Raw genomic sequence first — 40437 nt, 5'->3', positions numbered from 1 at the left:
TTCTTACGCGTTACTCACCCGTCCGCCACTGTCTCCTAAAAGACCGTTCGACTTGCATGTGTTAAGCATACCGCCAGCGTTCATCCTGAGCCAGGATCAAACTCTCCATTTTGGTTCGTCTGTTATAAGCTCTTTCAACCGTTTTTACAACCACGGTCAGGTTATTTTCTTTTTCTGACGCAGGGTACTTGTCGTATTCTGGCTTTCAAACTATAATATTTTCAAGGTTCGGTGTGCTGTTCGGCGTTGCCTCTTTTGGCTTCTCTGTTCGGCACTTATTTAATATATCGAACTTACTTTGCTTTGTCAACTACTTTTTCCATCTTTTTTTGAATTTATTTCTTATTTTGTCTACAATCCTTATGAGATAAGGTTTTTAGTCGTTAATTTTCCCAGGTTTCTCGCGCTGCATACCATACAATTATGTTTGTCGTGAGAATTGGAGTCTTAATTTGTAAGCCAGGTTAATGTCCAGTTTGCGACTTCACAGTTTCCAGACCAATTGTGCTGCTTGTTTAGCCTCCAATGGTATTAGATATAACTAATATATTGTCTTCATGGGGAGTATGATTAAAAATCAGATCAGGACAAGCGTTTACAATGATCTATTTGCCCGCGCACTTACCCTTCACTCTTTATGCCAGTTGCGTAAGTCCTGATCCTAATTCATCAGGTTTTCGCGGTTTAGAGGATAAAGCACCTTTTGAAGCGGAAGCTATTGGTTTGTGAAAGCAACTGCAAAAAGAACTTGTACCTAATGATAAAGTTTTTTATATCGTTCCCCAGTTTCATACAGTGCACACTAGTTCATTCCTGCTCCCCCTGTTCGCTAAAATTAAAAAAATTTGTACCTCACGAGCATGGGAACTGCTATTACGATAAAAGTTAATAAGCTCTGTTTTGTCCGACACAAGGCACAATAAAAATAAGTATAATTTATTTATTTATGATTTATTGTCTTAATCCCCATTGTTGCCAACCAGAAAACAATGATGATGTTAAGTTTTGTCAAACCTGTGGTACGAAGTTATTCCTGAAAGAACGCTACTGTGCTGTTAAACCCATTGGACAAGGTGGTTTTGGTAGAACTTTTGTCGCTATTGATGGGGATAAACCCTCAAAGCCGTTTTGTGTAATTAAACAATTTTTCCCTCAATCACAGAGTATAAATACGGTACAAAAAGCTATAGAGTTATTCGAGCAAGAAGCTGTACAGTTGGATGAATTGGGGCAACATTCCCAAATACCTGAACTTTTAGCCTATTGTTACCAAGATAACAGACAGTATTTAGTTCAGGAATTTATTGATGGACTGAATTTATACCAAGAATTAAAACAAAATGGGCCTTTAAACGAGGTACAGATTCGACAACTACTGAATGATTTGTTACTAGTATTACAATTTTGTCATAGTAAGCAGGTCATACATAGAGATATTAAACCAGAAAATATTATTCGTCGCCATAGCGATCGCAAATTAGTTATAGTTGATTTTGGGGCTGCAAAATCCGCCACGAAAACAGCCTTAAACAGCACGGGAACCAGTATAGGTAGTCCTGAGTATGTCGCCCCGGAACAAATGCGGGGAAAGGCAATTTTTGCCAGCGATATTTACAGTTTAGGAGTAACTTGTATTAATTTGTTAACAAAGCGATCGCCTTTTGATGTTTATGATACCCATAATGCCACTTGGGTCTGGGGACAATATCTGAAAACTCCTGTCAGTAAAGAATTGAGTCAGGTCATTGACAAAATGGTAGAAACTATCCCCAGTTATCGCTACCAAACAGTTAATGAAGTTCTCAAAGATTTGAATTTTCAACAATCATTTGTACCCCGGACACAAACAACTCCACCTATAGTTCAACCTCCGGTTATATTTAAAACTTCCACCCAAATTGAGAAAGAATTGCAAGAATTGAAAACTCAATTTACCAGTAGTAAACCTCAACCGCAAAATCCAATTGAACAAGAATTAGAAAAACTTAAAACTCAAGTGAATAGTGGCAAAAAAGTCCAAAGTGAAATAGATCAAGAATTAGCAGAATTAAAAGCCAAATTTCTTGGTAATGGGTAAATAAATCAATTATTTTTTTTAATTGTATTGGTATTTTCAGCAGATTGTTTACCTAATAATTCCACAGCTTTGGCAAATTGAGGATCTTCAGGAGTCGCTAATTTATCCCGTCCACCTAACCATAACTCTTGACGTTGGGCATCAGTCAATTCTACCTTCACATCTGGGTCAATACCATGTTTATTAATATCTTTTCCACTGGGAGTATGATATTTAGCGATAGTTACAGCCAAACCTGAACCAGATTTTAAAGGTTGCACTGATTGAACCAAACCCTTACCAAAAGTTTGATTTCCTACCAAAGTTGCCCGTTTATTATCTTGTAATGCTCCAGAAAGAATTTCACTAGCACTAGCCGAACCTTTATCTACCAATATTATCAAAGGTTTATCAGTTAAAGCCGAGTCGTTAGCCACTTGTTTATCTTGCGTGCCTTGGCGATTAATAGTAAAAACAATTGTGCCTTTATTCATCCACATCTGAGCAATTTCTATACTCGCATATAACAGCCCTCCAGGATTACCGCGCAAATCTAAAATATATCCAGAAACCTGTTTAGATTCTAAGTTCTTAATAGCGTTTTTCATTTCCTTACTGGCATTGGCACTGAATTGATTCAGGCGAATATAGCCAATATTACCAGATGGGGTTTTCTTTTCCGAAAAGCGGACAGGATGAATTTCAATTCGCTCCCGTTGAATATTAAATTGTTTTTTCTGATCATTCCGCAGAATTGTCAGCTTCACCTTAGTGCCTGATTCTCCACGAATTAGACTGACTGCATCATTAGTATCCATGCCTTTGGTGCTTTTGCCGTCAATTTCGAGAATGATATCTTTAGCTAAAATACCTGCTTTAAATGCTGGTGTATCTTCAATGGGAGCAATTACAACCAGTTGTTTAGTTTTTTCATCTTGACTGATAGTAATACCAATACCCGTAAGCTCTCCAGAGGTATCAACTTGCATATTCTTAAATTCCTCTGGGTCCATAAACCGGGTGTAAGGGTCTTCTAGCTTTTTCAGCATTTCCCGGACGGACTTATAAGCTGCCTTGTCATCAGTATAGGACTTGTTTAGATATTCTTTGCGTACAGCTTGCCAATCTACTTGATTAAAAGTGCCATCTACGTATCGGTAGTAAATAACCTGCCAAACTTCATCTATCAAATCCTTGTGACTGTCTTCAAATGAAGCCTTACCAATCGAGTGAATGCCGAGACCTGTGGCAGCGATTGTAGAAAGAGTTACCAGCGTAGCACTCAAAACCAGTTTACTTTTTGTAATTACCATAATGGCATCTGTGTCAAGAGAAAAAATATATATCAAGTATGCCCAATCTAACACAACGATTAGTAATTGGTAATTGGTAATTGGTAATTGGTACTTATTTACGTATACTACCAGACTGTTGAGCAATCATGTAAAATTAACCATCAGTTATCACTTACTAGTAATGATGAATCATCAATTACCAATTTTGGATGTATCCGTAGTTTTACCAATAAAAGACGAAGTAGAAAGTCTACCTTTATTACTAGAAGCAATTTCTACCACGCTCACAGCTAATCAATTGAATTATGAAATCATTTGTGTAGATGATGGTTCTAATGATGGTTCAGCGGAATTTCTCAAGGAACAAGCGCAAATCCGGACTGATTTAAAAGCGGTGATTTTACGACGTAACTATGGACAAACAGCGGCTATGTCTGCGGGCTTTGATTATGCTACGGCAAAAGTAATTGTAACTCTAGACGCTGATTTGCAAAATGACCCAGCGGATATTCCCCTTTTATTAGCAAAATTAGATGAAGGTTATGATTTAGTTAGTGGTTGGCGGCAAAATCGTCAAGATGGGGCAATAAATCGCTTACTTCCTTCTAAAATCGCTAATTGGTTAATTCGTGGTGCTACTAGCGTCTATATTCATGATTATGGTTGTTCTCTGAAAGCTTATCGGGCTGAATTAGTCGCAGATATGAATCTTTATGGAGAATTACACCGCTTTTTACCTGCTTTGGCATATATCGAAGGGGCGAGAATTACAGAAGTACCTGTGCGTCATCATGCGCGGCGGTTTGGACAAAGTAAATATGGTATATCGCGGACGTTTCGGGTATTGATGGATTTATTAACTATTCTGTTTATGAAAAAGTTCCTCACCCGTCCTATGCACGTATTCGGCTTATTAGGCTTAATTTCTATGGGTTTTGGGGGCGCAATAGGCATATATTTAACCTTCCTCAAGTTGGCTTTTCATGTAGATATTGGTAACCGTCCTTTGTTAATTTTAGCGGTTTTGTTGCTGCTCACAGGGGTTCAGTTATTTTGCTTTGGCCTTTTGGCAGAGTTACTAATGCGAACTTATCATGAATCTCAAGGACGACCAATCTATCGGGTGCGGGAAGTTGTGGCGAAAAATGTTAAGTAACGTAACAATGATAAAATAACTCTCTTACCATTATTACATCTGCCGTGAAAGCTTTTAATACTTCTGATGCTAAACTGCAGAAAAACCTGCTCATCTTATTTGCAGCAGGTTTATTTTTCTGGTCTGGTTTGTCTTCATTATTGCCAACTTTACCTTTGTACATTGAACATATTGGCGCTACTAAGCAAGAAATTGGCATTGTTATGGGTAGTTTTGCTGTTGGAATGTTATTATGTCGTCCTTCAATGGGTATTTTAGCAGATATTCGGGGTCGTAAAATAGTATTATTGATCGGAATGTCTGTAGCAGCGATCGCTCCTTTAGGATATTTATTTGTTAAATCAATCATTCCTCTTCTCTTAATTCGGGCTTTTCATGGCATTAGTATTGCTGCTTTTGCTACAGCTTACATCGCCTTAGTTAGTGATTTAGCACCAGAACACCGTCGTGGTGAAATTGTCGGTTATATGAGTTTGGTCAGTCCTTTAGGTGTGGGAATAGGTCCAGCTATTGGTGGATTTTTACAAGCAAGTATTGGTTATACTCCATTATTTCTCTCGTCTGCGGCTTTAAGTTTTTTGGGTTTATTATGTATCATTCCTATTGTCAATCCACCATTAGTTCCAAGACAAAATAATAGCAAAAATTATAACTTTTGGCAAATATTAATAAGTCCTCCTGTACGGATTCCTGCTATTGTTTTATTTTTGAGTGGTTTAACTTTAGGTAGTTTACATACTTTTATCTCTTTATTCATCAAATCTACAGGAATTGATTTAAATCCAGGTTTCTTTTTCTCTGTTGCTGCTGTTTCTAGTTTTAGTTGTAGATTATTTACTGGTAAAGCTTCAGATCAACATGGACGAGGTTTATTTATTACTCTGAGTTTAATAGCTTACACTCTTTCTATTATTTGCATTTGGCAAGCAAATAACTCTTTTATGTTTTTATTAGGAGCATTAATGGAAGGTGCTGCTACTGGTACACTCATTCCTATGATTTCTGTATTAATGACAGATAGAGCTTTACCTTATGAAAGAGGTAGAATATTTAGTGTTTCCCTAATGGGATTTGATATTGGTTTAGCATTAGCTGGTCCTATTTTTGGTACATTTGCTGAAATCCTTAGTTATCGCAGTATATTTGGTTTGACTACAGGTTTTACTGTCTTAGCTATGATTATCTTCCTAACCCAATCTAGTCGTAATGTTCTAGAATCTGTACGTTTTGCTTTGGGTCGCACAGAAGATATTTATGCCGTAAAATAATTATTTATGATGTAAAGTTTTATTTGTGCTGAATACAATTTTACTTGCACTTGATAGAGTCTTATTAGCACTGGGTACAATCTTATCTACAGTCAATGTAATTTAAATTGTATCTTAATGCAATCTAATTTGCACTTAGTACAATCTTATCCGCATTTAGTACAATTTTATTTGTACTCAATACAGTTTTATTTGCACTTAGCACAATTTTAACTACATCTTAATACTAATTTATTTGTACTCAGTAGAATTTTATTTCTCTTCCGCCAATTCTTGAGTACAATGAATAAAAGAATCAGAAAGAAAAACTTTACAACGCAGATGAAGTAATGGATGTAAAAGTATAAATCCATAAACTTATAGTAAGAGAGGACTAAGTAACAGCGAGAGTGATAGACGAATATTACCTAGAGTATACAAATCTGTTTCAAGAAGTAAAAAACTATGAATATTTCAAAGATTTACATTTAGGAAAAATTTCACCAATCAAAAGAAAATCATTGCTAAAAGTAGCAAAAGGGGTGAGTATAAAGTCTGGACAATCATTACATAATTTTATTACTAACTTAAATGGGTCAGTAAATAAATGAAAAAGCCGAAGATTAGATAAAATTAAGAAACAAAACTTTGAAGAATTTCTTCTATTTTGTTTAGTTAATTTATCTCTGGTTAGAAATCTTCCTCAATTTGATTTATTGCTTAGGTTCAACCATTCTGGAAGAAATAATTTATTAATTAAAGGTTTTAACTCCTAGATTCTCTGAATCTGGTTTTGATACTTGCTAATTCTCAAGTTTCTTAGGACTTTAAAAATAAATTATCCCAATTTTCTGAAAATATATCTAATTAGGTTGACAATTTACACTATTGTCAAGAATTATCATAGTTAATTCAGCTAATCGTCAGTGAGGAAAATATGCACACAGTTGTTCTCGTTTTGATTGAGGTGTTGATTGTTATTGGACTATCCCGACTTGTGGGACTGGGATTCAAAGCAATTAAACAACCATTGGTTATTGGTGAGATCTTCGCTGGTATCATGCTTGGTCCATCATTATTTGGTTTAATTGCTCCCGGATTAGCACATAGCCTGTTTCCAGCAGAAACAATGCCTTATTTGAATGTTTTATCACAAATTGGGCTAATATTTTTCATGTTTCTGATTGGGTTAGAATTAAATCCCAAATATCTGAGTGGTAACTTAAAAACTGCCATTCTGATTTCTAATCTCAGTATTATTGTTCCCTTTGCTTCTGCATTTGGATTATCTTTTGTACTTTATCCTTTGGTTTCTAATAACCATGTAAATTTTGCCCCTTTTGCCTTGTTTTTAGGGGCGGCCATGTCAATTACTGCCTTTCCCGTATTGGCGAGAATTATCACCGAAAATAATTTACAGGGAACTCGTTTAGGGACATTAGCCTTAACTTGTGCTGCAGTAGATGATGTGACAGCTTGGTGTATTTTAGCAGTAGCGATCGCTGTTGCTCGTCATGGTAGTATTGATCAACAAGCTATTCTCACTATTATTGAAAGCGTTGTTTATATTGGCTTCATGTTCACAATTGGGCGGTGGTTTCTCAAAAGTTTGAGTAAACATCATCATCGGGCTGGGCGTTTGAGTCAATTGGTGCTGGCTATAATTTATATGGGAGTTGTTGCTTCGGCCTTAATCACTGAATTTATTGGCATTCACCTGATTTTTGGGGCATTCCTCTTAGGTGCGGTCATGCCCAAAGATGAGGAATTAGTTAGAGAATTAGCTATCAAAACTGAAGATTTTGTCCTCATTTTTCTATTACCAATATTCTTTGCCTACAGTGGGTTAAAAACACAAATTGGTTTACTCAATAGTCCTAATTTATGGTTATTGTCTGCTTTGATTTTATTAGTAGCAATTGGCGGTAAGTATACTGGCACTTATGTAGCGGCCAGGTTAAGCGGTATTGACAAACGCGAAGCATCAGCCCTAGGTTGGTTGATGAATACTCGCGGTTTAACCGAGTTAATTGTCTTGAATATTGGTTTAGAGTTGGGCGTAATTACACCCTTGCTTTTTACCATGTTAGTAATTATGGCTTTGGTGACAACATTCATGACTTCACCATTACTGGAATGGACCTATCCAAAACGCTTGATAAGATTAGATATAGTTGAGTCAGAAGCAGAAATCCCAATAGAAGCTCTACCAGAAGCTTACATTGCCCAATATCGAATTTTAGTTCCCGTAGCTAATCCCGCTGCCCAAAAAGGTTTGTTACAATTAGCTACAGCGATCGCCGTCAACAACCGACAACCCGCTGTAGTTTATCCCCTCAGTTTCATTGAACTAGAAGAAGACTACGGCTTTGAGAGCAGCCCCAATGAAGCTGACAGACTTATTGCTGAACGTTGTCAAAAACTAGAAGAATTAATCGCTACCCTAGAACCACCAGAAATACGCTCCTATATCCATCCTATAGTTCGCATATCTAGTAATGTTGCCAGAGAAACAGCACAGATAGCCAAAATTGAACAACCAGATTTAGTTCTCCTTGGTTGGCATCGTCCAGCTTTTAGTAGCAATCGCTTAGGGGGAAGAGTTGGACAAATTCTCGGAACTACACCCGTAGATGTGGCTGTATTTGTGGATAAGGGAGGCAACGCTATTGAAAGTTTATTAGTTCCTTACTCCGCTAATATTCATGACGATTTAGCATTAATTATCGCTTTGAGGATGCTCATTAACCGTGATACTTGTATGTTACAAGTCTTACAGGTATTCACAGCCAATCATACCCAAGATGAATTAAGTTATGAACTAAACGCCATGATTGAGCAGTTACCAAAGAGTGTGCGCGATCGCATTGAAATCAAAAGTGTCACATCCCCAGAACCAATGCGAACCGTAGTTACAGCCTCGGAAAACGTTGATTTAACTATTGTTGGTACTAGTCGTCTCTGGGGAATAGAACGTCAAACTCTGGGAAGATATACAGATCAACTTGCTATCCAATGTCGTTCTTCACTACTTATTACCCGTCGTTATAGTCAAGTTACCTCACATCTTACCGCTCTCCTCCCAGCAACTAATACTCAGGAAATTCATCATTAACTTTTCTAACAGTCTAAAAGTTATCCATTGTAGCCTTGTGAAAAATCAACTCTAAGTACAATACTCAACCCCGGCTATTCCACAAAATTAGAGTTGTTACTATCTAGTTTACCTGACATTGATCTTGACAGACCATTGATACACTCGAGTAAAAATACTCAGTCGATTTTATGTAGAACTTAGATGTTTTTTGTTTGCATTCATGTTATAAATATAGAGACCGGGGTTGTAAAATTTTTTTCCTTACTTAGTTTAAGTTTAAACTTAACTAAAATGGTATACCTCAATTAATACAACACAATACTGCCGGAACTAACTTTTAGGAGTGAGTTAAGGCCATGGTTTCAATTTATGCTCTCTAGACCCTGTTTGCAAAGATAGGGAATTGTAGGTTTTTAGCTTTGCTGTAAATATTTTGGAGGAATATATCTTGAATATCAGGTATAATTTTACCATGCCGCCAAGGATTTGGGCCCGTGGTATCTACTGGAGATTATTGCTAACCCTACCAAGTTTATTACTGGCCGGGGTCATGTCAGTTAATTCTGCATTCGCAGCAGACGAGATCATGGCTGACAATCAAGTATTAGACAAAACCACATTAAATACAGATGAAACTGCAAAGGTGATCTTTTTACCCACCAGTCAGCAGGTAATCCCAGTCCCGGAATTAAACCAGAAGGTTATTTCTGAACAACAAATTGAATCTATTACTCACCAACAACAACCACAAATAACTGCCCAGGCAAAATCTGTGGAAACAGATGATACATCAATTGATACTGATAAAATCCGTCGAGATTTATTAATAGAGCCGGTTTATACACTCACTCCCAAACAGCAATCCTATAGTCCGGGACTGAATTTTGCTGGTCCTAGTGCCTTTGGAGCTAACATGGGCGATGGGTTTGTGGTAGGATCAGGAGCTTTTGGTGGTAATAGAGAGACGGGTCTGGATGGTAGTATCACTACAGGTTTTGGTCTAGGAGATGCTAGGAAACTAGCTGGGGTTGAACTCGGCTGGACTATTGGTAGTATCAACAACTTTAACGCCAATGGAACTTTTGATATCAAAGTCCACCGCATTGTCTACAACCAAGGAACTAATCAAGTTGGTGTGGCTGCTGGTTGGAACACCTTTGCTCAATACGGAGATGAAGCTATTAGACCTTCTAGCGCCTATGGGGTAGCAACAGCTTATTCTTTATTAAAGCCTCAAGATCCCATTAATCAAATGCCTATCTCCTTCTCGCTGGGTGCTGGAGGCGGTGATTTTAGGCAAGGTAACGCCAGTACTGGAATATTTACAGGTGTGGGTGTACAGGTTCATCCCCAAGTTGGTGTCGGTCTAGGTTGGAGTGGAGTTGGTTTAAATATTGGAGCATCCTACGTTCCTGTCCCCACCATGCCACTAACAATTACAACCCAAGTAGCGGATATCACAGATAATAGTCAGGGTGGTACGGTATTCGTTTTCAGCATGGGTTATGGTTTCAATTTCCAACCGAAATAGGGCTAACGGAAAAAGTTGTTGGTGAGAATCTGAACGCACAGGAAACTGTTTTAGTTATCTAATGGATTAATCCTGATTAACTGTGTGGTGTCGTTATACATTCTCAGTTTCCCATATCTGATAGGGAAAAATGAGTGATTTGGGATGTTTGTATAGGGTCAATTTGGCATCTTTACTAGAGTTATCCCCCAGTATGGACAAGGGAGAATCAGTCAAGATCACTATAACTCTTATCAGGTAAGTGTTATAAAATAGATACCAAATGGATTCTATACCAAAACCTGAAGTATCAAAAAATCTTGAAGTCCTCCTTTGTCTTCATTTCTAATTTTATTGAGCAAACCTCAAGTAAGCACTTCAACTTTCATATTTGGTAGAAAATCATCATGTTAAAAACCAGCAGTCTCTTTTTGGCTCTGAGCCTTAGTCCTTTAATATTGTTTAGTTTCCAGCCAGTAAACCAAGCTCAAGTTTCTAGCCCCAGTAAGGGTAATGCTGGAGGTATGAGTGGAGGAGTTAATCCATATCCATCTCCATCTCCTCAACCTACTACCCTACCAACATTTAGGCCTACTACCCTACCAACATTTAGGCCTACTGCCAGTCCAGGTCCCAGTAAAGGTAATGCTGGGGGTACTAGTGGAGGAGTTAATCCAACACCTCAACCTACTACCAGTCCAGGTCCCAGTAAAGGTAATGCTGGGGGTACTAGTGGAAATCCTAATCAACAAGTCCCACGAATTAACATTAACTTCACTCCAATCAGTAAATCACCTAATATTACTACCACAACAGCAGCTGATGGAAGTGTAACCCTGGGAATTACACCTGTGTCCCAAAATTCTCTAAATCAAGCTTTTAGGGGTTTAGTTACCGAGCTTGCAAGCCCTGGTGGTAACGGAACTATTAGTAACTTGATCAGCGGTGGTTCAAATGCACAATCTATAGTTACTGAACTTACTAACACCTTTGCCACCATAGGGGTTTCTCCACAATTATCGAGAGGACTTTTAGAATCCCTCGCTAATCTTTTAAGTCCTGTTAATAGTTCTATCAAACGAAGTTATCGCACAGCAAAATTACCCGAAAATGAGTTATTAACTAATACTAAAGCTCTAAGGGCAAGTTTGACCATAGCTCAAGTGAATGCCACAGCATCTGTAGACATAAATAAACTCAGCATTGCTATTACTGGGTATAACAATATTGTCAACGAAAGTAGTCCGAAAGTCCTGCTAGGACTCTCACAAAATCAAGACTTTGTAGAAATTGGTAGAGTTTTGAAAAAATTAAGAGCAGCTATTGATTAACTTTTAGCTCAATTGAACCATTCAATTACCGAGACTGAAACTACTTTTATTATTCAACTCAACAGATCCTTACTTAGAGGATCTGTTGGGTAGATGAATAATTATTACTAATTGAGAAAAACTTGATTATAATTAGTTTTCATAATAACTGATAATTATTTATATCAAACTTAGGTATAATTTATATCGACATAATCCAACGTCAATTTTTATAATAGTCCGTAGTCCGTGCTAAACATTGCAATTTCAAAGAATCAAATTATGAAAATTGGGACTAATCAAATTCTTCCATTTATGGGGGTGAGTTTATTTAGCTTGATTGCTTTCACCCCTAGCATCAGTATTGCTCAACTATCAGCACAATTGAATAGTTGGAAATTTAACCCCAAAACCCAGCAATTAGAAATTAATCTTTCCAATACCACAACACCTGAATATTTTTACTTAATGCAACCACCACGTTTAGTTCTCGATTTACCTAATACCAAATTAGGTAAAGTCCTTACTCAAAAAGAATTTTCCGGTGCAGTTCAGAGAATTCGCATTTCCCAACTTAACGCCAATATTACCAGAATAGTTCTCGACCTAGCAACAGGAACTCAGCTAGAACTCAAACAAATACAACTTCAACCTCTTTCCCGACAAAAACCCACTCGCTGGGTATTAAATCCTCATATTACCTTTTCTGCCGCCAAAAGTCTCTTAACTACACCCTCTACCACCCTACCACCATCTATAAATCTCACAACTAACTCCCAACAACCCTTAATCACAGTTCCACCTCTAAATTCTCAAAACCCTGCGCCAATTATCAATTCCCCGCTTCCTCCTGCTATGTTGTCCACACCTTTAGAAAACAAAAATAGTTTCCCCAATATTCCCATTATTGAATTTGGTCAACCTCTACCCAATAATTTATAAAATTTGTAAAAATAGAAATCAGCAGTTTCAATTTTTAGATATGAGTAATACGAGTAATTTTCGTGAAGCTTTCCGTGAAGCTGGAACTCATGGAATCGTTGGACCAAATGTCATCGCTAACGCTCTCCCCTACGTGGGTGGTGGATTGGTACTAACTGCCCTGGGTACTTATGGTGGTTTAGGTATTATCCGCACTAATCCTGAACTCTTTTTCCCCACTTTCTTTGGAGCGGTAATTCTCGAATTAATTTTGTTCTTCGTTGCCCAAAATGTAGCATCAAAAGGTAATAAGGCTCTAGCATTACCTTTATTAGGTATTTACAGTCTATTATCTGGGTATACCCTGAGTGGCTTAGTCTTTGTGGCTTTGAAAACCCAAGGAGTAGGTATTCAAGGTATTGGTATTGCTGCTCTTAGTTGTGGCGTTACCTTCATTGCTGCGCGGAAAATTGGTTCTAACCTTTCGGAAGCAGACGGCATGGCGTTGACAAAAACTATTAGTTTGGGCATTATTGCTTTATTGGTGGTTTGTCTTCTGCAATTTGTCTTTGCCTTATTTGGCGTTTATACACCCAGTTGGTTAGAAATCGGTATCTCTGGTTTGGGTGTATTTCTCTTCGCGGGAGCTTCAGTAGTTGATTTCTACATCTTGCCTCGCACTTACCGCAATAATGAGTATTTACCGGCAGCTTTGTCAATGTATCTCACCTACATTAACTTATTTGTTTTTATCTTACGTTTGCTCATTGCCATTAATGGTCGTGACTAAGTATATGTAGGTGGAGAAAACTTAAACTTGTCAGGAAAAGGAAAAAGGGAAAGAAAAAGTTTTAAACTTCCTCTTCTTCCTTTTCCTCCTGACTCCTATATTTAAAATCTTTCTGTATCTTGGGGAGTTCCCACAGCCCCTGGTTGAGATAAAAAGAAATTTTGAGCCGATTCATTTTGATAAATACATCTAATATCTGGCTTTTCACTATTTAAGTCACCCGTAAAGCCAAAGGTATTGAGACGGTTTTTACATTCTCTTACCTGATCTGATGTTACAAGTTTTTTGTTTTCTAAAATTGCCCAGTTATTTTGACGAATTACACAGCCAGGGCGGATATTCGGCTGGGCAACATAGACATTAAAGGGATTAAGAGTTACAAATAATCTAGCATCCATTACCATTGCACTAGCTCCATACTGGACGCAAATTTCAGGATTTGGTGCTCTGGTATCAATGAACTCACGGGAAGCCACATTTGATGAACTCAATGTAGTTGTAGAACTAAACGCAATCCCAATTCCAATTCCCAAAATCAGCACCCCTCCAAAAATGGCAATGCTGGCGAAGTTAAAGATAGGGGATTGGAAAATAGAGGCTTTAGGGGTATTAGTTGGTTTAGTAGTGGAAGATTTACGTCTCATTTTCGCTTTCTTACCTTCATGCCAAGAGTGGTTTTTTAATTTCTCTCTTATTCAGTATGCCGAGTCTTGAGGATAATTATCCGCCATTTTTAGTTTTCAAGACAATCTAAAATAAAAAAAAGCCCGCATTAGCGGACTTCATTGATTTCCATAATTTACCGATTACTTGACATTTTGATTATTTGAGGTGTAATAAACCTTACTACCTGTATCGGGAACAAAATGACAACCAATAGCAGAATTCCATAAGGACTTCCAAATTGGTTCTTTTGATTCGTGGAAATACTCACCCATTATCGGTTTAATTGCCTTAGTTGCTTTTAACAAATTGTAATGAGGCATATTCAAGAAAATGTGGTGAGCAACATGAGTACCGATATCATGATGAATGTGGTTAAAAATTCCATAATCTCGGTCAATGCTAGAAATTGCCCCTTTGAGGAAACTCCATTCTTCTCCACGATACCAAGGAAGTCCCGGTTCAGTGTGGTGCAAGAAAGTCACCAAATCTAACCAAATAATAAAGACAATATATGGTCCAGCATAGTATTTTAACAACCACATCCAACCGCACTGATAGGTAAAAAATCCTAGCAATCCTACCATACCTATCCACAGTGTGGTACTAGTTATAATGTCCCATTTTTCTGAAGCTTTAAACAGTGGGCTACTGGGTGAAAAGTGAGAACCTTCTTTACCAGGAGAACGCTTGAATAAATACACTGGATAAGCCAATAAGAACAAATAAAAGCGCCCGATTTTTTGCGCTACGGGCATCTCATTGTACTCAGATTCAGAGACAGGATACCAGCTTTCATCATTTTCCAAGCTGCCTGTATTTTTGTGGTGAGTTCTGTGGCTAATTCTCCAACCATGATAAGGAACGAGAATAAAAGTATGGGTAATATGACCAATTAAATCATTCAACCATTTATGCTTAGAAAAAGATTGGTGTCCGCAGTCGTGGCCAACTACAAATAAAGCCCAAAACATTGTTCCTTGCATGACCCAGAAAACTGGCCAAAAGTACCAAGAATCTAGATAATTGGCCACTGCATACAGCAGTCCCACAATCAGAACGTCACGAAAGAAATAATAGAGTGATTTCGTTACACTGGGTTGAAAACATTCAGCGGGAATAGCAGCTTTTAAATCTTGAAGAGTAAACGGTAATTTTTCTTGACCTTCAGAAGATTCACCACTAGGGGCTTGATTGAAATGAATTGTATCTAATTGCACTGGGTTGGTTGATTAAGTTAAAAACTAATTGTGAGGTAATATTTAGTTACCTCTGGAATTTAGACTGGGGGATATTGGCAATTTAACTAAACATTGTCAAATTTGGTTAATTGCCAAACTAGAATAATTAGTAATTTAATTCCTGATTATTTAGCCGCCCGATATGCTTCAAAAGTAGTATAACCAATATCAGTTTTATAAAGTTGACATTGATTAGTAATTTCCTTCATCAAATCCCAAGAGAATTTATATTCATCATGGAGATAAGGACCCCAATTCTCTTTGATGCTACTATAAGCCAACCGCAAATTATAGGAAGGAATAGCAGTGGAAATATGATGGGGAACATGAACATTAATATCATGACAAAGGATTTCCACCCAGCGAGGATAATCACAATGAATCGTGCCAAATAGCTGTGCTAAAGCTTCATTCCATTTATCAGCAGTTCTAAAAGGAACATCTGGCAAAGTGTGGTGAACAATGGTGAAGGTACTCATCCAGAAATGGTAAACTATCCAGGGAATAAACCAGAATTTAATAAAGCCCCAAACACCAGTTGTAATAATTAAAGCTGGGAAAACAATAGCTGCAAAAGCAACTACTACGGCCACAGATAGTTTAACACCAGCTTGTTCTTTTTTCTGGAAATTGCGCCAATCAAAATGCACAACAGCCCAATGTCCAATCGAACCTACCCACCAAAGACGTTGACGCATGAACAACTCAAAGGCGGACTGTCTATTTTTAGACCAACTTGCAAAAACTTCTGTTCTAATAGGATGCCAAGCGTTATCTTCATCTAGCTTGTTAGTATGTTTATGGTGATGATTATGTTTAATCCGCCAACTATGAAACGGGTAAATTAAGAACATCATGAAGAAATGTCCCACCAAATCATTTACCCAACGACGTTTTGCAAATGAACGATGACCACAATCATGGCCAATGACAAAAAAACCTGTTAAAGCAGTTCCTGTAAAAATCCAAGCTAGGGGTAGGAGAAACCAAGGGGAAATGGCTATAAAATAATAGCCTAGTGCGGCCATAGATAAACTGAGAATTACAGTTGTCCATGCTTTGCGGCTATTTTTTTGAAAGCATTCCTTGGGCAGACTTTTGATAATATGTTTTAGTTGGAATTGGTCTTTACCTAGGTCTGTGGAGACCGCTACTTCCTGACTTTTGATGATCGATGTAGTCATGAATACCTGAAAAACAACAGACAGCAATGCAAGGTTACTAAAAAAAGTAATTTCCTGCAAAGTTTTGTAACATTAATTTCTGAGATTATAGCAAGTTAACAACAACTTAGGATAGTTAGTCAGCAATTAAAAAAAATAAATTTTAAATTGCTGCATTTACAGACAAAAAGTCAATAGTTTCCAGCCAAAGATTCAGCATCAAACTATTGACTTTAGGCATATAATCTGTATTATGCCTTTTTCTCTGCCAGTTTCACATTGGTAGCTAGACCTAATAATTGTAATAACTGAATTGTCATCCAAGTCATATCAATTTCCCACCACTCCAAACCATGACGGGCAGAGTATTGGAAAGCATGATGATTATTATGCCAACCTTCCCCAAATACGAGAATAGCAACCCACCAACAATTAGTTGATCTGTCACCGGAATCATAAGTGCGGTATCCGAATTTATGGGTAGCACTATTTACCAACCAAGTACAGTGATAAACCCAGATAATGCGGACAAAAATTCCCCAGACGACCATTGGCCAACCGCCGAAGAAGTATAAAACCAAGCCCAAAGCAATTTGTAAGAAAATGAAATTTTTCTGTAAAAACTGATAAACTGGGTCATCAATAATGTCTTTAGTAAAGCGAGGAACTTGATCGTGAGCGGGAGCGAAATGAATCATCCAACCCATGTGACTCCACCAGAAACCTTGATTTGAATCATGGGGGTCAGATTCAGTATCAGAATGCAAGTGGTGAATCCGATGTGTCCCCACCCATTCAATTGGACCGCCCTCACAAGATAGTGTCCCAAAAATTACCAAGATATACTCTAGCCATTTGGGTGTTTGAAAACTACGGTGAGTGACAAGACGGTGATATCCCAAAGTAATACCTAAACCTCCAGTCACCCAGTAAAGCAATAAAGCAACACCTACTGCCCTCCAGCTAAAATTGCTAGGAATCAAGGCAAAGAGAGCGCCGACGTGCAATGCAACGAAAAATAGGGTATTAACCCAGTTAATGTGAGGTTTAGAAGTAGCAATTGTCATGCAGTAACCTGAATAGAAATTGTTCAGCCCAGTCTGCGCGATCCTAAAATCCGCATATCTATTTTATGTTTTTGAATGAGGAAATGATGAACAGCTTTGAGAGGCTGCGGGAAGCAGAGCAGACACTATTAGAAATTTTTTCTGGAATTGACGCGCAGGTCAAGCATAATCTTAAACGAGTATTAGATGCCTTTCGTCATCAGCGAGTAGGCGCGCACCATTTTGCAGGTGTAAGTGGCTACGGACACGACGATCTGGGGCGAGAAACCTTAGATCAAGTTTTTGCCCAGGTGATGGGTGCTGAAGCTGCGGTGGTGCGAGTGCAGTTTGTTTCGGGAACTCATGCGATCGCTTGTGCGCTGTATGGTGTACTTCGTCCTGGGGATGAAATGTTAGCAGTAGTCGGTTCTCCCTACGATACTTTAGAAGAGGTGATTGGCTTGAGAGGACAAGGCCAAGGTTCTCTTCTTGATTTTGGCATAAAATACCGCCAATTGGAATTAACTGATCAAGGAAAAATAGATTGGCAAAAATTAAGCACTAGCATTACTGACAACACAAGATTAGTATTGATTCAACGTTCCTGCGGATACTCATGGCGGCCAAGCCTTTCCATAGCCGACATAGAAAAAATTGTGTATATAGTCAAACAACAAAATTCGCACACCGTTTGTTTTGTAGATAACTGCTATGGTGAATTCATAGAAACCAAAGAACCAACCCATGTTGGTGCGGACCTCATAGCTGGGTCACTGATTAAAAATCCTGGGGGTACAGTTGTCAGTGCAGGTGGTTATATAGCTGGCCGCGCCGACCTAGTAGAAGCAGCCGCTTGTAGACTGACAGCCCCCGGTATTGGTAGCAAAGGCGGAGCGACCTTTGATCAAAACCGCTTGTTATTCCAAGGATTATTTTTAGCCCCGCAAATGGTAGGGGAAGCCATGAAAGGAACATACCTGACAGGTTATGTATTTGACAAATTGGGATATCCAGTCAACCCCCCACCATTAGCTCCCAGAGGAGACGTAATTCAAGCCATTAAACTCGGTTCAGCCGAAAAACTAATCGCCTTCTGTAAAGCCATACAGCAGCATTCGCCCATAGGATCTTATCTAAACCCCATACCCGACGATATGCCAGGCTACGAAAGCCAGGTAGTCATGGCTGGAGGGACATTTATCGAAGGGAGTACCTTAGAACTATCGGCAGATGGACCATTGCGTGAGCCTTATGTGGTTTATTGCCAAGGGGGTACACATTGGACTCATGTATCTATTGCTTTACAAGCGGCTATTGAGGCTGTGGGGGAGATATAATGTAAGATTTAGTTCACGCAGAGACGCTCCAGGCACAGAGAGTATGATTGAGAATGAGATTTCGGGAGTTATTGTTGATGTGGCTTACAAGGTTCACACTAGTTTGGGACCTGGTTTGTTTGAGTCGGTTTATGAGACGGTGATGGATGTTGAGTTAAGGCGACGCAAGTTAGAAGTGAAAAGACAGGTAATTATTCCGATTATCTATGAAGGTGTGGTTTTGGAGGAGGGTTTCCGGGCTGATTTGATAGTTGAAGACAAGGTGATTGTCGAACTCAAATCAGTGGAAACAATTCATCCTGTTCACAAAAAGCAGATATTAACCTATCTACGCCTTGCTAATAAAAAAGTCGGACTACTAATCAACTTTAACGTCCCACTGATCAAAGACGGTATCACACGAGTAGTCAACGGCCTCTGAAAACTCTCTGTGTCTCTGCGCCTCTGCGTGAGCCATCATTCCGGTAACTTATACTGCTCCACTATCCGCTTCGCAAACTCCGGTACATGAGCTTCTAATTTCTCTCCATGATTCCGCTTCACATACAAATAATTTCTCGCAAAGTGGGAATCTATGGAAAATCTCGCATATTCTAGTCCTTTTGGTCCAATTTTATCTATAACTACTCCCATTAATTTCGCTGCCCACATGGGTAATGTAACTGCTTGGTCGTAAGCTGGTATGCTTTGCTGTACTGCTGGTTTTCGGTTTCCTTGGGATATGACGGGTTGGGTATCCAATTGGTTTTTAACTAGTTCTAACATTTCTTTGCCTGTATCATTTCTGACTACTATCCATTGCCATTTATAAGGTGCACCCATATATCCGACAACGATATCAGCGAGGGAGTTGACATAATCAAAGCAACTCATACATGATGGGGCGAAGATGTCTTTGAGGACGTTGGTTTTTAAGCCGAAGAAGGGGACTGTTTCTTCTGAACCGTCTTCGTGTTTGAAGTGAACCCGGAAGTCTTGCATAAATTCATAACTGACAACTGTTTGCGGGGAACGGCTGGTGGTTTCTAGGAATTTTTGCAGTCCAGCGCGGGTAACGTTATCTACGCAGGGTGTTCCCAGTACATAGAGTTTTTCCAGGCCGAGTTTTTTCTCGACGGCGCGTAATGCTTGGATTTGACAACCTACTCCAATGACTAATAACCGTTTCATTCCCGATTTTTCTATCTGTTCTAATACGGACAAGTTGGGGGATAAAGTGGGTTTATTAACTTTAGCGGCTAGTATTTCTTCTGGAGTGCGGGCTATTATGGGCATGGGTTGAAAGCGGTCTTCTTTGCTATTTTGTACACAAACTACGCCTTCAACTAAGCCACGATTGAGCATTTCTATGGCTATACTGCTTACTATTCCTGTCCATTGTGCGCCTTCAATGGGTTGTTGTTTTCTGGCGGACATCATTTCTTGGTGTACACCAAAGTAGAGTTCGTTTTCGTCTTCTAGGTTGCGGGGGCGGTTATGGGTGGTGGTTTCTAGTTCGTCTATTCTTTGGGTAATGAAGGCGCAAGCTTCTTTGACGTAGTGGATGTAGTAGGTGTCGCATAGTCCGCATTCGCTACAGAGTTCTTTGGCGGGGCGCACGCTTCCGGGTTTGAGGGCTTTGGCTTTTTTGTGGGATTCTATGGATGTCATCTATTTTGTTTATTTTTACTAAATATGGCTTTTATTACCTTACCGTTTGGGGATGTTAAGTTGGCGGTTTAAGGTGAATAAGAGTTTTGTTTCACGCATAGATGCTTCCGGCGTAAAGAAGAGGGCGGAGTGTAGCGAAGCCATAACCCAACAAAGCAGGAAATGGACAAGTTATTGTTATGTTTAATGATTTGGAATCTAGACTGTCCTATGTCTCTTTTGACCGAGTTACGACCCTGGCGTAAAGAAATTAATTTTATCTTCTAAGACAGCCTCCTAAATTTTATAATTTTGGGAGGTTCTGTCATATAAATGAATTTAACTCTTCTGATATAAATATTATAATTTGCCTAGGACTTACAAATTTTATCTTTGAGGCGATAACGTCTTATATTCAACTATCAACACCCTCTTTTCCCTTCAAATTATATTTGAGAAAGTGCGGATAGTTGCCGACTTGATTTTATTTTGGATCTCTAAATATTGCAAAAATTGATTTAAAACCAATTTTTCTTCAGCAGCTTGTTACTAACAATGACCACAAACATTAATAAGCCAAACTGAATTGGCCAAGGTGCTAACACTAAACTTACAATAAAAATGACGGCTGTAAAAACACCTGCAATATTAGTGATTTCATCATCATGTTTTTTGAAGAGATAGCCAGTCATTACACCTGTAACTAATGTGATCAAGAAAAATAAGGGCATTTCTACTAATCTCCAAATTACTAAAGACTATTAATACCAGTAGGTTTAAATCACCTGCGGGAATTTTATTTATAATATACTTAAGTAAGGCAAAATGGCAACAAATTTATGGAAAAACTTTGATGTGGCTATTTCTAAATAATGCCATTATTTGCTGCATTCAACTAACACTATCTATTCGTGCTGGAATCAATTTAACACTTTCGATTTACTCACCCAATATTTAATATTTTACCGAAATACAACTTAACCCCCACCAGATAAAAAACGCGCCGGACTTTCTTGCAGTCAGGTCAACAATTGCCCTGATTATGCGTTATCGTCAAAAACGAACAGATGAAATGAATTAGGTATATGCAGGATTTAATTCCTTTTTCCTGTGGAATAACTAGTATTATTCATCATACCAAATTTCCTCCTTCACCCTCACAGGTAATTTCGCTAAATCAGGCAACTCCACCGCTTCCACATCTGTTATTTTATCTTTAATATTAATAGGTATATTCACTGTTTGACGTTCTTCTATCCAGCAACTAGCCACAGGTAAGGTTTCCTCCAACTCATCCAAAGGCCGAGGAATCACCATAACTGCATTTAACTCACCAATGCGCTCCGCTTCAAACATTCCTGCTTCTACAGCTACAGCTACATTAGCCACCGAACCGCGAATAATTGCCGTACACAAACCAGCACCAATTTTCTCATAAGATGCTAATTGGACATCAGCAGCTTTAAGCATAGCATCACAAGCCCCAACCATAGCCGGAAATCCGCGAGTTTCCACCAACCCAATCGCTTGATTACTCAAACGGCTGTATCTACCATCTCCCATAAATCGAGTCAGACGGTTAATAGGTAGAATTATATCTAAATTAGGATAGGGACGCGCAATCACCAAACTAGAAACTAACTGTCCGAACTGTTCAGCCGTTTGTACCCCAGCTTCCACAGCCAAGCGGACATCAGCAATGCCACCTCGGACAATTGCTGTACAATGACCACTACCAATTTTTTCATAGCCAACTAAGTGGACTCCAGCCGACTTTAACATCATGTCAGCCGTGCCAACTATAGCGGGAAAACTGAGAGTTGAGACTAAACCTAAAGCAGTGTCTTTGAGGCTATCACGCCGACGTTCTGCATGAACATTACTCAAAGCACTTTGATTATATGTTTCCATCTAAATTTTCCAGGATAAGGTTCGTATAGCGTTTTCAATCACAGAAGAATGAAAACTAGCATTTCAATATGGACTTAAGTTCACACTTCATACTTAACACTTAACCTGAAGAATTGTCAGAGTTTTCGTTATCCAATGATTGTCTATGGGGAAATAATGTACTCAGCAGCCTGTTTATACTACCTTGTCCATAAATTTGCGTCCCAAAAATATTGTGAGTTTGCAGTTCAGACTCACTGGTTTCTGTAGACTCTGGGAGCGAAGTTTCAACGGGGGTCGAATCACCAACCACAGCCGTTTCTGACTCTGGTGGAGACTGGCTTTTGGGTGTAGGTGAAGGTTGGGATACAGGCGTAGATTGGTGTTTAAACTCCAGAAAAGCCGCAACGGAGAGTTGAGTTGAGGAAATAGATTTTTCCCCTTTTTCTGGTTTCTCCCCTTGAAAATCAGGAGATTCTAGGTTTTTGGCTGATTCCGCTGGGTTCTCTGGTTGAGAATTAGTCGATTTTGGTTGAACCGCCGGCGGTTCAACAATCTGCCGACTAGTATCTCCCAAAATTGCCCCAGGGGGAATCACTTGACCGGGCGCTACGGAACAGTTAAAAACTGTTGTGGCTGAACCAATACAAGCATTAGCCCCAATTTTGCCTTCACCAACCATCAAAAAACCGGCTCCCAGGTTTGCTCCTGCTTCTACTTCTAGAATACCCTCACTTACTTGGAGAATTGACCCCATTCCCAGACATACCCCAGCACCAATCACAATTGTACTGTTAGTAGCTGCTTGGAGAATTACCCCAGGAGCTATTACTGCACTGGGATGAATAATCACGTTACCATGAATATGAGCATCAAATCTATCGCCCAGACGTAGCAGCGATACAGACATGGAATTTATTACCTCGGAAGCCGGAAGTGGTCAGTGGTTAGTTGTCAGTGGTTAGAAAGAAGAAGGAAAAAAATGTTCTCCCCTACTCTCTGCTCCCTGCCTCTTTATGGACGTTGGATAATTGCTTCTAGTACGCGGCGTTTTGCTTTGGGGTCTGTTCCAACTAAACGCACATACTCGCCTGGATATTCAGAGACATATCCTTCTAAAGCAGCGATCGCTTCTCTATCAGATGTAGCCTGAATTTGACCCGCAACTGTCCAAGTTCCTGTACGGAAACGGCGTTGATCTACGTGCTCAACCGCAATTTTTGCCCCACTGGACAATAGTTGGCGCAATTGACCGACTACTTCCGCAGTTAAACGGCCGCTGCTAACTGTTGCAGTTGCAGAACTAGTAGTGGTAAATGACTTGGTGTTGCCAGAAGATGCTACTTGTCCGTTTGGTCTTTGGATAATTGCTTCCAATACACGGCGTTTTGCTTTGGTATCAATCCCAATCAAGCGTACATATTCCCCTCGATGAGTTTCTATACACTCTTCTAAAGCAGATACAACTGCCTGTGCCGAATTAGATTCAATTGGTTGACAAGTATTCCAAGAACCTGTACGGAAACGGCGCTCATCTACGTGTTCTGTCCCAATTTTGAAACCACCTGCCAAAAGTTGCCGGATTTGATCTACAGTTTCCGCGCTCAGTTTGGCACTACCAACAGCATTACCGTTACCATTGCTACTGTAACTGCCAGTAGACGCAGTGGCGGGAGCTTTAAAACCAGATGTACCTGCAACTACACCGTCGGGACGTTGGACAATAGTTTCTAATACTCGTCTTCTGTTATTATCAATACCAAATAGGCGCACATATTCGCCACTGTGGTCTCTCAAGCAAGATTCTATGGCAGAAACTGCTTCACCTAAAGACCGAGTTTCAATTGCTTGACAACTTTGCCAAGAACCTGTACGAAAACGTCTTTGATCTACGTGTTCTGTACCAATTTTAAATCCTTGTTCTAGTAGATAACGTAATTGGTCTACTGTTTCTGTACCCAAGCTATAGCTCACCACGTCGCCACTCCTTTCTAACTCTTCAATTTCAATACTTGTATAAGATTCAGCACCGGAAAGATTAAGTTCATCCCGAATAGGCGCAATACACTTGCTATCCGCAGCACAGTGATAACCAGCCCGCAAGGCCTGATTAATCCCTACTACATGGTGAGCAAATTCTTGATCCTGCGCTTGTACATCTGGCAATCTATCCGCTTGCTGCTGGGTAGTAATTACTGATCCAGAAGCTACGTATTTGCCCGGTGGGATTTCCACATCTTGAATTAAGGCGTGCATCATCACTATGCAGCCTGCACCCACTCTGGCATTAAATACGGTGGAACGAAAGCCAATAAAACAACTATCGCCAACGTAAGCAGGTCCATGAATCAGTGCCATGTGGGTAATGGAAGCACGTTTGCCAACCCATACTGAGTATTTTTTACCATCATCACCAATGACTCGGCCTTGCTCCAAACCATGAATGACTACACCATCTTGAATGTTGGTATTTTCACCAACAGAAAAGGGTGTGCCTTCATCTGCTCTAATCGATGTTCCTGGAGCAATAATGACATTTGCACCTATATTGACATCACCAATGAGGTTACAAGAAGAGTGTACAAATGCAGTTTCATGGATTTTTGGTTCTGCTAAACTCCTTGACCACGGGGTTGGCGGTGCCGCCGTGCTGCGGACTACCATTGCGAGATTCCTCCTCAAATAAGCTTTTTGTCAGTGGTCAGTGGTCATTGGTCATTGGTCATTGGTCATTGGTCATTGGTCATTGGTCATTGGTCATTGGTTATTGGTCATTGGTCATTGGTCATTGCTCATTGGTCATTGGTCAGTTTTCACCCATCACCCATTACCTATTACCTATTACCTATTACCCATTACCTATTACCCATTACCTATTACCCATTACCTATTACCCATTACCTATTACCCATCACCTCTTCACTGACTATCTATACTGGTCTTTTTTGCTGTAAATTACACGATCTTCAACGTAAATGGTGTCTATAATTGCCACTACTGCTGCGTCTAATGGTCGTTGTTCATTACCCGATAATTCACGAGCAGCACTGCCACGACTGACAAGCACCCACTCATCCACTCCTGCCCCTACACTGTTATCGGCTGCTACCTCGTATACTGGCAGGAGGTTGCCATTTTCATCTATTAATTGCAACATTAGTAGCTTCACACCCCGTAGACTGGGATCTTTTTGGGTGCTAGTTACTGTGCCACGAACTCTGGCAATTTGCATTATTAATTATGGTCTTCTACCAAAGGGACGAATTGCGTTTACACCTTCCCGGAATTGTTCTACATCTTCGGTATAACGAATGGGGAGAACATATTCTAAGTTTTCGTGAGGACGGGCAATGATGTGGGTAGATAGCACTTGTCCACCGTTAACACGCTTAACTGATTCTACTCCAGCACCGACGGAAGCTTGCACTTCGGAAACGTCACCACGCACAATCACTGTTACGCGACCACTACCGATTTTTTCATAGCCTACCAAAGTAACACGAGCAGCTTTCACCATGGCATCAGCCGCTTCTACTACTGCGGGAAAGCCTAGAGTCTCTACCATTCCTACTGCAATTGACATTTGTTCTTGTCCTTAAATTAAATTTTTTACTCGTACCAGATTTAAACTCATTTAAACTTATTTAAACCCAAGAAAACATCTCCATTAATGTTTTCGTTTAAACAGTAATTAGAAGACTTAAGTGCGGAACTGTTCTACTGCTTCTGTATAACGAATCGGCAAAACGTATTCTAGGTTTTCGTGGGGACGAGCAATGATGTGGGTAGATACTACTTCACCACCGTTGACTCTTTTGGCGGCTTCAACGCCAGCGGCCACTGAAGCTTGCACTTCAGAAACATCTCCCCTAACAATAACTGTAACGCGAGCGCTACCAATTTTTTCATATCCCACTAAAGTCACCCGGGCTGCTTTCACCATGGCATCAGCAGCTTCTACTACTGCGGGAAAGCCTTTAGTCTCAATCATTCCAACTGCAATTGGCATCGCAGAACTCCTCAAAAATTAATCGAATCAGAACTATGGATGGAAATTTTGGACGGGGATGCTCATCCTGATTCCAAAATACCGCCACATTTAAGCTTATTAAACCTTGGCATCCCTGGCAACATAAATTACTATAATAGTTCGTGATAAAATATATTAAAAAAAGTTAACAAAAGTTCATAGGGTCTTTTATAAGATTAAATTTCACTGATCCCTAGAGTGACAACTTATGCTTTATAATTTCTTTATCACTTTGAAAATTACTATAGTTCATAGCTCAAGCTGATTCTTTGATGAGGAGGATCGGTGGATGCTATATATGGGACAGACGGGCTACTGGTTATATCTTTCCCATGGTTCACCATTGCCATAAACAGTAGGTAAAAATTTGCAAATTTTACCAGCATACCTAAAAAACAAATTTAAAAAAAGCAGAAAAATAAAAAATGTTATTTAACAATAATAGAATATCTAAAATGTTAAATTATATTTAATGGCTCGACAATAGGCTAATCTACAGTAAATGTGCTTAGGCATATTGAGCTAAAAAAAGTTAAGAAAACATAGATTTTCTCAAAGATATTGTTTTTTGAGCAAATGATTATTTAAAGGCTGTTTAAAAGAATCGGAACTGAGCTATCAAGGAAAATATTAGATGAATGAGTTTCTATTTTTAACAAGTTGGTTCGTGCCTCTTTATAGCTTACTAGGGGCGATTTTAACTTTGCCTTGGACGATAGGAATCATCCAACGGACAGGACCTAGACCTGCGGCTTACTTGAACTTATTGACTACCATCTTCGGTTTTGTCCATAGTTTATTAGTATTTAAAGATATCTGGAATCGAGAACAGGAAAATTTAGTAATTACTTGGTTCCAAGCGGCTGATTTTCAATTGTCTTTTGCTTTAGAAATTTCCGTAGTCAGTGTGGGGACGACGGTTCTAATTACTGGATTAAGTCTATTAGCACAAATTTATGCACTAGGCTATATGGAAAAAGATTGGTCTTTAGCCCGATTTTTTGGTCTATTAGGATTTTTTGAAGCTGCTCTAATTGGGTTAGCAATTAGTGATTCCCTCTTTCTCAGTTATGCTGTGCTGGAAGTGCTAACTCTTTCTACTTATTTACTTGTCGGATTTTGGTATGCTCAACCTTTGGTGGTGACAGCGGCACGAGATGCCTTTTTAACGAAACGGGTAGGAGATTTGTTGCTATTAATGGCTGTGGTGAGTCTTTCTACTTTAGCCGGTAGCTTAAACTTTTCCGATTTGTATGAGTGGGCGCAAACGGCTGATTTAAATCCTGTGACATCAACTTTACTCTGTTTGGGTTTAATTGCAGGCCCCGCTGGTAAATGTGCTCAATTTCCTCTGCATTTGTGGTTAGATGAGGCTATGGAAGGCCCAAACCCCGCTTCGGTGATGCGAAACTCTCTAGTGGTGGCTGGGGGTGCTTATTTCCTCTACAAAGTTCAACCATTATTATCTTTGTCCCCTATTGCTTTAAATACTTTGGTGGTGCTGGGGATTATCACAGCAGTGGGGGCAACATTGGTATCTATTGCCCAAATTGATATTAAGCGATCGCTCTCCCATTCTACCAGTGCTTACATGGGCTTGGTATTTTTGGCGGTGGGTTTAGAACAGGGTGGAGTAGCATTAATGTTACTCCTGAGTCATGCCATTGCCAAAGCCTTATTATTCATGAGCTCTGGTTCAGTTATTTATACTACTCAAACTCAAGACTTGACAGAAATGGGGGGTTTATGGTCAAAAATGCCAGCTACTACTACGGCTTTTGTGGTTGGTTCGGCAGGTATGGTAACACTATTACCACTGGGCAGTTTTTGGGCAATGTTAGCATGGGCTGATGGATTGCTAAAGGTTAGCCCTTGGGTAATTGTGGTTTTAATCTTAGTTAATGGCTTAACGGCTTTGAATTTAACTAGGGTCTTCCGGTTAGTTTTTTGGGGACAACCCCAACCAAAAAGCCGCCGAGCCCCAGAGGTTGCTTGGCCAATGGCATTACCAATGGTGACTTTAACTATACTCACTTTATTATTACCACTGATGCTACAGCAATGGTATTTATTACCTAGTTGGGAAAGCCTTAATTGGTATCTGGTTGGATCTTTGGTAGCTTCTACTGTGGCTGGAGTAAGTATTGGTGCAACAATTCATCTTCATAAAGCTTGGTCAAGATCGAGGATTTTGGTCTGGAGATTTATACAAGACTTATTAGGCTATGATTTTTACATAGACCGGATTTATCGCTTAACGATTGTAAGTGCTGTGGCGCTGTTATCTAGGATATCCGCGTGGAGCGATCGCTTTTTGGTAGATGGTCTGGTAAATTTGGTGGGCTTTGCTGCGATTTTCAGCGGACAAAGTTTGAAATACAGCATTTCTGGTCAATCCCAGGGTTATATGCTGACAATCCTCGTAGTTATTAGCGTTCTCGGTTTTGCTATTAGTTTCTCATTAGGTTTATTCAATAAATTGCCTTTTTAGGGAATAGGTGATTGGTAATGGGTGATTGGTAATAGGTAATAGGAAAATTCTTCCTCCCTGCTGCCTGGTCCCTGCTGCCTGGTCCCTGCTCCCTGTTCCCTGCCCTCTATTCCCTAACTGCTATGCTGAGTACATTGATTTTACTGCCGTTAATTGGTGCGGCTTTGATTGGTTTCTATCCTTTTGGTATTACTGCTAAACTAACCCGAATCATCGCTTTTGTTTTTAGCATTATTATTTTTCTATGGAGTATTTTCCTGGCAACTCAATTTAATCCGGGAGAAATTGGTCAACAGTTTGCTGAATCCCTACCTTGGGTAGATGCTATTGGCTTAAACTATAATCTAGGTGTAGATGGTTTATCTCTACCTTTATTAGTTCTCAATGGTTTATTAACTTGTATTGCTATTTATAGCAGTGATGAATCTCAACAACGTCCTAGATTTTACTATTCTCTAATTCTGCTCTTAAATGCTGGGGTGATAGGAGCATTTTTAGCACAGGATTTATTGTTATTCTTCCTGTTTTATGAATTGGAATTAATACCCTTATATTTGCTAATTGCGATTTGGGGGGGGCAAAAACGGGGTTATGCAGCCACAAAATTTCTGATTTATACAGCTTTTTCAGGAATCGTCATTTTAGCTAGTTTCTTGGGTATGGTTTGGTTAAGTGGTTCTCCCAGTTTTGGACTAGCAACATTAAATTCCCAATCTCTACCCTTAGCAACGCAAATTTTACTCCTGTCTGGAATTTTGGTGGGTTTTGGGATTAAAATTCCCCTCGTTCCCTTCCATACTTGGCTGCCAGATGCCCACGTAGAAGCCTCCACACCCATATCTGTGTTGTTAGCTGGAATATTATTAAAACTAGGGACTTATGGCTTACTGAGATTTGGGATGAATTTATTACCAGATGCTTGGGCTTATGCAGCACCTTGGTTAGCCACATGGGCGGTAATTAGTGTATTATTTGGAGCATCGTGTGCGATCGCACAAACAGACATGAAAAGGATGGTAGCGTATAGTTCCGTCGGACACATGGGCTATGTATTATTAGCAGCAGCAGCATCTACACCCCTCAGCGTCTTGGGTGCAGTCATGCAAATGATTAGTCACGGGTTGATATCCGCCATGTTATTTCTGTTAGTGGGAGTCGTGTATAAAAAAACTGGTAGTCGTGATTTAGATGTAGTGCGGGGATTACTTAATCCAGAACGAGGTTTGCCAGTTATTGGTAGTTTAATGATTGTTGCCGTTATGGCCAGTGCGGGTATACCGGGAATGGTGGGATTTATTTCCGAATTTATTGTTTTTCGCGGCAGTTTTGCGGTTTTTCCGGTTCAAACATTATTAGCAATGCTGGGAACAGGTTTAACTGCGGTTTACTTCTTAATTCTTTTAAATCGTGCCTTTTTCGGACGGTTATCAGCAGCAGTTACTAACTTACCTCGTGTTTATTGGAGCGATCGCATCCCTGCCATCATTTTAGCAGTAGCGATCGTTATTTTCGGCATTCAACCCAATTGGTTAGTCTATTATACCCAAGCCACAATTACCACAATGGTAAAAACGAGTAGTCATCATGTCATAGCAAATCGAGAGCTACTAGATTTTTGACTTTTTCGGGAAAATTATAACCAAAATCAGATCATTATAGCCATCAAAAAAATCGCAAAAATCATAGTTCAGACATTTAAATTCTAGGAGAATTGACATGATGACAACAACAAAAAATCCCCCTTACAACCCCCTAGCTGAATTTGTAGAACGTTTACAAACTGGCGAAGCATTACTCAAAGATAGTCCCGAAAACGTTTTAGAAGTTGTTGGTATTCTCAAAAGTTATGGTGTGGTTTTAGATGCCTATTCTAAAAATCTTATTTACATCGCTGAACATCAATTTTTAGTATTTTTTCCCTTCTTCAAATATTTTAATGGTGATATTTCTCTTGCCAAATTACTCCGTCATTTATGGCATGATCGGATTAATTTTGAATATGCGGAATATTGCCTGAAAGCTATGATGTGGCATGGTGGAGGTGGTTTAGATGCATACTTAGATACTACAGAATTTGAAGATAGAGCTAAAGCTGTTATTGCCGCTAAGTTTAAATATAATCCCCTAATTTTGGGAATAAATCAACTGTTTCCCGAATTTTTAATAGAACAATTACGAGTCTCGGCTTATTACACTGGGTTAGGTCAATTTTGGCGAGTTATGGCTGATATGTTTCTAAATTTATCAGATCGCTATGACAACGGCGAAATTAAATCTATTCCCCAAGTTGTAGAACATATTAAATTGGCTTTAGTTGCAGATGCAATGAAACCAATTACATATAGTGTCGAAATTGGCAATAAAGTCTATGATCTGATTCCCGAATCGTTGGGTTTAACCTTCCTTGCAGATACCGCAATTCCCTATGTAGAAGCGGTATTTTTTAGAGGTACACCATTTTTAGGAACAGTTTCTTTAAACGCGCAAGCATATCAAGTTCCTCCAGATCAATCTCGATTCCAATATGGTGCATTATACGCAGATCCTTTACCTATTGGTGGTGCGGGTATTCCTCCTACTTTGTTAATGCAAGATATGCGTCATTATTTACCAGAATACTTACATAGTATTTATCGTCGTAGTCTCAGAAGTGAAGATGATTTGCGAGTCCAAATTTGTATGAGTTTCCAAAAATCGATGTTTTGTGTAACTAGCGCCGCAATTTTAGGACTTTTACCTTATCCTTTAGATACTCAAGATTTATCTGAGCAAAAAAATAATCAGATCTATTTAGAAAAGTGGATGTCAAGATTAGAAAATTCTCAGTTATTAGAAGTAAATAAATAGGGTGATACTAATTGCAGATGAAGCTGCATAAAATTAGATTTCTAGAATAATTGGCCGCAGATAAACGCAGATAAACGCGGATAAATACCTTTGATGATTATTCTGTGCAGCTTCATATAAAGTTGGTATCTTGTGAATATTTAGAAGTATTTGAAATTTACAGACCAAACCAAACTAAGAAATTATCCCACCAAGAAGTAGAAAGATTTCCCACAGATAATTGCATTTTTTGGCGAATATTTTGAATGTTCCAGTTGGTAAGTCTAGCTAAAGTTCGCGCTTCTTTTTCAAATCGCTGATTTAAAGAACTTTTATATTGTCTTCCTGCACTACATTCGAGATTACCTGTAAATGGGTGTTGTAAAATATAACGTCCTTGAAAAAAGTCCCGTTGAGAAGTTGTTTGAAACATCAAATCTTCGGGAAATTTGTTTCTTGTGTAACGCACGTGCAAGCGAGTAATGAAAACACTACTACTAGGGAAACGAGAACGAAAACGGGGAGATACTGGTCTATCATTACTATTATTATCTAACCAAAACACACCCGCTTGTTTTAATTCTTCATTATTAAGTGGTTCAGCAGAACAAGGATCACAACTACTCATATCCCAAGCATATTCTAAAAAGCCGACTTTTTTATCTTCTTTGGTGTAAGAAGTTTGAAACATGGATTTATAAAAATCACCAAATTCATTTTTCACAAAAACAGGAATATTTACATCTGAAGGAACTTTAACTGTGCGATAATTAGTAATTTCTGCCTGTCCCTGGGGTGATAAAATATAAACAATTAAATCCTGTTCTGTAGTAGCATTAATCATTCCTAAACGAATGGGTAACATAAATTTTAGTGATTCGTAGGAAATTTGTAAAGGACGCAGGAATTGATAACCTGATTCGGTAAATTTATCTAAGTTGACTTTCGCAACAAAGAATTTCATGGAAGAACGAATGTAGGGTTTTAGTAATTCTTTTGCACCTTTAGGAATTTTATAACCATTGCGATTTAGCCAAATTTCTAATCCACCAGATTCTTTAGCGCTGAGGATAACAATATCATATTCACCAACATTAAATTTGGCTTCAACCGTTACACCTAAATTGCTATCTTTCTTCATGGTGTTTTCTGCACCTCTCATTCTTCCTAATGCTTGTGGTGCTGGCATACTTTCCATTATATTATTTTGGGAACAGGGGTCAGAATCGAAATATTCAACTAATCTGGGGGCGCTAAAAGCATCTAACCTTTCAATAATTTTCGGTTGGGCTACATGAACTTGTTCTTTTTGTAATACTGTGGGAACAGGAATAACAACTGCAAAATCTTTAACATCACCTTGAAAATCATTAGCCATTGTTAAAACGGTACGATTTCCGTCTCTTGCTAGTATGACTTGTGAAGCTTGGTTATAGAGTTTTGTATCAGCTTTAGCTACATAGAACCCACAAAAAGCCCAAGCTGTAGGCACAAAACACAGCACGGCTAAAAGTGCAGAGATTAAGGGCATGAATAGGCGAAAAAATTGCATTTTTAACCTCAGTTGATGATAGTTAATTGATGATTTTCTGCTGATAATTCTGTTTTATTCCACCAAGAAAATCTAGGTGTAATCCAGAATTGATCTAAGATAATAGTCAAAGGGGCAAGGGTAAATAAAGCCCAAAAAACAGCAGTTGGTAAAAAGAATAAATTCCGCAAAATAAACGTTAATAAGGCGATAGATACTGCCCAGATTATTCTACTAATATTGGCGTTGGGAATTGAACGCGGATCTGTCACCATAAACAGAGAAAATAATAGTAAAGATCCACTCATTAAATGATGAAAATAAACATCCCAAGTCCAACCTAACCACATATTTCTGATGGCTGCTAAGAGGGAATAAGCACCTAAAAAAGCGGCGGTAGTATCCCAACGACCAACGCGCTTTAAAATCATTCCTCCAGTCCCCAAAAATAACAACGCATACCACCATTCTTCCCCCCATTGTCCTGGGGATACCCAAGCATCATTAGTGAGGGTGAGAACAGTAATAATGCCAAAATTAGCAGGATTAAAAAAGTGCTTTTCTCCAAATTGAAAGAGAAATTTACTAGCTATGGCTGCAAATCCAGCTAAGGCCATGGTTGGCCAATGATCAACCCGTAATAATAAACTGAGTCCTAAGGATGTAATTAGGGGACTACGGATATTAATTACTGGAAAGTTGTCTTGGGATTTAGTGATCAATGAGAAGATAATTTGAGTTATAATGCAGGAAGCGATCGCCACACCAATAAATTCTGGATGTAATGTCCAGTCTCGCGTTAAAATTCCCAAAATCAAAAATAAACTCAGAAATAGAATTTGATAATCTCGAATATCTTTGTATAATATCATTTTCAGTCTAGGCATTACCCGCAGATTTTTTCTTAATTTAAACTAATTTGATCATAACAGAATTTACGCAATTGGTACAAGCGATTACTAGGTCTGATTTCGCTATTACCTAAAAAGAGGGTTGCAGTGTGTTGGCGAATATTGTTACTTACTAATGCTAAAATATCTAAGATTGATGAGAGCGACGAATTTCTGTAATTTGGTCTGCCATATCTAAAAGGAACTTGGGCATTTGAGAACCTGTCAGGATAATATCAATATGAGAGGGACGGTGAGCAAGAAACTCTAAAACCTCAGATTCAGGAATTAAACCGAAATTTACCGCTAAACTCAACTCATCTAATACTAGTAAAGAATACTTACCTTCATTAACTACCTTTTGAGTATGTTGCCAAAGTTCTTGTAAAGCTTGATTTTCCGATTCATCTAAATCTGAATTATCAATATAACGAGGCAAATCACAGCGAATCCAGTCTAAATGTTTTCCCATTTGGGTAGGTCGTTCACATCCTTGACGAATACCACCTTTGAGGAACTGGATTATTAATACTGGTGTACCTTGTCCAGCAATTCTCAGTGCTTGTGCCATCACACTTGTAAAAAAGCTACGCTCAGGACTAGTAAAAACTTGTACTAATCCTGTCACGGAATATGGTAAACTGAGAGTCGAATTTAGACCAGGAGTTTCTAATTGAGCAACCATAAGACAAATTTAAACAACTAACTATTTTAAACAACTAACTATGTTACTGAATTGAGGTATAAAAATCAAAAATTTCTTGGCTCAAATTTTGACTTTTTACGTTTTTGTGCCTTTACGTGAGATAAATCTATGCTTTTATTCACTAAAGTCAATTTAATAAATTACAAATCAAAAGACATAATTATCATACAGCACTATTGAGCATTCCCACGATTAATATGTATAAGACAGTAAGCAAAAATTCAAAAGGAGATTTTAATGGTTTGGCAACGTCCTGACGGAAGAAAACCCAGTGAACTCCGTCCCCATAGTTTTTATCCTGATTTTACCCGCTTTGCACCAGGTTCGGTTTTAGCCAAGTGTGGTGATACTCAAATTTTATGTACTGTCAGTATCGCAGAGGGAGTACCTAAATTTTTGACTGGTAGTGGTCAGGGTTGGTTGACAGCAGAGTATAGAATGTTGCCATCAGCTACCAAAAAACGCCAGGAACGGGAATTAATGAAATTATGGGGGAGAACCCAGGAAATTCAACGTTTAATTGGTAGAAGTTTAAGGGCTGCTTTGAATTTTGAGGTTTTAGGAGAACGGACGCTAATGGTAGACACAGACGTATTACAAGCCGACGCAGGGACGAGGACAATGGCAATTACAGGGGGTTTTGTGGCTTTAGCCCATGGTATATCTCAATTATTACAGCAAGGGGTGTTAGAGCGATCGCCTTTATGTAGACAAATAGCAGCGGTTTCTGTAGGTTTGTTGCAGCATGAACCATTTTTAGATCTTAATTACATTGAGGATGTAGCCGCAGATGTAGATTTAAATGTAGTTATGAATGATAAATTAGGAATTATTGAAGTTCAGGGAACAGCGGAGGTAGGAAGTTTTAGCCGTCAGCAATTAAATCAAATGTTAGATTTTTCTGAACAAGGTATACAGCAATTATTAACTGCTCAAAAAAATGCCATTCCTGATTGGAATACCTTATTTATAGAAAATTAAATTGCCATATTTACCAAATAAAAAAAATTCAATTAGTGTCTGTAAACTTGCCACCAAAAAGAAATTTAGAACAATCTTGGTTAATTCGCTATTTGTCGGTATTTCTGTTGTTAGGTCAAATTTTACTGCATTTACTGCGCGGGAAAACCTACTATCGCAAGATATTAGAACATACAGTTACAGCAGGTCCTGCTTCTCTTTCTCCAGTGTTATTAGTCAATGGTTTTGCTGGGATGATTTTCACCATTCAAACCGCTAGAGAATTGGTGAGATTTGGGGCTGTAGATACTGTTGGCGGTGCATTTGCTTTAGCTTTTTGTCGAGAATTAGCACCAATTTTAACTGCTAGTATTATTGCTGGACAAGTTGGTTCAGCTTTTGCTGCGGAATTAGGAGCAATGCAGGTGACAGAGCAGATTGACGCTTTATATATGCTCAGAACAGACCCTGTTGATTATCTAGTTTTACCTAGAGTCATTGCTTGCTGTTTAATGATGCCTGTAATGATGATTTTTGCGGTAGTTACAGGTATGATGGGAGGAGCTTTTGCTGCTATGCAGTTTTATCAAGTTGTTCCCGAAACATTTTTAGAATCAGTGAGGAGTTTTTTATCACCGTCAGATATTTTTATTGTTTTACTCAAGGGATTAATCTTTGGGGCTATAGTTGCTGTTAATGGTTGTAGTTGGGGACTGACAACGCAAGGAGGAGCAAAGGAGGTAGGAGAATCAGCCACAACTGCTGTTGTTACTACTTGGGTGGCAATTTTTATTATGGATTTTATCTTGGCTTTACTACTTTTTGAAAAACCTATATTGTAATACTAACAATGAAAATAGACAGAAAAGGTAGTTATTATAGCACTTGCTAGAGATTTTAAAGAAACTGTTAATACATAAGTACAAAGAGATTCTCGATATTTTATTTATTTACAGAAATATCCTCATATTCTCTCAACATTCCTTTGCGGTAATTATTAGCGATTAGTACAACTGAATACTGACAACCAACCAAAAATAATGTTAAATGCAGATGGAGGACGATAATTTATGGCTTAACTTGACGATATTAAAAGTTTCCAGAGTTAAACCAGAAAATTGTCAGAAGTTCGCTATGGTATTGCAAAGAAACAGCATAATGTGTTGATAATGCCATGAATAAAACTGTTGAAATCCACTCCAGCGCATCCGTACTTGTCCAACGAGCGCTAGAATTAATTCTCTCAAAAGTGGAAACTGCTATTAGCGAACGGGGACAATTTACAATTGCTTTATCAGGTGGCAGCACACCAAAACCTTTGTATGAAGCCATAGCCACGCAAAATTTACCTTGGGATAAAATTCATGTATTCTGGGGAGATGAGCGTTATGTTCCAGCAGATCACCCTGATAGCAATGAACTAATGGCGCGACGGGCATGGTTAGATCAGGTTGCTATACCAGCGGCTAATGTTCATGCTATACCCACTTTGTCGACTAACCCAGAAGTGGATGCATCTAAGTATAACCAGCATCTCCAAACATTTTTTAATTCTAGATCAGGAGAGTTCCCCGCATTAGATGTAGTTTTATTAGGAATGGGTGATGATGCCCATACTGCATCTTTGTTTCCCCACACGGAAGCTCTCAGGGTATGCGATCGCTTAATTACTGTTGGTAATAAAGATGATAATCTTCGTATTACCTTTACCTACCCATTTATTAACGCTGCTCACAGTGTGATTTTTTTAGTTGCTGGTGCTAATAAAAGACCGGCTTTAGCCCAAATTTTTGCACCGGTAGCTGATGATTTTGCCTACCCATCTCGGCTAATTCGACCCCAAGGAGAACTTTACTGGTTGCTCGACGCAGCGGCTGGTTTAGAGTTCCCACACTAACTATAATTCTGGAGATTTGGATGATTTAGATGATTAACAATCATCACCAAGGATCAACATTTTCTCCTCTAAAGTAATTATTAGCATCCCAAGAAAGCTAAAATTACTTATGTGCTTGTAAGTAACATTTTTACAACGACCTTCACCAAGGCCTAAATCCATGATCGTCTGCCCTAATTGTAATCATCCCAATCCAGACGGCGCTGTTCAATGTGAAGCTTGCTATACGCCGTTACCAGCCACAGCTAATTGTCCTAATTGTGGAGCAACTGTCCAGTCAGATGCCGCTTTTTGCGGTCAGTGCGGTTATAATCTCCGTTTTAGTGCTGCAGCAGCAGTGGCCCCAAAAATTGCGCCAGTGGTCGCTCCTGACCTCATGATGCAACTGTTACAGCCTGATGCTTTAGAAATTACGGCCGCCACAAATCCTCCTGTTAGTTCTATTCCTGTATCTGCTCCGGTAGTTGTAGTTGAGGAACAAGCGGTTTATGTTCCTTCCGTACCTGCACTTATAGTGCCAGAACAAGAAGTATATATTCCTGCTCTCCTTACTCCTCCACCTATACCTGTAGCACCAGAACCAGAAGTACATATTTCCCCTGTACTTACTCCTCCACCCGCACCAGCAGAGCCAGAACCAGCAGCTTATATTCCTCCTGCTTATGTGCCTCAAATAGATCCTGTGACAGTTCCTGAAGTAGCTGCTGCAGCACCAGCAAAGGTGTCTAACACCCAATTACAACAGGTAGTAGCGCGGTTATTTCATGTTCAAGCTAACCAAGAAATAGAATTACCACAAAATCTCTCGGTTGTGCATATTGGGAAGCCTAATGATCGCATTCCTCCAGATATAGATGTTTCCGGATTCCCAAATTCGGAAATTGTTTCCCGGATTCACGCAGATATTCGGATTGAGGGAGATGCTTGTTATCTGGAAGACGCGGGTAGTTCTAATGGTACTTATGTTAATAATTTACCTCTATTACCCGGAAACAGACATCGCCTCCGACCAGGTGATCGTATCAGCTTGGGTAAGGGTGATTTAGTGACTTTCTTGTTTCAACTCTCTTAGGAACAGGTAATAGGTAATGGGTAATGGGTAATGAATATCTCTCTGCTCCCTGTCCCACCGCTATCATCACAATAGCTTATTAACTCTAGTTGCTAGTTATCCAATAAACTAGATAATTAGCAACTTGGGTAAAAACATGATTAATGATGCAGAGTATATCAGGAAAGCTGAAGCTAATCGCGTAGAAGTTCTCAGCGAAGCACTACCTTACATTCAACAATTCTCTGGTCGCACCGTTGTAGTTAAATATGGTGGCGCAGCCATGAAGGATAGCAACCTCAAAGATAAGGTGATTCGGGATGTGGTCTTTTTATCTTGCGTTGGTTTGCGGCCAATTTTAGTCCATGGTGGAGGTCCAGAAATTAATAGTTGGTTAGGTAAGTTAGGAATTGAAGCTCAGTTTAAAAATGGTTTGCGCGTTACAGATGCGCCAACGATGGATGTAGTGGAAATGGTGTTAGTTGGGCGTGTGAATAAAGAAATTGTCGCTCTAATTAACCAAGCTGGAGGTATGGCTGTAGGACTTTGTGGTAAAGATGGTAATTTAATTACGGCTCGTCCTCAAGGTGATGAAGGAATTGGTTTTGTTGGGGAAGTTAGTAGTGTTAATATCAAAATATTAGAAACACTTGTGAATAATGGCTATATTCCCGTAGTTTCCAGTGTTGCTGCTGATGAAACGGGACAGGCTTATAATATTAATGCTGATACCGTAGCGGGGGAAATAGCCGCAGCTTTGGGAGCAGAAAAGTTAATTTTGCTGACCGATACCAGAGGGATTTTAAAAAATTATCAAGACCCTTCTACTTTGATTCCTAAAATAGATATTCGGGAAGCGCGACAATTAATTGCTGATGGTACAGTTAGTGGGGGGATGATTCCTAAGGTGAATTGTTGCGTGCGATCGCTGGCTCAAGGGGTGAAAGCTTCACATATCATTGATGGTCGTATTCCTCATGCTTTACTGTTAGAAGTATTTACAGATGTGGGGATTGGGACAATGATTTTAGGTTCTCAGTTGAGACAATAATCGCAATTAATAGTCTTAGTGAATGAAATTCACGGCTAGACAAACAAAGTCCGCTTATGCGGACTAAATAAAGTTAGAGTTTTTTAACCCACGCAGGTGGGTTTTGTTTGTGTAGATGCGGTTTCTAACCGCTGATGTAACTAATAACTAATAACTAGTAACTAATAATTAATGATCAATGACTACAGAAAGTTTAGAACTCGCTAAATCTCGTTACCAAATGGGGACAATTGCTTTTGAAAATGGCCAATATCGGGAAGCTGTAGAAAATTTAGAAAAAGCCAGTGCCCTATTAGGAAAAAATACCCGTTTTGCTGGTGAAGTAGAAATTTGGTTGGTGAATGCTTATGAAGCTGCGGGACGTTCGGAAGAGTCCATAAATCTTTGTCAACAGCTTGTAAGTCATCCCCACTATGAAATTCGTCAACAAGCAAAGCGTCTAGTCTATATTTTAAAAGCGCCCAAACTTAATCGTCCTCAAGAATGGATGACAGAAATTCCCGATTTTGGTATAGTTGCTGATAACAAATCGAAAATAGTTATCAATTCCCAACCTAAAAAATCTCAATCTCAACCTAAATCTGTAGAACTAGAATATATTGATCTTAGCACGGTCAATACTAAAGATAATCGCTTTGTTTGGGTAGCTTTAA

37 protein-coding genes and 1 rRNA gene (1 of these 38 cut by a window edge) are annotated in these 40437 nt (G+C 39.1%); 21 read left to right on the top strand and 17 right to left on the bottom strand.

Annotation, left to right across the window (positions count from 1 at the left end; genetic code table 11):
• Positions 1-112 (bottom strand): 16S ribosomal RNA (locus tag H6G44_RS04965); the annotation flags it as partial.
• 488 nt (positions 113-600) lie between these two features.
• On the opposite strand from H6G44_RS04965, the gene H6G44_RS20485 reads away from it, so the two are divergent.
• Both H6G44_RS20485 and H6G44_RS04960 read left to right on the top strand, forming a co-directional pair.
• On the top strand, positions 601-729 hold the full coding sequence (locus H6G44_RS20485; RefSeq protein WP_276513833.1) for a hypothetical protein: 129 nt from the start codon (positions 601-603) through the stop codon (positions 727-729).
• A gap of 217 nt (positions 730-946) precedes the next feature.
• Positions 947-2077 carry a serine/threonine-protein kinase gene (locus H6G44_RS04960; RefSeq protein ID WP_190385754.1) on the top strand — a complete coding sequence of 377 codons (1131 nt, stop codon included), beginning with the start codon at positions 947-949 and terminating at the stop codon, positions 2075-2077.
• Between the two features lie 5 nt (positions 2078-2082).
• Here H6G44_RS04960 and ctpC read toward each other — a convergent pair whose 3' ends face one another.
• Entirely contained in the window at positions 2083-3369 is a 1287-nt protein-coding gene (ctpC, locus tag H6G44_RS04955) for a carboxyl-terminal processing protease CtpC (RefSeq protein ID WP_190385755.1), read from the bottom strand.
• Positions 3370-3532: 163 nt separating this feature from the next.
• On the opposite strand from ctpC, the gene H6G44_RS04950 reads away from it, so the two are divergent.
• The 7 genes from H6G44_RS04950 to H6G44_RS04920 all read left to right on the top strand — a co-directional run bounded on the left by H6G44_RS04950 (position 3533) and on the right by H6G44_RS04920 (position 13382).
• Positions 3533-4507, top strand: coding sequence for a glycosyltransferase family 2 protein (locus tag H6G44_RS04950; RefSeq protein WP_190385756.1), 975 nt, complete (start codon positions 3533-3535; stop codon positions 4505-4507).
• A gap of 44 nt (positions 4508-4551) precedes the next feature.
• On the top strand, positions 4552-5775 hold the full coding sequence (locus H6G44_RS04945) for an MFS transporter (RefSeq protein WP_190385757.1): 1224 nt from the start codon (positions 4552-4554) through the stop codon (positions 5773-5775).
• A gap of 916 nt (positions 5776-6691) precedes the next feature.
• The gene (locus H6G44_RS04940; protein ID WP_190385758.1) at positions 6692-8869 is read left to right on the top strand and encodes a cation:proton antiporter; all 2178 of its coding nucleotides are present in this window, start codon (positions 6692-6694) and stop codon (positions 8867-8869) included.
• A gap of 454 nt (positions 8870-9323) precedes the next feature.
• Positions 9324-10382: a hypothetical protein gene (locus H6G44_RS04935; protein ID WP_190385759.1), complete on the top strand. Its 1059-nt coding sequence runs from the start codon at positions 9324-9326 to the stop codon at positions 10380-10382.
• 386 nt (positions 10383-10768) lie between these two features.
• The gene (locus H6G44_RS04930; RefSeq protein WP_190385760.1) at positions 10769-11692 is read left to right on the top strand and encodes a hypothetical protein; all 924 of its coding nucleotides are present in this window, start codon (positions 10769-10771) and stop codon (positions 11690-11692) included.
• A 261-nt stretch (positions 11693-11953) separates the two neighbouring features.
• Positions 11954-12613 (top strand): AMIN domain-containing protein, encoded by a 660-nt coding sequence (locus H6G44_RS04925; RefSeq protein ID WP_199291739.1) that lies wholly within the window; start codon positions 11954-11956, stop codon positions 12611-12613.
• Between the two features lie 40 nt (positions 12614-12653).
• Positions 12654-13382: a Bax inhibitor-1/YccA family protein gene (locus H6G44_RS04920; RefSeq protein ID WP_190385761.1), complete on the top strand. Its 729-nt coding sequence runs from the start codon at positions 12654-12656 to the stop codon at positions 13380-13382.
• 101 nt (positions 13383-13483) lie between these two features.
• On the opposite strand, the gene H6G44_RS04915 is transcribed toward H6G44_RS04920, so the two are convergent.
• From H6G44_RS04915 to H6G44_RS04900, 4 genes are all read right to left on the bottom strand, one after another.
• Positions 13484-14026: a DUF3172 domain-containing protein gene (locus H6G44_RS04915; protein WP_190385762.1), complete on the bottom strand. Its 543-nt coding sequence runs from the start codon at positions 14024-14026 to the stop codon at positions 13484-13486.
• A 162-nt stretch (positions 14027-14188) separates the two neighbouring features.
• Positions 14189-15265, bottom strand: coding sequence for a fatty acid desaturase (locus H6G44_RS04910; RefSeq protein WP_190385763.1), 1077 nt, complete (start codon positions 15263-15265; stop codon positions 14189-14191).
• A 146-nt stretch (positions 15266-15411) separates the two neighbouring features.
• A complete protein-coding gene (locus H6G44_RS04905; RefSeq protein ID WP_190385764.1) occupies positions 15412-16470 on the bottom strand; it encodes a fatty acid desaturase in 1059 nt (352 codons plus the stop codon).
• A gap of 230 nt (positions 16471-16700) precedes the next feature.
• Positions 16701-17516 carry an acyl-CoA desaturase gene (locus H6G44_RS04900; protein WP_190385765.1) on the bottom strand — a complete coding sequence of 272 codons (816 nt, stop codon included), beginning with the start codon at positions 17514-17516 and terminating at the stop codon, positions 16701-16703.
• Between the two features lie 86 nt (positions 17517-17602).
• On the opposite strand from H6G44_RS04900, the gene H6G44_RS04895 reads away from it, so the two are divergent.
• The gene (locus H6G44_RS04895) at positions 17603-18832 is read left to right on the top strand and encodes a methionine gamma-lyase family protein (protein WP_190385839.1); all 1230 of its coding nucleotides are present in this window, start codon (positions 17603-17605) and stop codon (positions 18830-18832) included.
• Positions 18833-18875: 43 nt separating this feature from the next.
• Positions 18876-19253, top strand: a complete 378-nt coding sequence (locus H6G44_RS04890) for a GxxExxY protein (protein WP_190385766.1) — start codon at positions 18876-18878, stop codon at positions 19251-19253.
• Positions 19254-19288: 35 nt separating this feature from the next.
• Here the strand turns inward: H6G44_RS04890 and H6G44_RS04885 are convergent, their stop codons facing one another.
• From H6G44_RS04885 to H6G44_RS04865, 5 genes are all read right to left on the bottom strand, one after another.
• Positions 19289-20482, bottom strand: a complete 1194-nt coding sequence (locus H6G44_RS04885; RefSeq protein WP_190385767.1) for a Coenzyme F420 hydrogenase/dehydrogenase, beta subunit C-terminal domain — start codon at positions 20480-20482, stop codon at positions 19289-19291.
• A 497-nt stretch (positions 20483-20979) separates the two neighbouring features.
• Complete coding sequence (locus H6G44_RS04880) at positions 20980-21192, bottom strand: hypothetical protein (protein WP_190385768.1); 213 nt, start codon at positions 21190-21192, stop codon at positions 20980-20982.
• 394 nt (positions 21193-21586) lie between these two features.
• Positions 21587-22372 (bottom strand): BMC domain-containing protein, encoded by a 786-nt coding sequence (locus H6G44_RS04875; RefSeq protein ID WP_190385769.1) that lies wholly within the window; start codon positions 22370-22372, stop codon positions 21587-21589.
• A gap of 100 nt (positions 22373-22472) precedes the next feature.
• A complete protein-coding gene (locus tag H6G44_RS04870) occupies positions 22473-23261 on the bottom strand; it encodes a transferase (RefSeq protein ID WP_190385770.1) in 789 nt (262 codons plus the stop codon).
• A 104-nt stretch (positions 23262-23365) separates the two neighbouring features.
• Positions 23366-25015, bottom strand: coding sequence for a ribulose bisphosphate carboxylase small subunit (locus tag H6G44_RS04865; protein ID WP_190385771.1), 1650 nt, complete (start codon positions 25013-25015; stop codon positions 23366-23368).
• Positions 25016-25055: 40 nt separating this feature from the next.
• Between H6G44_RS04865 and H6G44_RS04860 the strand changes: the two genes are divergently transcribed.
• Positions 25056-25277, top strand: coding sequence for a hypothetical protein (locus tag H6G44_RS04860; RefSeq protein WP_190385772.1), 222 nt, complete (start codon positions 25056-25058; stop codon positions 25275-25277).
• Here the strand turns inward: H6G44_RS04860 and H6G44_RS04855 are convergent, their stop codons facing one another.
• The 3 genes from H6G44_RS04855 to H6G44_RS04845 form a co-directional block, all read right to left on the bottom strand.
• A complete protein-coding gene (locus H6G44_RS04855; protein ID WP_190385773.1) occupies positions 25278-25583 on the bottom strand; it encodes a EutN/CcmL family microcompartment protein in 306 nt (101 codons plus the stop codon). It lies immediately after the preceding gene.
• Between the two features lie 6 nt (positions 25584-25589).
• A complete protein-coding gene (locus tag H6G44_RS04850) occupies positions 25590-25934 on the bottom strand; it encodes a carbon dioxide-concentrating mechanism protein CcmK (RefSeq protein ID WP_168496664.1) in 345 nt (114 codons plus the stop codon).
• A gap of 117 nt (positions 25935-26051) precedes the next feature.
• Positions 26052-26360, bottom strand: coding sequence for a carbon dioxide-concentrating mechanism protein CcmK (locus H6G44_RS04845; protein ID WP_190385774.1), 309 nt, complete (start codon positions 26358-26360; stop codon positions 26052-26054).
• Positions 26361-27015: 655 nt separating this feature from the next.
• Between H6G44_RS04845 and H6G44_RS04840 the strand changes: the two genes are divergently transcribed.
• The 3 genes from H6G44_RS04840 to H6G44_RS04830 all read left to right on the top strand — a co-directional run bounded on the left by H6G44_RS04840 (position 27016) and on the right by H6G44_RS04830 (position 31719).
• A complete protein-coding gene (locus H6G44_RS04840; protein ID WP_190385775.1) occupies positions 27016-28872 on the top strand; it encodes an NAD(P)H-quinone oxidoreductase subunit F in 1857 nt (618 codons plus the stop codon).
• Between the two features lie 122 nt (positions 28873-28994).
• Positions 28995-30491, top strand: coding sequence for an NADH-quinone oxidoreductase subunit M (locus tag H6G44_RS04835; RefSeq protein WP_190385776.1), 1497 nt, complete (start codon positions 28995-28997; stop codon positions 30489-30491).
• A 97-nt stretch (positions 30492-30588) separates the two neighbouring features.
• A complete protein-coding gene (locus tag H6G44_RS04830; RefSeq protein WP_190385777.1) occupies positions 30589-31719 on the top strand; it encodes a CO2 hydration protein in 1131 nt (376 codons plus the stop codon).
• Positions 31720-31876: 157 nt separating this feature from the next.
• Here the strand turns inward: H6G44_RS04830 and H6G44_RS04825 are convergent, their stop codons facing one another.
• From H6G44_RS04825 to H6G44_RS04815, 3 genes are all read right to left on the bottom strand, one after another.
• Entirely contained in the window at positions 31877-33250 is a 1374-nt protein-coding gene (locus H6G44_RS04825) for a DUF2330 domain-containing protein (protein WP_190385778.1), read from the bottom strand.
• An 8-nt stretch (positions 33251-33258) separates the two neighbouring features.
• Positions 33259-34098, bottom strand: a complete 840-nt coding sequence (locus H6G44_RS04820) for an RnfABCDGE type electron transport complex subunit D (protein WP_190385840.1) — start codon at positions 34096-34098, stop codon at positions 33259-33261.
• A 169-nt stretch (positions 34099-34267) separates the two neighbouring features.
• Complete coding sequence (locus H6G44_RS04815; RefSeq protein ID WP_190385779.1) at positions 34268-34804, bottom strand: P-loop NTPase family protein; 537 nt, start codon at positions 34802-34804, stop codon at positions 34268-34270.
• Positions 34805-35062: 258 nt separating this feature from the next.
• Between H6G44_RS04815 and rph the strand changes: the two genes are divergently transcribed.
• The 6 genes from rph to H6G44_RS04785 all read left to right on the top strand — a co-directional run.
• Positions 35063-35806: a ribonuclease PH gene (gene rph, locus H6G44_RS04810; RefSeq protein WP_190385780.1), complete on the top strand. Its 744-nt coding sequence runs from the start codon at positions 35063-35065 to the stop codon at positions 35804-35806.
• A gap of 47 nt (positions 35807-35853) precedes the next feature.
• Complete coding sequence (locus H6G44_RS04805) at positions 35854-36627, top strand: MlaE family lipid ABC transporter permease subunit (protein WP_190385841.1); 774 nt, start codon at positions 35854-35856, stop codon at positions 36625-36627.
• A gap of 332 nt (positions 36628-36959) precedes the next feature.
• Entirely contained in the window at positions 36960-37682 is a 723-nt protein-coding gene (pgl, locus tag H6G44_RS04800; RefSeq protein ID WP_190385781.1) for a 6-phosphogluconolactonase, read from the top strand.
• Positions 37683-37842: 160 nt separating this feature from the next.
• A complete protein-coding gene (locus H6G44_RS04795) occupies positions 37843-38754 on the top strand; it encodes an FHA domain-containing protein (RefSeq protein WP_190385782.1) in 912 nt (303 codons plus the stop codon).
• A 136-nt stretch (positions 38755-38890) separates the two neighbouring features.
• Positions 38891-39784, top strand: coding sequence for an acetylglutamate kinase (gene argB, locus H6G44_RS04790; protein WP_190385783.1), 894 nt, complete (start codon positions 38891-38893; stop codon positions 39782-39784).
• Positions 39785-39962: 178 nt separating this feature from the next.
• Positions 39963-40437 carry the 5' portion of a tetratricopeptide repeat protein gene (locus H6G44_RS04785; RefSeq protein WP_190385784.1) on the top strand. Its footprint extends 47 nt past the window's final position, so 475 of the gene's 522 nt are visible here — the first part of the coding sequence; the start codon lies at positions 39963-39965; the stop codon falls past the right edge of the window.

This window comes from Aphanizomenon flos-aquae FACHB-1287, from assembly GCF_014698755.1.
Taxonomy (GTDB): Bacteria; Cyanobacteriota; Cyanobacteriia; order Cyanobacteriales; family Nostocaceae; genus Dolichospermum; species Dolichospermum flosaquae.
Note: the sequence above shows the minus strand (reverse complement) of the source record. Positions and strands in the feature narration are given on the sequence as shown.

Excerpts from the sequence above, each read along its gene's own strand:
- H6G44_RS20485 (WP_276513833.1), top strand. The coding sequence starts at position 601 with ATGATCTATTTGCCCGCGCACTTACCCTTCACTCTTTATGCCAGTTGC.
- H6G44_RS04960 (WP_190385754.1), top strand. The coding sequence starts at position 947 with ATGATTTATTGTCTTAATCCCCATTGTTGCCAACCAGAAAACAATGAT.
- ctpC (WP_190385755.1), bottom strand. The coding sequence starts at position 3,369 with ATGGTAATTACAAAAAGTAAACTGGTTTTGAGTGCTACGCTGGTAACT.
- H6G44_RS04950 (WP_190385756.1), top strand. The coding sequence starts at position 3,533 with ATGATGAATCATCAATTACCAATTTTGGATGTATCCGTAGTTTTACCA.
- H6G44_RS04940 (WP_190385758.1), top strand. The coding sequence starts at position 6,692 with ATGCACACAGTTGTTCTCGTTTTGATTGAGGTGTTGATTGTTATTGGA.
- H6G44_RS04935 (WP_190385759.1), top strand. The coding sequence starts at position 9,324 with ATGCCGCCAAGGATTTGGGCCCGTGGTATCTACTGGAGATTATTGCTA.
- H6G44_RS04930 (WP_190385760.1), top strand. The coding sequence starts at position 10,769 with ATGTTAAAAACCAGCAGTCTCTTTTTGGCTCTGAGCCTTAGTCCTTTA.
- H6G44_RS04925 (WP_199291739.1), top strand. The coding sequence starts at position 11,954 with ATGAAAATTGGGACTAATCAAATTCTTCCATTTATGGGGGTGAGTTTA.
- H6G44_RS04920 (WP_190385761.1), top strand. The coding sequence starts at position 12,654 with ATGAGTAATACGAGTAATTTTCGTGAAGCTTTCCGTGAAGCTGGAACT.
- H6G44_RS04915 (WP_190385762.1), bottom strand. The coding sequence starts at position 14,026 with ATGAGACGTAAATCTTCCACTACTAAACCAACTAATACCCCTAAAGCC.
- H6G44_RS04905 (WP_190385764.1), bottom strand. The coding sequence starts at position 16,470 with ATGACTACATCGATCATCAAAAGTCAGGAAGTAGCGGTCTCCACAGAC.
- H6G44_RS04900 (WP_190385765.1), bottom strand. The coding sequence starts at position 17,516 with ATGACAATTGCTACTTCTAAACCTCACATTAACTGGGTTAATACCCTA.
- H6G44_RS04895 (WP_190385839.1), top strand. The coding sequence starts at position 17,603 with ATGAACAGCTTTGAGAGGCTGCGGGAAGCAGAGCAGACACTATTAGAA.
- H6G44_RS04890 (WP_190385766.1), top strand. The coding sequence starts at position 18,876 with ATGATTGAGAATGAGATTTCGGGAGTTATTGTTGATGTGGCTTACAAG.
- H6G44_RS04885 (WP_190385767.1), bottom strand. The coding sequence starts at position 20,482 with ATGACATCCATAGAATCCCACAAAAAAGCCAAAGCCCTCAAACCCGGA.
- H6G44_RS04880 (WP_190385768.1), bottom strand. The coding sequence starts at position 21,192 with ATGCCCTTATTTTTCTTGATCACATTAGTTACAGGTGTAATGACTGGC.
- H6G44_RS04875 (WP_190385769.1), bottom strand. The coding sequence starts at position 22,372 with ATGGAAACATATAATCAAAGTGCTTTGAGTAATGTTCATGCAGAACGT.
- H6G44_RS04870 (WP_190385770.1), bottom strand. The coding sequence starts at position 23,261 with ATGTCTGTATCGCTGCTACGTCTGGGCGATAGATTTGATGCTCATATT.
- H6G44_RS04865 (WP_190385771.1), bottom strand. The coding sequence starts at position 25,015 with ATGGTAGTCCGCAGCACGGCGGCACCGCCAACCCCGTGGTCAAGGAGT.
- H6G44_RS04855 (WP_190385773.1), bottom strand. The coding sequence starts at position 25,583 with ATGCAAATTGCCAGAGTTCGTGGCACAGTAACTAGCACCCAAAAAGAT.
- H6G44_RS04850 (WP_168496664.1), bottom strand. The coding sequence starts at position 25,934 with ATGTCAATTGCAGTAGGAATGGTAGAGACTCTAGGCTTTCCCGCAGTA.
- H6G44_RS04845 (WP_190385774.1), bottom strand. The coding sequence starts at position 26,360 with ATGCCAATTGCAGTTGGAATGATTGAGACTAAAGGCTTTCCCGCAGTA.
- H6G44_RS04840 (WP_190385775.1), top strand. The coding sequence starts at position 27,016 with ATGAATGAGTTTCTATTTTTAACAAGTTGGTTCGTGCCTCTTTATAGC.
- H6G44_RS04835 (WP_190385776.1), top strand. The coding sequence starts at position 28,995 with ATGCTGAGTACATTGATTTTACTGCCGTTAATTGGTGCGGCTTTGATT.
- H6G44_RS04830 (WP_190385777.1), top strand. The coding sequence starts at position 30,589 with ATGATGACAACAACAAAAAATCCCCCTTACAACCCCCTAGCTGAATTT.
- H6G44_RS04825 (WP_190385778.1), bottom strand. The coding sequence starts at position 33,250 with ATGCAATTTTTTCGCCTATTCATGCCCTTAATCTCTGCACTTTTAGCC.
- H6G44_RS04815 (WP_190385779.1), bottom strand. The coding sequence starts at position 34,804 with ATGGTTGCTCAATTAGAAACTCCTGGTCTAAATTCGACTCTCAGTTTA.
- rph (WP_190385780.1), top strand. The coding sequence starts at position 35,063 with ATGGTTTGGCAACGTCCTGACGGAAGAAAACCCAGTGAACTCCGTCCC.
- pgl (WP_190385781.1), top strand. The coding sequence starts at position 36,960 with ATGAATAAAACTGTTGAAATCCACTCCAGCGCATCCGTACTTGTCCAA.
- H6G44_RS04795 (WP_190385782.1), top strand. The coding sequence starts at position 37,843 with ATGATCGTCTGCCCTAATTGTAATCATCCCAATCCAGACGGCGCTGTT.
- argB (WP_190385783.1), top strand. The coding sequence starts at position 38,891 with ATGATTAATGATGCAGAGTATATCAGGAAAGCTGAAGCTAATCGCGTA.